Here is a 49,402-nt window from a genome sequence, read left to right on the forward strand (position 1 = left end):
GCGCGCCTGGCCGGCCGCGCCACCCGCGAGGCCGGCCGCCCGCGTGGGCTGGTGCTGGCTCCCACCCGCGAGCTGGCCACGCAGATCGCCGCGGTCGTCGAGCCCCTCGCGCGGGTCGCCGGGCTGCGGGTGACCACCATCTTCGGCGGAGTGTCGCAGAACCGGCAGGTCGACGCGCTGCGCCGCGGCGTGGACATCGTGATCGCCTGCCCGGGCCGCCTCGAGGACCTGATGCGGCAGAAGTTCGTCACGCTCGACGCGGTGGAGATCACCGTGCTCGACGAGGCGGACCACATGGCCGATCTCGGCTTCCTGCCCGGCGTGACGCGCATCATGAACGCGACCCCCAAGGACGGTCAGCGCCTGCTGTTCTCGGCCACGCTGGACAACGGCGTCGACAAGCTCGTCAAGCGGTTCCTGCGCAACGAGGTGCTGCACTCGGTCGACGAGGCGCACTCCCCGGTGGCGGCGATGACCCATCACGTGTTCGACGTCGACAACGCCGACACGAAGAAGGACCTCGTGCGGACCCTGGCGTCCGGTACGGGCCGGCGAATCCTGTTCATGCGCACCAAGCATCAGGCCCGCAAGCTCGCCCGTCAGCTCACCGAGTCCGGCATCCCGGCGGTCGATCTGCACGGCAACCTGTCGCAGAACGCGCGCGACCGCAACCTCGCGGCGTTCTCCTCCGGTGAGGCGCGTGTGCTCGTGGCCACCGACGTCGCGGCCCGCGGCGTCCACGTCGACGACGTGGAACTGGTGGTGCACGTCGACCCGCCGGCCGAGCACAAGGCGTACCTGCACCGTTCGGGCCGTACGGCCCGCGCCGGGAGCACCGGCGACGTCGTGACCGTGGTGCTGCCCGAGCAGCGCAAGGATCTGGCCGTCATCATGCGCAAGGCCGCGATCAAGGTCACTCCGGTGCGGGTGACGGCGAAGTCGGAGCACGTGCTGGACCTGGTCGGCGAGATCGCCCCGCACGTGAGCCCGTCGGTCAAGCAGGCCGCACCGGCCCCGTCCGGCGGTGGATCGCGACGGCCGGCCCGGCGCAGCGGCAGCGGGGCCGCTCAGCGCGGCGCCCGGCAGCACGGCGGCGGGGCCGCCCGGCAGCACGGCGGCGGGGCCGCCCGGCAGCAGGGCGCGTCGCGGCAGGAGCAGCCGGCGGCCCGGCAGGAACGCGCCGGCCAGGCCGGGGGGCGCCGGCGTCGCCCGAATCACACGTCGGCGACCGCCGCACGGTAGGTAGGTCCCCGCTTCCGGACCCGCTCAGCGCGGGGTGAACCGGTGCACGGCCAGCATCGCGTCTGCCGGCACCGGTTCGGTCGGGACACATTCGGCGAGCCGGGCGCGTACCGCCTCGGGGTCCAGATCGGCGCCGATCACGACGAGCCGGGTGGTGGCAGGGACGTCGCCCGTGCGCCGGACGGGGTCGAAGCGGATGTGGTCGCCGACGGTGTGCAGCAGGTAGGTGCGCGTGCGTCCCCCGGCGACGACGTGGACGTACCCCTTGATGCGGAACACCCCGGCCGGCTGGTCCTCGAGGAAGTCGACGAGGGCACGCGGGTGCAGCGGGACGGGGGACTCGAAGTCGACGGCTTCGTAGCCGTCGTGCAGGTGCGTGTGGTCGCCGTCCTCGTCGTGTTCCTCGTACAGCAACCGGTCGAGGCTGAGTTGTTCGCCGGGTTGCGGCTCGGGGCGTTCGGGGATGTCGAACAGCAACGCCGGGTCGATGCGCCCGTGCACGGTGGACACGATCGCGGCGCGGTCGTTGAGGCGGCACAGCAGTTCGAGCAACTCGTCGTGGGCGTCGCCGTCGATGCGGTCGGTCTTGTTGAGCAGCACGAGGTCCGCGAGCGCGACGTGCTGATCGAGTTCGGGATGCCGGTCCCGGACGGTGCCGAACTCGGCGGCATCGACGACGAGGACGAGACCGCCGTAACCCACGTATTCGTTGCCCGAGCCGACGACGAGCCGGATCATGTTGCGCGGCTCGGCGAGTCCGCTGGCTTCGACGACGATGACGTCGATGCCGGAGGTACGGTGCGCGAGCCGGTCGAGCATCGCGTCCATGTCGGCGACGTCGACGGCGCAGCACAGGCAGCCGTTGCTCAGCGAGACCATGGAGTCGACCTGCCCGGCGACCATCATCGAGTCGATGTTGACCGAGCCGAAGTCGTTGACGATCACGCCGATTCGCGCGCCGCGGTTGTTGCGCAGCAGGTGATTGAGCAGGGTGGTCTTCCCGGAGCCCAGGAATCCTGCGACGATCACCACGGGGATCCGCTTGTTCGCCATGAGGCGAGCCTAGCGGTGCGTCCCGCCGGCCGGTCCGGGACGGGACGCACCACGGGCCTCGTCAGTTGCCCCGGCGGATCCATTCCTCGAGATGCGGGGACTCGGTGCCGATCGTCGTGCCGTCGCCGTGACCGGTGTGCACCTTCGTCTCGGCGGGCAGGGCGAACAGCTTGTCGCGGATCGAGCCGATGATGGTCGGGAAGTCCGAGTACGAGCGTCCCGTCGCACCGGGACCGCCGGAGAACAGGGTGTCGCCGGTGAACAGCTCGCCCGCCTCCGGCAGGTACAGGCACGTCGAGCCGGGCGAGTGCCCGGGGGTGTGGATGACCTGGATGTCGGTGCCCGCCACCGTGATCCGATCCCCGTCCGCGAGCGGCCGGTGCGCGACACCGGGGTGGGTCATCTCCCACAGCACGTCGTCGGCGGGGTTGAGCAGGATCGGGGCGTCGAGCTTGTCGGCCAGCTCGGGGGCGACGGTGACGTGGTCGTTGTGCCCGTGCGTGCACACGATCGCCACCACCTTCCGGCCACCGACGGCGTCGATGATCGGCTGCGCGGTGTGCGCGGCATCGATCACGACCACCTCGTCGTCGTCGCCGACGAGCCAGATGTTGTTGTCGACCTCCCACTCGCCGCCGTCGAGGGCGAAGGTGCCGTGGGTGACGACCCGATCGATACGCAGAGTCACAGGACCACCACCGAGCGCAGCACCTCGCCGCGGTGCATGGTCTCGAACGCCTTCTCCACCTGGTCGAGGGCGATGCGCTCGGTGACGAACTTCTCGAGCGGCAGCCGGCCCTGCTGGTAGAGGTCGACGAGCATGGGGAAGTCCCGCTCGGGCAGGCAGTCGCCGTACCAGGACGACTTGAGGGACCCGCCGCGGGAGAAGAAGTCGATCAGCGGCATCTCGAGGGTCATCTCCGGGGTGGGCACCCCGACGAGGACGACGGTGCCGGCCAGGTCGCGGGCGTAGAACGCCTGCTTCCACGTCTCCGGGCGGCCGACCGCGTCGATGACCACGTCGGCGCCGAAGCCGCCGGTCAGCTCCTGGATCGCCTCGACCGCATCGACCTCGGCCCCGTTGATGGTGTGGGTAGCCCCGAGGTCGGTGGCCCACTCGAGCTTCCTCGGGTCCCGGTCGACCGCGATGATCTTGTTGGCGCCGGCGAGGCGGGCGCCCATGATCGCGGCGTCGCCCACGCCGCCGCAGCCGATCACCGCGACGGAGTCGCCGCGGGTCACCCCGCCGGTGTTCACCGCGGCACCGAGGCCGGCCATCACCCCGCAGCCGAGCAGGCCGACGACGGCCGGGTCGGCGCTGGGGTCGACCTTGGTGCACTGCCCTGCGTGCACGAGGGTCTTGTCGGCGAACGCGCCGATGCCCAGGGCCGGGGTCAGCTCGGTGCCGTCCTCGAGGGTCATCTTCTGCGTGGCGTTGTGGGTGTCGAAGCAGTACTGCGGGCGGCCGCGCTTGCAGGCGCGGCACTGCCCGCACACGGCCCGCCAGTTGAGGACGACGAAGTCCCCGACGGCGACCGAGTCGACGCCCGCACCGACGGACTCGACGACACCGGCGGCCTCGTGCCCGAGCAGGAACGGGAACTCGTCGTTGATGCCGCCCTCCCGGTAGTGCAGGTCGGTGTGGCACACGCCGCACGCGGCGATCGCAACGACGACCTCTCCCGGCCCCGGGTCGGGGATGACGATCGGCACGACCTCGACGGGAGCGCCCTTCGCGCGGGCGACGACGCCCCGGACCTGCTGTGGCATGACGGTGTCTCCTTCTTCTCGTGCGGTGCTCGCGCGACGTCGGCGACGTATCGCGGTATGCGCACACGCTATCGGCGGCGCGGCACCCCGGTACCTGATCGAAGGAGTGGATCGACCTGACCGAAAGACCAGTCCCCCACTTTCGACCCCGAAATGCCGAAGTTTCGTTGATCGAGTACGGAAGTCCGACTAAGCTTCGGTATGACCGCCCTCACAGGGCGCAGCGTCCAGGCGAGGCGACCCCTCGCAGGCCCGAGGAGTGCAATGTCGATCGCCAACACGGTGACCCTCCCCCACCCCCGCAGCGAAAGCTGGGACTGGCAGCTGCACGCGGCGTGCCGGGGCCACGAGTCGTCGGCCTTCTTCCATCCCGAGGGGGAACGTGGCCGCGCACGCGAACTGCGCGAGTACCGTGCCAAGCTCGTCTGCGCCCGGTGTCCGGTTCTCGAGCGCTGCCGCACCCACGCACTGGAAGTCGGTGAGCCGTACGGCATCTGGGGTGGCATGTCGGAGTCCGAGCGCCGCTCGCGCCGCGCCGCCGTGGATCGGTCGGCCCGGTGGGGCATGCTGGGGCGCTGACGCGACCCGCCTGCGCCGCGACGCGGCGCAGGCGCCGACCAGGGAGGCACGAATGGACTCACCCGGCCACCCCGGCCCGCCGATTCTCGTCGTCATGGGGGTGTCCGGCTCCGGCAAATCGACCGTCGCGGCACTCGTCGCCGAGGCCACCGGATGGGACCTGCTCGAGGGCGACGACCTGCATCCGCGTGCCAACGTGGAGAAGATGGCCGCCGGCCGGCCGCTCAGCGACGCGGACCGGGCGCCGTGGCTCGCGGCAGTCGGCGCGTGGATCCGGGACCACACCGGCCGGGGCAGGCCGGGGGTGGTGACGTGCTCGGCGCTGCGCCGCCGCTACCGGGACGACCTCGCCGGCGAGAACGTGGTCTTCGTGCACCTGGCGGGCACGCGCGAGCAGATCCGGGAACGGCTCCGCACGCGGCGCGGCCACTACATGCCGGCCGACCTGCTGGACTCGCAGTTCGACACGTTCGAGCCGCTCGAACCCGACGAGGCGGCGATCGTCGTCGGCATCGACGCCGAGCCCGCCGACGTCGCCGCCGAGATCGTGGCGCGGGCGGCCGAGTGGACGCGCGGGACGGACGTCAGCCCGCGGCCTTGATCCCCGCCTCGGCGCCGAGCGCGGCCGCCTCGCCGCGGGTGCTCACCCCGAGCTTGCGGAGCACCGAGGCCACGTGGAACTTGACCGTCGACTCGCTGACACCGAGCCGCTCGGCGATCACCCGGTTCCGCCGGCCCGCGACGAGGTGCTCGAGCACCTCCACCTCGCGTGGCGCGAGGGCCGCCAGCGCCTCGAGTGCGGGGCTGCCGGCCACGGGTGCGGGCATGTCGAGCGGTAGCCGGGCCGCGACCCGGCAGCCCCAGCCGGGCGTGGACTCGGCCTCCACGGTGCCGCCGAGGGTTTCGGCCCGGTCCCGTAGCTGCCGCGCGAGGTCGGCGGCGTCGGCCTCGCCGTCACCGTCGTCCCGGATGTCGATCAGCAGGTCGGTTCCGTCGCAGTTCCAGGCGACCCGGACGCGGCCGAGGTTCGCCTGCGCGGACATCGCGAGGACCGCGCCGCGGGCGAGGGCCCGGGCCGCATGCGCGACCTCGCCCGGCAGCGCCCGCCCGTCCACCGGCGGGGCGACCATCTCGAGGACCACCTCGCGGTGCCGGAGCAGACCGCGCAGTTCACCGTGCAGCCTAGCGAAGGCGGTGGTCACCGCCTCCTCGGCGAGTTCGCGGTGCCGGTCGACGGCCGAGCGCAGCCCGATGAGGGCATTGGTGGCGGTTTCGCGTGCGGTGATGCGGGCCCGGGTGTCGTCGAGGTCCCTCGACCGCAGCGTCGCGAGGATCGACTCGAGCGTCATCGCATGGGCCTCGGTGAGCTCGGCAACGGTCCGTGCGCGTTCGGAGGAGGCGGCGCGGGATTCGGCGAGGTACGCCGGGCTGGCGTTGCGGACCTGCAGCTGGATGCCGGTGGCCACCACGGCGAACAGGGCCCGGACCAGCTCGAGGGGAATCGAGCCGGTGCGGGCACCGCCCGGGACGAGCACGAGCAGCGTGTCGGTGGCGTCGAGGATCGCCCACACGTCGCGGTCCCGGCCCGCGATCCGGGCCGGGCCGCGACGGATCTGCCCGGTCGCGAGTTCGCTTCGGACGCGGTCGAGTTCGGCGATGGTCACGCGGTCGACGATCGCCGGGTCGCCGGCCACCTTGCGGGGCCGGCCGGTGCATTCCCGCGTGAAGATCACCAGGGCGGTGTGCGGGACCAGGTCGGTGAGCAGCGCCGAGAAGCGCTGGCCGATCTCGGTGAGCGGCCCGACCAGTACGTCCCGCAGATTCGTGATCAGCGTGTCGGGGGCCGGGATCGGGGTGTTCACTCCGGTCACGATAGCGCGCGCGGCCCGGCGACCGGCCCCGCCGATCAGTGTGTGGCCACCGAGGCGGGTGTGTCGGCGGACCGGGCGTCGGCGGTGTGCGCCTCGAACCGCAGCCGTCCCACGGCGACGGCGGCGAGCACGAGGGCGCCGGCGACGAGCAGGTAGAGCTGGGTGGGCGACCAGTGCAGGTCGAGCAGCGCACCGGCGACGATCGGCGAGGCGATGGCCCCGAGCCGGCCGACGCCGATGCCCCAGCCGACGCCGGTCGCCCGCACCGACGGCGCATACACCGAGGGCGTGATCGCGTACAGGCCCGCGATGCACCCGTTGACGAACACGCCGATGAGGGCGCCGAGGGCGAACGCGACGACCACCGCGACGGTGGCGGGGACGAAGACCACGAGCAGAGCGCCGGCGATCACCATGTACGACGCCAGGACCCGCTTCAGCGCGAATCGCGCGGACAGCGCGCCGAGCAGCGTTGCGCCGAAGATGCCGCCGAGGTTCAGCAGCACGCCCCCGGTGATGCCCTGGTCGGCCGACAGGCCCGCTTCGACGAGCAGCTTCGGCGTCCAGCTCGTCACGAAGTAGAAGGCGAACATGGTCAGGAAGAACGCGGCCCAGACGAGCAGCGTCGAGCGACGCTGCCGCGGTGCGAGGAGGCTGCCGACCCTGACGCCGGACCGCGGCCCGGAATCGTCGGCCTGTCGCGGCGCGGGCAGCGCGGCGAGCGGCTGGTGCCCGGCGCGGACCGCGAACGCGTTGATGCGGGCGAGGGCGTGGGCGGGCCGCCGGGCGAGCAGGAAGTCGAGGGATTCGGGCAGGCGGAGGTACACGACCGGGATGATCACCGCGGTGCAGACGCCGCCGAACAGGAAGACGGATCGCCATCCGTAGGAGTTCTGCAGCACGACGGCGATGATGCCGCCGACGGTGGCGCCGACGGCGTAGCCGGTGGAGTTCAGGCTCACCGCCAGCGCGCGCCACCGGTTGGAGGCGTACTCGCTGGCGATGACGTTGCTGCTGGCGAGGATTCCCCCGATGCCGACGCCGGTGAGGGCGCGCAGCAGCCCCAGCTGCAGGGCGCTCTGGCTGACCGCGGAGGCAAGCATGCCGATCGACGCGATCCCCAGGCAGAGCAGGATCATGCCGCGGCGGCCGATCGTGTCGGCCCACGGCGCGAGGAACAGCGAGCCCGCGGCCATGCCGAACAGGCCTGCGCTGAGCAGCAGGCCGAGCGCCGAACCGGACAGGCCCCACTCCTGGGACACCGACTGGGCGGTGAAGGCCATGACGAGCACGTCGAAGCCGTCGAGGACGTTGAGCAGCACGCAGATCGCCACCGCGCCCCATTGGAAGCGCGTCATCGGGCTGGTGTCGATGCGTTCACGTAGATCGATTGCCATGTATCGGGCCCCTGTTCGAAGGATGTGAGGCGAGTCACCTGCGAGGAGCGTGATGGATCGGATCACAACGAATCCACCCTCCTTCCGGATACCGGAAGGGCGCCGCCCGACTTTCCGCCATCCGGAAGTCGGGTGGCGCCCGTCACGTGCCGCCCGTCACGGTGGAGGCATCCGCCGGTCGCTCGGACCGGAACCATCCCCGTGGAGACGAGACAACCATGACGAAGATCGCCCGGAACCAGTGGTATGTGGCCGCCTACGGCCGCGAGATCGACCGGGAACTGTTCGCCCGGACCATCTGCGACGAGCCGATCCTGTTCTGGCGCACCGAATCCGGTGAGGTCACCGCAATGTCGGACCGGTGCGTGCACCGCCGCTTCCCGCTCTCGCAGGCGCCGAGCCGCCTCGCGGGCGACACGGTCGTATGCGGCTACCACGGCTTCACCTACGGGTCCGACGGCGGCTGCGTGGCCGTGCCGGGCCAGAAGCGGGTGCCCCGCACCGCGCGACTGAAGTCGTACCCGGTGGTCGAGCAGGACTCGTTCGTGTGGATCTGGATCGCCGACCCGGACCGTCCGGCCGGGCCCGATCCGACCCGCATCCCCCGGGCGCCGTGGCTCGACGCGCCCGGCTACGCCGTGGCCTCGGGCATGGAGCCGCTGCGGGCGCGCTACAGCCTGCTCGTCGACAACCTGATGGACCTCTCCCACGAGACGTACCTGCACGGCGGCTACATCGGCACCCCCGAGGTGGCCGAGACCCCCATCACCACCGAGGTCGACGACGAGGCCGGGATCGTCTACGTCTCCCGGCACATCGCCGACGCGGAATGCCCGCCCTTCTACGCCGAATCGACCGGCCTCGAGGGCCGCATCACCCGGTGGCAGGACATCGAGTACCACCCGCCGTGCCTGTACCTGCTGCACAGCCGGATCGCGCCCGTCGGCGTGCTGCCGCCCGAGACCGGACCCGACAGCGACGCGTTCCACGTCGAGGTGGTCTACGCGATCACCCCGGAGACCGAACACTCCACTCACGATTTCTGGTCGGTGGCAAGGGATTTTGCGCTCGAGGACGAGAAGGTCACCGAGTTCCTGCGCGAGAACAACCGCACCGTCGTGCTGCAGGACGTCGTCGCGCTCGACCGGCTCGAACAGGTGCTCGCCACCGAACCAGAGGGGTACCAGGAACTGAGCATCAACATCGACGCCGGCGCTCTGGCCGCGCGGCGGATCCTGCAGGCGATGACGGCGGGCGGCACCCTCGCCGAGACGAGGTAACCGATGTCCTCGCAACCGAACCGGATGCTGCGCGGGCCCAACGTGATGCGCGTCGTGTGGCTGCCCGGCTCCGACCGCCTCGAGGGAACGTGCCATTGCGGTGCCCGGCACGTCGCCGAGGATCCCGTCACGCTGTGGGACTGGCTGCTCGCTCATCCCGTCGGCCACGCCGACGCCCTCCCCCGGCCGCCCGAACCGACCCGCGAAGTCGCTCACGCGTAAGGACCCGACCATGACATTTCCGGAAAACAACTCCCCGGCAAACGAATTCGGCACCGACCTCGAAATCGTCGAGCGGACGGAACCCGCGGACGGCGTCGTCGCGTTGCGCCTGCGGCACCCGGACGGCGGGCCCCTGCCGCCGTGGAGTCCCGGCGCGCACATCGATCTCGTGCTCGACGAGGACCTCGTCCGTCAGTACTCGCTGTGCGGCGACCCGGCCGACACCGGGACGTGGCGCATCGCCGTCCTGCGCGAGGCCGACGGCCGCGGCGGCTCGCAGTACGTGCACGACAAACTCGCCGTCGGTGACCGCGTCCGCGTTCACGGACCCCGCAACAACTTCGACCTCGCCCCGGCGCCGCGCTACCTCTTCCTCGCCGGCGGGATCGGGATCACCCCGATAGTGCCGATGATCGCCGCGGCCGAGGCGGCCGGCGCCGACTGGTCCCTCGTCTACGGCGGCCGCCGCCGCGCCTCGATGGCGTTCGCCGACGACCTCGTCACCCGCTACCCGGGCCGGGTCACCCTCGTGCCGCAGGACGAACGGGGCCCGCTCGATCTGCCGTCGCTGCTCGGGGACCCGCGTCCCGGCACCCTCGTCTACTGCTGCGGCCCCGCCGGGCTGCTCGACGCCGTCACCACCGCCTGCGCCGACCGGCCCGCCGGGTCGCTGCGGATCGAACGGTTCGCCGCGAAGGAACAGTCCGCTCCGGTGCGCTCGGACGGCTTCGAGGTGGAGCTGGCCCTGAGCGGTACCACCGTCACCGTCGCGCCCGACGAGAGCGTCCTGGACGCCGTCGCCGCCGCGGGTGTGCAGGTGCTCTCGTCCTGCCGCGAAGGTACCTGCGGCACCTGCGAGACCACCGTGCTCGCCGGCACGGTGGACCACCGGGACTCCCTGCTGACCCCCGAAGAACAGGCCGCGCACGACACCATGCTGATCTGCGTGTCCCGCGCCGCCTGCCCCCGCCTGGTTCTCGAACTCTGACTGCCCGAATCCCGAGGTGACCGCCGTGACCGTCGCAATGCACCCGCCCACCCTCGACGACGACCCGTTCGACGACGCCGTCCTGGCCGACCCGTACGAGTTCCACGCCCGGCTGCGCGCCGCCGGACCGGTGGTGTACCTGCCCCGATACGACGTGTACGCGACGGGCAGGTTCGAGGAGGTCCACGCCTGCCTCACCGACTGGCGCACCTTCGTCTCCGGACGAGGGGTCGGCCTCGCCGACTTCGCCCACGAGACGCCGTGGCGTACCCCGAGCCTGCTGCTCGAGGCCGACCCGCCGGACCACACGGTGGTGCGGGCGGCCATGGGGGCCGTCGTCTCGCCGCGCACCGTGCGCGCGCTACGCGCCGGGTTCGAGGCCGAGGCCGACGCCCTGGCCGACGCGCTCGTGGCCCGCGGTGAGTTCGACGCCGTCACCGATCTCGCCGAGGTGTTCCCCCTGCGGGTGTTCCCGGACGCGGTGGGGATCCGGGAGGACGGCCGCGAGCATCTGTTGCCGTACGGCGCCATGGCGTTCAACGCCTTCGGGCCCCGCAACGACCGCGTGGAGAAGGCACTCGCCGCGTCCGGGCCGACGCAGGAGTGGGTCGCGGAGTCGTGCCGGCGGGAGAATCTCGCGCCGGGCGGGTTCGGCGCGCAGATCTGGGCGGCCGCCGACCGTGGTGACATCACCGCCGAACAGGCGCCTATGCTCGTTCGATCCCTGCTCACCGCCGGCGTGGACACCACCGTTCACGGCATCGCCAACACCGTCTACGCCATGACGCGGTTCCCCGGGCAGTGGCAGGCGCTGCACGCCCGGCCGGCGCTTTCGAAGTTCGCATTCGACGAGGCGCTGCGCTGGGAATCGCCCGTGCAGACCTTCTTCCGCACCACCTCCACCGACACCGAGGTGGCCGGCGTCCCCATCGGCGAGGGCCGCAAGGTCCTGCTGTTCCTCGGCGCCGCCAACCGCGACGAACGGCGATGGGGACCCGATGCGCACATCGTCGACATCCACCGCTCCGCCGGCGGACACGTCGCGTTCGGCATGGGCATCCACCAGTGCGTCGGTCAGCCGATCGCGCGGCTCGAGGCCGAGGTGCTGCTCACCGCGCTGGCACAGCGGATCCGGCGGATCGAACCGGCCGGGGATCCGGTGCCGCAACCGAACAACACGCTCAAGGGCTGGGCTAGCATTCCGCTCAGAGTCGAACCGGCCTGACCGGAGCAGTTCCCGAGGAAGGGGTGAGCACACCGTGACCCCCACCGGCGCCGCCCGCCCGGCCACCGGTTCCGTCACGGTACGCGCGCTCACCCTCCTGGAGGCGTTCACGCGCGAGCAACCCAACCTGACCCTGAGCGAGATTTCCCGGCGCACCGGCCTGCCGCTCACCACGGTGCACCGGCTCGCCGGGGATCTCACCGAGTGGGGCGCGCTGGAACGCGACTCGTCCGGCCGATTCAGCATCGGCCTCCGGCTGTGGCAGGTCGCGGCGCTCGCGCCGCGCGGCACGCTGCTGCGTGAGCTGGCGCTGCCCGTGATGGAGGACCTGTCGCAGATCACCCAGGAGAACGTGCAGCTCGGTGTGCGTGAGGGGACCGAAGTGGTGTTCGTCGAACGCCTGCGCGGTCAGCGGGCGGTGAAGACCCTCACCCGGGTCGGCAGCCCCTTTCCCATCCACGCGTCCGGCCTGGGACTCGTGCTGCTCGCGTTCGCACCGCGCTCCGTTCAGGAGGAGGTGCTGGCCCGGCCGCTGGAGCGGTTCACCGAACGCACCCTCACCTCCCCCGCCGAGCTGCGCCGGGTCCTGGCCGAGGTACGCCGCTCCGAGATCGCGGTGAGCGACCGGCAGGTGACGATGGAGGCGGTCTCCGTGGCCGCACCGATCTTCGAGCGGCCCGGCGTCGCGATCGCGGCGCTGTCGATCGTCGCCGCCGCGGACACCGCGCAGGTCACCGCACTGTCCCAACTGGTCCGCACCGCGGCCCGCGCGATCGGCCGCTCCCTGCGGCCCGGCGGATTGACGAGCAGCGATGGGTGAACCGGCCCGCACCGTGCCGCGGCTGCTGCTCGACAGGGTGGCCCGCACGCCCTACGCGGAGGCATTCCGGCACCCCAGCGGCGACGACTGGACGAGCGTGTCGTGGACCGAGGTGGCCGGCCGGGTCACCGCCCTCGCCGCCGGGTTGATCGGCCGTGGAATTCGCCCGGGCGCGCACGTCGCCGTCTGCGCCGCCACCAGCTACGAGTGGATCCTCGCCGACCTCGCGATCGTGTGCGCCGGGGCGGTCACCGTGCCGGTCTATCCCGCCACCCCGCCGACAGAGGTGGTGGCACTGCTCCGGCACTCGGGCAGCGTGCTGACCTTCACCGACCGGCCGCTGCCCACCGCGCCGGTGCTGCACCTGGACCGGCTCGGCGAACTCGAGGCCGAGGGCCGACGGCTCCTGGCCGCCGATCCCGGAGCGGTCGCGGCCCGCATCGCGGGCGTGACGCCCGACCACCTGGCCACCCTGATCTACACCTCCGCCTCCGACGGCACCGCCAAGGGCGCGTGCCTGCCGCACGCCGCCGTCACCTACGAGGCCCGGGCCATGGCCCGCCTGGGCATGCTCACGCCCTCGGACCTGCAACTGCTGTGGCTGCCGCTCTCCCACGTCTTCGGACGTGCGCTGCTGTTCGTGGGCGTGCACCTGGGCGTGCCGACGATCGTCGACGGCCGTGCCGATCGGGTCGTGCAGCGCCTCGGCGAGGTCCGGCCGACATTCCTCGGGTCCGTTCCCCACGTGCTGGGCAAGATCCGCGCCGGCGTGGAGTCCGGTGCCGCGGATCTGGGCCGGTTGCGGTTCGTGATCTCCGGCTCGGCGCGGCTCGACCGTCCGCTGGCCGAGTGGTTCGAAGGGGCCGGCGTGCCGGCACTCGAGGGATACGGCCTCACCGAGACCGCGGGTCCGTGCTGCGTCAACCGCCCGGACAGCCGGCGCCTCGGTTCCATGGGCCGGCCGCTGCCCGGCACGCAGGTGCGCATCGCCGCCGACGGGGAACTGCTCGTCCGCAGCCCCGCCGTCATGTCCGGATACCACGACGACGCCGAGCGCACCGCCGCGGTCCTCGACCGCGACGGGTGGTTCCACACCGGCGATCGCGCCGTCGTCGACGACGACGGTTTCGTCACCCTGCGCGCCCGCAAGAAGGAGGTGTTCAAGACCTCCACCGGCAAGTACGTCGCGCCGGTCGCCGTCGCACGCCGGTTCCGGGCACTGTTGCCCGGCGCGGACCTCGTCGTGGTGGGCGAGCACCGCCCCTACTGCGTAGGACTGGTGGTCCCCACCTCGGGCCGGGCGATCCCCCCGGCCGAGGCCGCGGCCGCCGTCGCCCGGCTCAATGCGGAGCTCGGCCGCTGGGAACGCATCCGCCGGTTCACCGTGCTGCCCGCACCGCTGCCGCCCACGGAGGTCGACGCGCACGGACGCCCGCTGCGGGAGCGGGTGCTCGCGCGCTGCGCCGAGGTGGTGCGCCGGCTGTACGAGGGTTGATCAGGGGCGGTAGCCCGGCTCGGTGCGACCGGCGTCCCAGGTGCGATCGGCGTCCCAGGTGGACACCGCCCAGATCACCACCACGTCGATCGCGATGATCGCGAGCGACCATCCCGGGTAGTAGGGCAACCACAGGAAGTTCGCGATGATCGACAGCGCCGCGATGACGATCGCGGCGACGCGCGCCCACGTGGCTCCCGTGACGAGAGCGAGACCGATCACGGCCACGAGGATGCCCAGGATCAGATGCACCCAGCCCCACGCCGAGACGCTCCAGGAGAAGGTGTACTCCTGGCCGACCACGATGATGTCGTCCTTGGCGATCGCGGCGATGCCCTGCAGAACCTGCAGGACGCCGACCGTCGCGAGCAGGATGCCGGCCGCGATCGACGTGCCCGCGGCGAAGCCCTGCTTCAGGCCGGACCCCGTTGCAGGTCCACTGTCGTGGCGGACCGCGGCGGGGCCGCCGGCCTCGTGGGCACCACCACCGTGGCGCGCGGACGCACCCGCCGCTGCCGTGGAACCGGCACCGGCCGTGGCACCTGCACCAGCCGTCGAACCTGTGCCGGCCGTCGAACCTGCACCGGCCGTGGCACCCGCACCGGTTGGAGAACCCGGGGTAACGCTCGAACCTTCGGACACGACAGCTCACCTCTCCCGTTTTCGAAGCGATCCTTCACAGTGTGCGCCGCCGGACGAGAGCGTGGAGCAGGTTCCGAGGGTGAAAAATGTCGGCATTGCCCGGACAAGGGGGCCGCCGCGGTGGGAGAAGGATCCGGAGAGTGCCGGAGGGAGTGGAGCTAAGGGGACTCGAACCCCTGACCCCCACACTGCCAGTGTGGTGCGCTACCAGCTGCGCCATAGCCCCGTGCAGAACAACCGTGCCACCCGCGGTGGCCTCTCACGACGAGAGGCGAGAGTATTCACTCTCGCCTCTCGCGGTGATGGTGGAGCTAAGGGGACTCGAACCCCTGACCCCCACACTGCCAGTGTGGTGCGCTACCAGCTGCGCCATAGCCCCGTACTCGGATCGTCACCCGGGATTCACTCCCCGGTGCGAGAAGAAAATTACACCATCGCCGTCGACGACAACAAATCGCCTGGTCAGTGGCGACGGTGCGGGCGACGGTGGTCGAACGGCCGACCACCGTCGCCGCCGCCTCAGCCGAGTTCGGCCACCCAGTTGTCGTTGCCGAGGGCGTCGATCACCGTGCCGTTGTGCACCACCGCGGGGGTGCCGGACGCGCCCGCCGCCGCGAGCGCCTGCCGTCCCGCCTCCGCGTCGACGGCGGCCTGCTCCACGCGCGCGCCGTCGGCGACGCACTGCGCCGCCTCGTCGGACGCCCCGGCGTCCCGCGCCATCTGTGCCAGCTCGGCGTTGGTGAGGTCGCTGTCGCTCCGCTCGGCGGGCTGGTTCTCCGGCGAGAGCAACGCGGCGTGGAACGCGGAGAACGCCGTCGCATCACCGGTCTGCGCGACGCACTGGCCGGCCGCGACCGCGCGGGTCGAGTAGTCGCCGCTCGCGGAGAGCTGATCGAGGAACGCGAGCATGTGGTACCGCACGGCGACGTCGCCGGCGTCGACCGCCTGCGCGAGTTCCTGGCCGTGCTTGTGCTCGAGCTCGGCGCAGTACGGACACAGCGGATCCTCGAACAGGTCGATCGTGGTCGCGGCGTCGGGAAGACCGAGCACGATGACACCGTCGTCCTGCAGCTCCACCTGCACCGCGGTGTTCTGCACCGTCCCGTAGCCCTCGTTGCGCGCCTTGCCCCGGTTCGACTGCCACAACACCCCCCCGATGACCAGCACCGCGATGACCAGGACCGCGATGCCGCCGAGGATGAAGGTGGACTTGCTCGACGTCGGCTCCGGCGTGTACTTGACCGGTTTGACCTTCTTCGCGCTCACGGAATCTGCCCTTCGCTGCTCGGGGATCGATGCGGGATCACTCTGCCATCGCGGGCTGAGTGCGTGCTGAGAGCCTCGCCCGTGAGCCGAGACCGAGCGCGAACGGACTGCGCGGGAACACCGTCAACCACCCGGCCAGGGCGAGGAAGCCGAGGTCTCGTGCGATCTCCCCGGCGTAGTCCCAGCCGTTCACGTCCGCCGCTCCACCGCCGCCGAAGCATCCGCAGTCGATGGACAGGCCACGGGCCCAGACCGAGGCGATCACCGCGATCAAGGTCAGCAGCGCAGCCGCGCCCACGACCGCTGCGGCGCGCACCGCGAGTCCGATCAGCAGCAGCAGGCCGAGCACGAGTTCGAGGATCGGCAGGCCGGCCGCAACGGGCCGTACGAGCGCCTCGGGCAACAACTGGTATGCGCGGACGGCCACGACGGTCTGTGACGGATCGGCGAACTTGATCCATCCGGAGATCAGCCACACGGCAGCGAGACCGAGCCGGGCGATCAGGCTGAACAGGGGAATCCACACCCCTTCGACAGTACCGACGACTGGGGTCAGATCTCCGTGGCTTCGGTCACTGTAGGTTTCCGGGCGGGCCGCGGCGCCAGCGCCCAGGGCACGGCGACGAGCAGCATGACGGCGCCGGTCACGGCGAAGGCGGCCCCGTACGACACCTGCTGAGCCAGGATTCCGGCGGCGACCGGTCCGATCACCGCCCCCACATCCGCGGTCATCTGGAACGTCGCCAGCACCGGGCCCCCGCGCGCCCTGCTGCCGACCACGTCGGCGACGGACGCCTGCTGGGCCGGGTTCATCAGGCCGGACCCGACGCCGGCCAGCAGCGACGTCGCGAAGAACAGCGCGAGGTTCGTGGTGAGGCCCATCGCGATCGTGCTGGTCCCGCACACCACCAGCCCCAGCAGGACGAACGGGCGGCGGCCGAACCGGTCGGACAACCGCCCGGAGACCATCAGGACCAGGGCATTGCCCACGGCGAACACCGTCAGTGCCACCCCGGCGAGGCCGGCATCGCGCCCGAGGACCTCCACGACGAACAGCGGCACCATCGCCACCCGCACGCCGAAGACGACCCAGCCGTTGGCGAAGTTCGACCCGAGCGCGGCCCGGTACACCGGCGACCGCAGAGCCTCCCGCAGCCGCATCACCGGCATGGCGCCGCCGGAGTCCGGCACGGCAAGCGCGGAGTGACGCAGGCTCACGAACACGACCGCCGCCGCGACGAGCAGCGCCACCGCATAGATGAGGAACGGTGCCCGCAGGCCCAGCCCGACCAGGGCGCCCCCGGCGAGGGGGCCACCGATGTTGCCGAGCAGGAAGCTCGTCGCGTAGAGCCCCGACACCCGGCCCCGCGCGTTCGGCGGCGAGATGCGAATCAGCAACCCGAGCGCCGAGACGGTGAACATGGTGGAGCCGATGCCGCCGAGCGCCCGGAACAGCAGCAGCTGCCAGTAGTCCGTCGCGAAGGCGCAGGCGCCGGTGGACAGCGCCACGATGAGCACACCGGCGGTGTACACCGGCCGCTCCCCCAGCCGCTGCACGAGGTTTCCGCTCGCGGGGGCGAACAGCAGGCGCATCGCCGCGAACGCCGAGATGACGACGGACGCCGCGGTGACCCCCACCCCGAAGCTGCGCGCGAACTGCGGCAGCGCGGGTGCGACGAGACCGAAACCGAGGGCGATGACGAAGGCCGCGCTGACCAGGACCCAGATCTCCCGCGGCAGGGCGGCGTCGCGTGTTCGCATGATGGCCTGATGTTAGCGACGCGCACGACCGGGAGGGCGGGCGCGTCCCGCCGGTGCGGGCTCAGCCGAGGACGTGGGACACCAGGTCCCGCGCCGCGTCCTGGACGCGGGCGAGATGCTCCGGGCCGAGGAACGATTCGGCGTAGATCTTGTACACGTCCTCGGTGCCGGAGGGCCGGGCCGCGAACCACGCGTTCTCCGTCGTGACCTTCAGGCCCCCGAGCGCGGCACCGTTGCCCGGCGCGGCGGTGAGGGTCGCGGTGATCGGCTCGCCGGCGAGTTCGGTGGCGTCGACCTGGTCGGGCGAGAGCTTCGCCAGGACGGCCTTCTGCTCGCGCGTCGCGGGCGCGTCGACCCGGGCGTACGACGGGTCGCCGTAGCGCTCGGCGAGCTCGGCGTAGCGCCGGGAGGGGGTCGTGCCGGTCACGGCGGTGATCTCGGACGCGAGCAGGGCCAGCAGGATGCCGTCCTTGTCGGTGGTCCACACCGAGCCGTCGCGCCGCAGGAAGGAGGCGCCGGCGCTCTCCTCTCCACCGAAGCCGAGGCTGCCGTCGAGCAGGCCGGGAACGAACCACTTGAAGCCCACCGGCACCTCGAGCAGACCCCGGCCCAGGCCCGCGGCCACGCGGTCGATCATCGACGAGCTCACGAGGGTCTTGCCGACCTTCGCCTCGGCCGACCATCCGGACCGGTGCCGGTACAGGTAGTCGATGGCGACCGCGAGGTAGTGGTTCGGGTTCATCAGCCCCCCGTCGGGGGTGACGATGCCGTGCCGGTCGGCGTCGGCGTCGTTGCCGGTCGCCAGGTCGTAGCGGTCGCGGGCGCCGATCAGCGACGCCATCGCGTTGGGCGACGAGCAGTCCATCCGGATCCTGCCGTCGGTGTCGAGGGTCATGAACCGCCAGGTGGCGTCGACGAGCGGGTTGACGACGGTCAGGTCCAGCCGGTGCCGCTCGGCGATCTCGCCCCAGTAGTCGACGCTGGCGCCGCCGAGCGGATCGGCGCCGACGCGCAACCCGGCGTCGCGGACGGCGTCGAGATCCACGACGTTCGGCAGGTCGTCGATGTAGGCGGCGAGGAAATCGTGCCGGCCGGCGTCGGCGAGCGCCCGGACGGCGGGCACCCGGCGCACCCCGTTCAGCCCCGCGGCGAGCAGTTCGTTGGCGCGCGCCGCGATCGCCGACGTCGCATCGGTGTCGGCGGGCCCGCCGTGCGGCGGGTTGTACTTGAAGCCGCCGTCGCGGGGTGGATTGTGCGACGGGGTGACGACGATGCCGTCGGCGCGGGCACCGGATCCAGCGCCGGCGTTGTGCCGCAGGATCGCGTGGCTCACGGCCGGGGTCGGCGTGTAGCGGTCGCGAGCGTCGATCACCACGTCGACGCCGTTGGCGGCGAGCACCTCGAGTGCGCTCGTCCACGCCGGCTCCGACAACGCGTGGGTGTCGCGGCCGAGGAACAGCGGACCGGTGATCTGCTGCGCCGCCCGGTACTCGACGATCGCCTGGGTGGTGGCGAGGATGTGCTGCTCGTTGAAGGCGCCGTCGAGGCTGGAACCGCGGTGACCGGAGGTGCCGAAGGCCACCTGCTGCATCGGATCCTGCGGGTCCGGCGTCACCGTGTAGTACGCGGTGACCAGGTGCGCGAGGTCCTCCAGATCCTCCGCCGCCGCCGGTTGTCCCGCTCGTTCGTGCGCCATGTGACCTCCTCGTCCACCCGACCTTGCCCTGCTCATCTTGCCCGCCCGGCGTGCCCGGCGCGCGCCGATCGCCGTCGTTCAGGACGTGAGGGCATACCCGGCCCAGGCCGCGGCCGTGCCGGCGAGCACGCTCACCGCCGCATACACCGTCGCGGTGACCGGGCGGCGCACCCGGACGAGACCGACCGTCTCGACGGCGAACGTCGAGTAGGTGGTCAGGCCCCCGCAGAACCCCGTGCCGAGCAGCGCGAACGTCGAGGGCGCGAGCGCAGCCCCGGACAGCACACCGAGCAGCAGGCAACCGAGGACGTTGACGGTCAGGGTCGCCACCGGGACGCTGCGGTAGGAGCGGACGTGCCGGCCGGCAAGATAGCGCAGGACCGCTCCGGCACCGCCGCCCAGGGCGACGAGCAGGACGGTCATCGGGCCGTCCGGTGCCGCCACGCCTCGCCGGCCGCCATGCCGGCGCGCGCCGCCGCGAGTGCCCCCACGAGCGTCACGGCCACATAGACGACGGCAGTCGCGGGGTGGCGGACCGCGTCGACGGCGAACGTGGAGAAGGTGGTGAACCCGCCGAGCACACCGACGCCGAGGAACAGGCGCCACAGCCGGTCGGGACCGAGCATTGCTGCGACGACGCCGAGCAGCAGCGAACCGGCGATGTTGATCGCCGCGATCGTCCAGATGCCGGGGAATTGCACGGACAGCGCGTATCGGGTGACGGCACCCACCGCGCCGCCCGCGGCGACGACGGCCGTCGGCTTGTACTCCATGCCGGTAACCGTAGAGGTCCGGCATATGCGAAGGACCCCGGCCGGGTGGCCGGGGTCCTTCGCGTTTCCGGTGGAGCTGCCGGGAATCGAACCCGGGTCCTCCGCCGCCTCGCCAGGGCTTCTCCGTGTGCAGTTCGCTATGTCTCTACTTGGATCTCCCGGTCCCGCGAACAAGCCGAGATGACGATCCCAGTCGCTGTTTGTTGTCCCGTCCGGCTCCGCGACCGAGCCGTACGGTGGAGCTCCCTAGTCGATGCCAGGATCCGGGGCGGGAGCACACCCGGTCTGACAGAGACGCACTCGCTTAGGCAGCGAGGGCGTACTCGCGCTGAGTAGACTCGGCGCTTATTGGTTTGCAGCGACGCTTACGGTGGTCTCTTGCCTGCACCGACACGCTTCCCCTAGCTCAACGTACGCAGTCGAAACCGTTCAGCCCCGTACGTACCTGCGGCCTTCGCAGGACTACCCACTCTAACGCGCGGACCCCCCTCCGTCATTCCCATTTCCACCGTGATGCGAATGACGTGGCTCACAGCCCTCAGGCGGCCGCGGTGATCATGCCGACGGCGGTGAGGGCGAGCACCATTCCGGTCATCTGGCCCCGCCCGATGCGCTCGCCCAGCACGACCATCGCCAGCAGCACGGTCGCCGCCGGGTACAGCGCGCCGATGACGCTCACCAGCGACAGCATGCCGCCCTGGAAGGCGAACATCAGCGCACCGTTGGCGATCACGTCCAGCACCGCGACCGCGATGATGTGCGGATAGACCCGGCTCGGCGGCCGGATCATCTGCCGCACGCCCAGGGCCACCGCCCACACGACGAGTGTCGCCGTGAGCCGGGACATGCCGAGGGGCCACAGGCCGGTGCCCTCGGGGACGCGGTGCAGCGCGACGAACATCAGCGCGAACGCGACTCCGGAGCCGACGGTCAGCCACGCCACGGTGGCGGTGAATCGGGGTTGCTCGTCCCCGGCGACGCCTTCCTTCGATTCGCGACTGACCAGCACGACGGCGACGAGGGCGATCGCGATGCCGGCGTAGGCGACCGGTCCGGGCCGCTCCCCCGTCGCGATCCCGACGAGCACCGGGATACCGGCCACGAGCACGGCGGTGAGCGGGGACACCACCGACATCGGGCCCGCGGCGAGCGCGAGATAGAACCACCAGATCGCGAGCCCGCCGGCGACACCGGCCGCCGCACCCCAGCCGAGGGACTCGGGGGTGAGGTCGCCGCCCACGAGCGGCGCGACGGCGAGCACCAGCAGCAGCGACAGCGGGTACGAGACGATCACGAACCGCAGCGCCGCCACCCGGCGGGACGCGACCCCGCCGAGGAAGTCGCTCACCCCGTAGCCGACCGCGGCCACCAGGGCGAGCACGATCGCCGTCAGCGCATGCCCTTCACCCGCCGGCCGAGCTCGCGGGTCACCTCGCGCTCGGCGGTGCGACGGGCCAGGTCCTGCCGCTTGTCGTAGTCCTGCTTGCCCTTGGCCAGCGCCAATTCGACCTTCACCTTGCCGTCGGAGAAATACATCGACAGCGGGACCAGGGTCTGGTTGCCCTCGCGGGTCTTGCCGACGAGGTTGTCGATCTCCCGGCGGTGCAGCAGCAGCTTGCGGGTGCGCCGGGGCGCGTGGTTGGTCCACGTGCCGTGCCCGTACTCGGGGATGTGCAGCCCGCGCAGCCACACCTCGCCGTCGTCGACGGTGGCGAACGCGTCGACGAGCGACGCCTTGCCCTCGCGCAGGCTCTTGACCTCGGTGCCCAGGAGCGCGACTCCGGCCTCGTACGTGTCGAGAATGGTGTAGTTGTGCCGTGCCTTGCGATTCGTGGCGATGACCTTGCGGCCCTTTTCCTTCACTTTCGGGCCCCTCCGGTCCTCGATGCGTCCGACAGATCTGTGTACAGCATAGGTAGCGGACGCAACGAGATATTCCCGCGCACCGACGCGCGGCTATTCACGCACGTACAGGCGCAGGGTGACGTAGGCGGTCAGGGCCGCCATGCCGACGCCCACCAGCACCAGGATCGGCGAGACCAGCAGCACGTCGCTGTTGGAGATGCGGGCGACGATGTTGGCCTCGTAGACCTCCGAGAGCACCTCGTCGACGAAGGCGCCCTTCGCGACGAACAACCCCGCGATCGCCAGCGCCGCGCCGATCACGGCCGCCACGACGGCCTCGAGCAGGAACGGCAGCTGGGTGTACCAGCGGGTGGCGCCGACCAGCCGCATGATGCCCACCTCGGTGCGGCGGGTGAACGCGGCGATCTGCACCATGTTCGCGATGAGCAGGATCGCAGCGACCGCCTGGACCGTGGCGATCGCGAATGCGGCGTTGCGGACGCCGCCCAGCACGCTGAACAGCCGCTCGACGAGGTCCTTCTGATTGAGCACGCTGTCGACGCCGGGACGGACGGCGAACTGGTCCTCGATCACCCCGAAGCGGTCGGGATCCGAGAGCTTGATCTTGAACGAGGCCGGGAAGCTCTCGGCGCTGACGAGCTCGGCGAGCTCCGGCTGGTCCTTGAAGACCCGCTCGGTCGCGTCGGCGACGGCGTCCTCGCGGTTGAGGTACTGCACCGACACCACCGCCGGGGTGTTCTCGAGGTCCGAGCGCAGGGTGCGGCAGATGTCCTGTTCGCAGTCGGGGTCGAGGGTCGAGATGTCGTCGGTGAGGAACACCTGCACCTCGACCCGGTCGAGGAAGATCTGCTGCGTCTTGTCGGCCATCTGCACGACGAGCAGACCCGCGCCGAACAGGCCGAGGGAGATCGCGGTGGTCAGGATCATCGCGACGGTCATGGTCAGGTTGCGGCGCAGGCCGGTGACGACCTCGCTCAGGATGAAGCTGGCACGCATGGAGTGTCGAAGTCCTTCGGTTGCCGGAGGGGCGAGAGCGATGGGAGCGGGAGAGCGCGGTCAGCGACCGACGCCGTAGACGCCGCGCGCCTCGTCGCGCACGACCCGACCGAGATCGAGCTCGACCACGCGGCGCCGCATGGAGTCGACGATGTGGTGGTCATGGGTGGCCATGAGCACGGTGGTGCCCGTGCGGTTGATGCGCTCGAGCAGCATCATGATGTCCTGGCTGGTGTCCGGGTCGAGATTGCCGGTCGGTTCGTCGGCCATGAGCACCAGGGGCCGGTTCACGAAGGCCCGGGCGATCGCGACGCGCTGCTGTTCGCCGCCGGACAGTTCGGTGGGCAGGCGGTCGGCCTTGCCGGACAGGCCGACGAGGTCGAGCACCTCGGGCACGGTGCGAGCGACGACCGAGCGGGGCTTGCCGATCACCTCGAGCGCGAACGCGACGTTCTCGGCCACCGTCTTGCGCTGCAGCAGCCGGAAGTCCTGGAATACGCAGCCGAGGTTCTGCCGCAACCTGGGCACCCGGCGCGCCGACAGGCGGTTGACGTGGAAGTCCGCCACGTGGATGTCACCGGAGGTGGGCGTGTCGTCACGCAGGAGCAGCCGCAGGAAGGTCGACTTCCCGGAACCGGACGGGCCGATGAGGAAGACGAACTCGCCCTTGTCGATCTCGACGCTCACCTTGTCGAGGGCGGGCCGGGTCGACGTCTTGTACGACTTGGACACATTCTCCAGGCGGATCACGCCGCCATGCTAGCCGTTATCGGACGGTGACCTAAGGAACCGACTCGCCGGTAGGTTCGGCGGGGGACGAATCGCCGAGGCCGGGAATCGGAATCTCGGGCAGCCGCAGGCCGGGCTGAGTCGTCGTGGTCGTCGGGGCCGGGGCCTCGGGAACGGTGCGCGAACCCGCTCCGCCGGGCGTGGATCCGGTCCCGGTCGGCGCCGGCGTGGTCGTCGTCGGGGTCGGCTCCGTACTGGTCGGCGTGGGGCTCGGTTCGGCGGTGGTGGGCTCGGGCACGTACGGCACGTACGGCGTCTCGCTGACGACCACCGCGCCCGGCGGCGCCGTCGCCGTGCCCTGTTCCTCCTCCGGGTTGAGGTACAGGTAGAGCACCCACAGCCCCAGCCACACGAGGCACAGGGCCAGGGTGGCGGTACGCAGCCGGCCGCCGAAGACGTGGTCCGGGATGTGGAACCTGCGAGGCTCGCTCACCGCACCGCCTCGATCCCGTGGATCGGGGTGGACGTGTCGAGCTGTGGATGGACGGTGAGGCCCTGCCGGCGCAACGCGAGCGCGACCCGCACGCGCAGTTCCCGTCCCACCTGGAACTGCTTCCCGGGCAGGGTGCGCGCGACCATGCGAACGCTGACCTGGTCGACCTCGAGGCTCTCGACGCCCATCACGGTGGGCTCGTCGAGCAGCAGTTCCTTCAGCTTCTCGTCCTCGAAGGCATTGACGCCGACCTCGTGCAGGATGTCGTTGACCTCCGCGATGTCGGCCGTGACCGGGATCGGCACGTCGACGACCGCACGGGCCCAGTCCTTGGAGAGGTTGACGGCCTTGTTGATCTGCCCGTTGGGCACGGTGATGACCTCGCCGGCGGCGTTGCGCAGCTTGGTGACGCGCAGGGTGACGTCCTCGACCGTGCCGACGGCGTCGGCGGAGGCCCCGGTGACCGAGATCTGGACCGTGTCACCGAACCCGTACTGCCGTTCGGTGATGATGAAGAATCCCGCGAGAATGTCCTGGACGATGCGCTGGGCGCCGAAGCCGAGCGCCGCGCCGAGGACGGTCGCGGGGGCCACCAGGCTGCCGATGGGCAGCGCGAGGTAGTCGAACACCTTCAGGGTGGCGACGATGTAGACGAACGTGATGACCACCCAGGTGATCACCTGCGCCACCGAGTGCCGGTGTTTCGTCACCTCCGAGCGCACCAGCGCGTCGGACTGCTGATACGTCTCGTCGATGCGGCGGGTGATGCGGCCGCCGGTCCAGCTGACGAACCGCGCGACGAGCACAGCGCCGAGCACGGTCAGGGCGATCTGCAGACCGCTGGTCGACAGCCAGTCGAGGAGCCTGGTACCGGGAAACAGGGTGGATCCTCCGTAGCCGTGTTATTGATTCTGCTTCTGGTTCTCGCGCATGCGCCACCGGATGCCCTCTTCGAGGAACCCGTCGATGTCGCCGTCGAGGACGGCGGCCGGGTTGTTCACCTCGTACTCGGTGCGCAGGTCCTTGACCATCTGGTACGGGTGCAGGACGTAGGAGCGCATCTGGTTGCCCCACGAGCTGCCGCCGTCGCCCTTGAGCGCGTCCATCTCCGCGCGCTCCTCCTGCCGCTTGCGTTCGAGCAGCTTGGCCTGCAGCACGCGCATGGCCGAAACCTTGTTCTGCAACTGCGACTTCTCGTTCTGGCAGGTGACGACGATACCCGTGGGGATGTGGGTCAGGCGCACCGCGGAGTCGGTGGTGTTGACGGACTGCCCGCCCGGGCCGGACGAGCGGTACACGTCGACGCGGATGTCGTTCTCGTCGACGTCGATGTGGTCGGTGGTCTCGACGACCGGCAGCACCTCGACCTCGGCGAACGACGTCTGGCGGCGGCCCTGGTTGTCGAAGGGGCTGATCCGCACGAGCCGGTGGGTGCCCATCTCGACCGACAGGGTGCCGTACGTGTAGGGCGCCTTGATCGCGAAGGTCGCGGACTTGATGCCGGCCTCCTCCGCGTACGAGGTGTCGTACACCTCGACCGGGTAGCCGTGCTTGTCGGCCCACCGGATGTACATGCGCATGAGCATCTCGGCCCAGTCCGCGGCGTCGACGCCGCCGGCGCCGGCGCGGATGTTGACCAGCGCGTCGCGCTGGTCGTACTCGCCGGACAGGAGCGTGCGCACCTCCATCGCCTCGATGTCGGTGCGCAGGCCGGCCCGCTCGGCGTCGGCGTCGGCCATGGCGGCGGCGCGGTCCTCACCCTCCTCGCCCTCGGCGAGTTCGTAGAGCACCGGTAGGTCGTCGAGCCGGGAGCGCAGCTCCTCGACGCGGCGCAGTTCGCCCTGGGCGTGCGAGAGCTGGCTGGTGACCTGCTGCGCGTGCTCCTGGTCGTTCCACAGCTCCGGGTCGGCGGCCTGGTGCTCGAGTTCGTCGATACGCCGACGCAGCTCGTCCACGTCGAGAACCGCCTCGACGGTCTCGAGGGTGGTCGCCAGTTCGGCCAGGTCTGCGGAAACATCGGGATGCACGATTCCCAAGGTTACCGGGTGTGCGGCGGTACCTCGCCACCGCTCGGGGCCCGGTGGGCTCTCGGCTAGCGTCTGAGGCATGAGCACCGACCTCTCGGCCGATCTGGACCTCGCCCTGCGCCTCGCCGACGAGGCGGACGCCATCACGCGCACCCGGTTCGGCGCCCTCGACCTGACCGTCACCGACAAGCCGGACCTGACACCGGTGTCGGATGCCGATCTCGGCGTCGAACGCGCCGTGCGCGGCACCCTCGGCGCCGAGCGCCCGGGCGACGCGATCCTCGGCGAGGAGTTCGGCGGCGACGCGGTGTTCACCGGCCGGCAGTGGGTGGTCGATCCGATCGACGGGACGAAGAACTTCGTGCGCGGCGTGCCGGTGTGGGCCAGCCTCATCGCCCTGCTCGACGACGGCGTGCCCGTGGTGGGGGTGGTGAGCGCCCCGGCGCTGAACCGTCGCTGGTGGGCCGCGGCGGGCGCGGGCGCGTGGGTGGCGCACGACGGCGCAGAGCCGCGCCGCATCGCCGTCTCGCAGGTCACCGACCTGTCCGCGGCGTCGCTGAGCTTCTCGAGCCTGTCCGGCTGGCGCGATCGCGGTCGGCGCGACGAGTTCGTCGCGCTCACCGACGAGGTGTGGCGGGTGCGGGCCTACGGCGACTTCTATTCGTACTGCCTGCTCGCGGAGGGTGCGGTCGACATCGCCCTCGAGCCCGAGGTGTCCCTGTGGGACCTGGCCGCGCTCGACGTGCTGGTCCGGGAGGCGGGAGGCCGGTTCACGAATCTGGACGGTGCGGCCGGCCCGCACGGCGGCAGCGCGGTAGCCACCAACGGGGCGCTGCACGAGGGCGTGCTCACGCGCCTGCGGTGATCCGCGCGGCTCCCGCCCACCCCGAACTTACTCGATAGTAGACACCTACCTTACTCCGGAGTAAGGTAGTGGTGTCCGTCCCCACATCGAGAAACTTCTGGTGATCATGAGCAAGCAAGAGAGTGTGGCCCGGAACACCCCTCGCGACACGTCCGCGGTGGGCCTGAATCCCCTCCGACGGGACGCCATGGGCGCCGCGATGCGGGTGCTCACGCGGATCACCGGTTCGGAACTCGCGGACCGGTACAACCTCCGGCAGGCCATCGACCGGGTGACCTACCAGTCCACCAAGACCGGCTTCAAGACGCTCGGCGCCGCCACCCGCACCTTCAAGAAGGTCACCGGCGGCAACGCACCTCAGCGCCTCGACCCCGCCGTCCGCACCGACCTGTTCGACCTGACCCCCACCGACGATCAGCAGATGATCGCCGAGACCGTCCGCGAGTTCGCCGCCGAGATCCTGCGGCCCGCCGCGCACGACGCCGACGAGGCGGCCGCCGCCCCCACCGACCTCCTCGCCCGGGCCGCCGAACTCGGCATCACCCTCGTCAATGTGCCCGAGGCGTTCGAAGGAGCCGCCACCGAGCGGGGCGCGGTCACCAACGCGCTCGTCGCCGAGGCGCTCGCCCACGGCGACATGGGGCTGGCCCTGCCGATCCTCGCGCCGAGCGGCGTCGCGGTCGCCCTCACCCAGTGGGGCACCGAGGAGCAGCAGCGGACCTACCTGCCGGCGTTCGCCGGGGACGACGTCCCGCAGGCCTGCGTCGTGATCACCGAGCCGCGCGCCCTGTTCGACCCGTTCGCGCTGCAGACCAAGGCGGTGCGCTCCCCCAGCGGTTACCGGCTCAACGGCGTCAAGTCCCTCGTGCCGGCCGCCGGCAGCGCCGAACTGTTCGTCGTCGCCGCCGAGCTCGACGGCAAGCCGTCGCTGTTCCTGGTCGAGTCCGACAGCAAGGGCGTCGCGATCGAGGCCGACCCGTCGATGGGCCTGCGTGCCGCCGGGCTCGGCCGGCTGCATCTGACCGACGTCGCCGTCCCGCAGGCCGCCCTGCTCGGCGACGCGGACGCCGACGCACGCGCCGAGCAGTACGCGGACGCGGTCCGCCTCGCCCGCCTGGGCTGGGCCTCCCTCGCCATGGGTACCGGGCAGGCCGTGCTCGACTACGTCGTCCCCTACGTCAACGAACGGGAGGCGTTCGGCGAACCGATCAGCCACCGGCAGGCCGTCGCCTTCATGGTCGCCGACATGAAGATCGAGCTCGACGGCATCCGGCTGGTCACGCTGCGCGGCGCGGCCCGCGCCGAGCAGGGCCTGTCCTTCGCCCGGGAGGCGGCGCTGGCCCGCAAGCTCGCCACCGACAAGGGCATGCGGATCGGCCTCGACGGCGTCCAACTGCTCGGTGGCCACGGCTTCACCAAGGAACACCCCGTCGAACGCTGGTACCGCGACCTGCGCGCCGTGGGCGTCGCCGAGGGCGTCGTCCTCGTCTGAGCCGCCCGATCCGGCAGCGTCACCTCACACCTAGGAATCTGTGATGATCAATCTCGAACTTCCCAAGAGGCTCAAGGCGTCGGCGAACCAGGCGCACCAGGTCGCCGCGCAGATCTTCCGTCCCGTCTCGCGCAAGTACGACCTCGCCGAGCACGTGTACCCGGTCGAGCTCGACACGATGGCCGCGATGGTCGAGGGGTTGAACGACTCCGGCCAGGGCGCCTCGGGCGCGGCGCTCGGCCGCGGCGACGAGCCGAAGAAGCAGGCCGGCAACGTCAACGGCGGCAACATGGCGTCGCTGCTCAATGTGATCGAAACCTGCTGGGGCGACGTGGGGCTCACCCTGTCGATCCCCTACCAGGGGCTCGGCAACTCGGCGATCGCCGCCGTCGCCACCGACGAGCAGCTCGAACGCTTCGGCAAGGTGTGGGCGTCGATGGCGATCACCGAGCCGAGCTTCGGCTCCGATTCCGCCGCCGTGACCACCACCGCCGTCCTCGACGGCGACGAGTGGGTCCTCAACGGCGAGAAGATCTTCGTCACCGCCGGCGAGCGCTCGACCCACGTGGTGGTGTGGGCGAGCGTCGACAGGTCGAAGGGGCGCGCGGCGATCAAGTCGTTCGTCGTCCCGCGGGACGCCCCCGGCCTGAGCGTGGCGCGCCTCGAGCACAAGCTCGGCATCAAGGCCTCCGACACCGCCGTCCTGGTGCTCGACAACTGCCGGATCCCGAAGGACAACCTGCTCGGCAGCCCCGAGGTGAACGTCGAGAAGGGGTTCGCGGGGGTCATGCAGACCTTCGACAACACCCGCCCGATCGTCGCCGGCATGGCCGTCGGCGTCGCCCGAGCGGCGCTCGAGGAACTGCGCGGCATCCTCGCCGAGGCCGGCGTCGAGGTGTCCTACGACATCCCGGCCTGCAACCAGCACGCCGCGGCCGCCGAGTTCCTCGCGCTCGAGGCCGACTGGGAGGCGGCCTACCTGCAGGCGCTGCGGGCCGCGTGGATGGCCGACAACAAGCATCCCAACTCGCTCGAGGCCTCGATCTCCAAGGCCAAGGCCGGCCGCACCGGCACCGCGGTCACCCTCAAGGCCGTCGAACTGGCCGGCACCTACGGCTACTCCGAGCGTCCGCTGCTCGAGAAGTGGGCGCGCGACTCGAAGATCCTCGACATCTTCGAGGGCACCCAGCAGATCCAGCAGCTCATCATCGCGCGGCGGCTGCTGGGCCTGTCGAGCACCGAGCTGAAGTAGCAGGTCACAGACCACTTCTCCGAGGGGTCGGGCCCCCGCCGTAGGCACCGACGGTGGGGGCCCTCTCGCGCTCCAGGGGCGGTCCGCTACACGCGAGAGCCGGCGGAATCGTCCTCACGTGCGCGGCGGAGATCTTCGCGGAGGGCGACCACCTCGGCCGTCAGCGCGGCCACCTGCGCCCGTGTCACCGCCTGGCTCGCCTCGTCCTGCTCGCCCACACGCTCGACCGGCCAGGACGCCAACGTGACCGTCACGACACCGAGCAGGGCGATGCCCGCGATCATCAGGGCGGCCGCGATCAGCCGGCCGGTGGCCGTGACGGGGGCGAAATCGCCGTAGCCGACCGTGGTGACACCCAGGTGAGCACCATCACCGCCTCGCCCACCCACGCCGTGCCGTCCGCCGGCTGGGCGAGCACCAGCCATGCGTACGCGGCCAGGAACATCCCCGCCGCGGTGGCCATCGGCCATTCGGACAGGCGGCGCCACCGTTCCTCGGTCACTCGAACGCCCCGGAGGCGAGGGATCGGATCACGAACGGATCCTGCCGTCACCGCCGCGCGGGCCGGAATCGCCTCCCGTCCGGGTGCCCGCCGGCAATTCGGACGAATGTCCATGACTGTGAGGCGCGTCACCACTAGTGTTGCGGTGACGCGAATCCGGCACGAGCTCGAAGGGGACAGCATGCCCGGGCAGGACATCATCGACAGGATCACCGGTGCCGCCGGGGGGGTGACCGACACGCTCGGCGCCGTACGGGTGCTCGCCCGCTCCGGGCTGCTGCACTTCCCCCGGGTGGACCACGGGATCGGCACCCTCGTCGCGGTGAGCCGCTACGGTCCGTTCGCCGGACCGGTGCACGCCCACGCCGCGCGTGGCTTCGACGCCGTCGCCCTCGTCGACGAGCGCGGACGGCTGAGCTACCAGGAACTCGAGGCGCAGTCGAACGCGCTCGTGCGGGCGCTGCAGGCCGACGGCGTCGCGGCGGGGGACGTGATGGGCCTGATGGCCCGCAACCATCGCGGACTCGTTCTCACCATGCTCGCCGCCGCCAAGCTCGGCGCGAAGCTGGTCATGATGAACACCGGGTTCGCTCCGCGGCAGCTCGCGGACGTCGCCGCGCGCGAAGGTGTGGGCACCTTCGTCTACGACGCCGAGTTCGCGGCGGTGGCGGCCGCCCTGCCGCCGGAGGTACGGACCTACAGCTCGTGGCCCGAGGGCGACGAGCCGGGCCCACCGGGCATCGAGTCCGTGCTCGCGCAGTTCGATGGGTCCGCCGTTCCGCCGCCGAGCACGCTGGGCGGTTTCGTTCTGCTCACCAGCGGCACCACCGGCACACCCAAGGGCGCCCCGCGCGAGCGCACGTCGCCGCTCGCCTCGGCGCAGTTCCTGGACCGGGTACCGCTGCGGCCGGGACAGACGATGCTGATGGCGGCGCCGGCGTTCCACGGGACCGGAATCTCGCAGTTCGGGCTCGCCCTGGCGTTGGGGCAGACGGTGGTGATGGAGCGACGGTTCGACCCGCTCGAGACGGTTCGCCTGATCGAGCGGCACCGGGCCAACGTGCTGGTCGTCGTGCCGACCATGCTGCAGCGGATCCTGGACCTCGGCGGCGAGACGATCGGGCGGTACGACACGTCGAGCCTGCAGATCATCTTCTCCGCCGGGTCCGCGCTGTCGCCGGACGTGTGCCGGCGTACCCGTGAATACTTCGGCGACGTGCTGCACAACCTGTACGGCTCCACCGAATGCGCGGTGGCCACGGTCGCCACTCCCGAGGACATCCGCCGGGCGCCGGGCACGGCCGGACGGCCGCCGGTGACGTGCCGGGTCGAACTGTACGACGAGGCCGGCAACCGGATCACGACGCCCGGCGAGGTGGGCCGGATCTTCGTCGCGAGCGGTCTGAGCTTCGACGGCTACACCGACGGCCGGGACAAGGAGCGCATCAACGGTCTGCTCTCGACCGGCGACGTGGGGCACTTCGACGAGGACGGGCTGCTGTTCGTCGACGGCCGAGACGACGACATGATCGTCTCCGGCGGCGAGAACGTGTACCCGCTCGAGGTGGAGAACCTCCTCGTCGAGCGGGACGACGTGTTCGACGCCGCGGTGGTCGGCGTGGAGGATCCGGACTTCGGTCACCGGTTGCGCGCCTTCGTGGTGCCGGCGGAGGGCTCCGAGCGCGACGCCGAGGAGATCAAGGAGTATGTCAAGGCGAACCTGGCCCGCTACAAGGTCCCGCGCGACGTCGTCTTCCTCGACGAGCTGCCGCGCAATGCGACGGGAAAGCTGCTGCGACGCGTGCTCGTCGACATGAAGCCCTGAGCACATGGGAAGGGCCCGGCACCGGATGATCCGGTGCCGGGCCCTTCCACTTGGTAGCGGGGACAGGATTTGAACCTGCGACCTCTGGGTTATGAGCCCAGCGAGCTACCGAGCTGCTCCACCCCGCGTTGCAAGAACGAAGTTACACGGCCCGATGAATGGAATGCAAATCGCCTGGGCGAAGGCCGTTTTCGCCCCTCATCCTGTGTCCTGGGACACACTCGCGCGACGACCCCGCTCACATAACGGTGGAATAACAATCGCGTGGCGAGGCGGCCGACCTGCAGTGCGAGAGCGGCTGCCCCGGCCGGACGCCGAGTCGTCCTCGAACCGACGGGGCCCCGCGCACCTCGTGCGCGGGGCCCCGTTCGTCGCGGAAGGGATCAGCCGCCGGTGGACTGGTACGCGTCCACGGCCGCCTGCACCCGTTGCAGCGCACGGCCGTAGGCGGCGAAGTCGCCCGTGCTCTGGGCCGCACTGAGCTCGGCCAGCGCCGCGTCGAGTTCGGCGACCGCGGCCGCCCGGTCCGCGGGAGCCGGGGCGGGAGCGGGGTTCGGCGCCGGAGCGGGCGCCGGAGCCGCTGCCTGACCGTCCTGCTCCGTCCCCTCGACCGGCGCGGTGGGCGCCGACTCGCCACCCGGCGCGGTGGCCGCACTGCCGACACCGGCCCCGAAGACCTGGTCCAGCGCCGCGGCGAGGGTGGGGGCGTAGCCGATGCGCACGCCGCCGGCAGGGCCGGGCTCGCGATAGCTGACGATCACCCGGGACAGCTGCGGGAACGTCGACGTGCTCCCCGTCGCCGAACTGCGTTCCGTGTACATCGGCTGGACGTAGAGGATCCCGCCCTGGGCGATGGGCAACGTCAGCAGGTTGCCGTACTGGATCCGGTTGGATCTCTCGAGCAGGGTCCGCTCCGACGCGACGCGCGTGTCGGAGATCATCGCGTTCTGCGTCTGTTCGGGACCGAACGTCTGGGTGTCGGTCGGCAGCCGCAGGATCGTGAACCTGCCGTAGTTGTCCGGGTCCGAGTCCACCGAGATGTACGCGGACAGGAACTGCCGGTTGAAGCCCACCATCGCCGAGGTGAGCCGGAACGACGGGCGGGCCGTCTCCTCGTCACCGATCAGCACGTAGTACGGCGGCTGGTTCGCGGTCGTGTCCACCGTCGGATCGCTCGGCACCGACCAGAACGCGTTGTTGGTGAAGAACTCGCGCGGGTCGTCCACGTGATACTTCGCGAGCATCTCGCGCTGCACCTTGAACAGGTCCTCCGGGTACCGGAAGTGCGAGCGGAGCTCGTCGGAGATCTGATCCTGCGGGGTCACCGCATCGGGGAAGACACCCATCCACGCCTTCAGGACCGGGTCCTGATCGTCGACCTGGTAGAGGGTCACGGTGCCGTCGTACGCGTCGACCGTCGCCTTCACCGAGTTCCGGATGTAGGAGACTTCCTTGCGGGGCAGCAGCCGGCCGGTGTTCTGGTCGACGCTGTCCTCGACGAGCCCTTCGAGGGAACTGCGCTGCGCGTACGGGTAGTTGTCGAGCGTGGTGTAGGCGTCGACGATCCACACGATGCGCCCGTCGACCGCGGCGGGATAGGCGTCGCCGTCGGCGGTGAGCCACGGCGCGACCTTCGTCACCCGGTCCCGCGGGTCGCGGTTGAACAGCAGCTTCGACTCGCTGCCGATGGCGCTCGAGAACAGGATGTTGCGTTCGGCGTACTTGGACGCGAACGCGAGCCGGTTGAACCAGTTGCCGATCGAGACGCCACCCGAGCCGGTGTAGGTGTACTGCGCGGTGTCGGTGTCGTACTCCCGCGGGGCCTCCCCCTCGGCGGCACCGACGATCGCGTAGTCGGGCTCCTCCTGCGCGATGACCTCACCGAAGTAGATCCGCGGCTGCTCGACCGGAATCACCTGGTTGCCCGACTCGAGCGATGCGATGTCGCTGACCATGTACACCGGGTAGCCACTGTTGCTGTTCGCGGCCTCTTCCGCGGACTCGCTGGCGGCCGCGTTCACTCGGTTGGCGGGAGCCGCGACCAGGCCGTTGCCGTGGGTGTACACCGTGTGCTTGTTGATCCAGTCGGTCTGGTTGCCCGTCAGGCTCGACGGCGACAGCTCGCGGGCGGCGACGATGTAGTCCTCGCGCTCCCCGTCGATCTCGTACCGGTCGATGTCCAGCGACGGCGGGAACCCGTAGAAGTTCTTCAGCTGCTGCTGCTGGGTGAAGGTGCGCGGCAGCACGTTGGGATCGAGCAGGCGGGTGTTGGCGATGGTGGTCACGTCCGCCGGCACGTTGCGCGGTGACGTAGTGCCCACGCCGGGGTAATCCCGGTACTCCACGATCTCGTCCGTGATGCCGTAGGCCTCACGCGTCGCCGCGATGTTGCGCTCGATGTACTCGGACTCCTTGACGGCGGCGTTCGGCCGGACGGAGAACTGCTCGACCACCAGCGGCCACACGGCCCCGACGAGGATCGACGAGAGCACGAGCAGGGCCGTCGCCATCGCCGGGATGCGCAGGTCGCGCAGCACGATGGCCGCGAAGAACGCCACCGCGCAGATGACCGCGATCGCCATCAGGATCAGTTTCGCGGGCAGCACGGCATTGATGTCGGTGAAGCCCGCGCCCGTGAAGGTGGGCTCCTTGCGCCCGCTCCACAGCAGTGCGTACCGGTCGAGCCAGTACGCGATCGCCTTGAGCGCAACGAAGATCCCGGCCAGCACGGCCAGCTGGATGCGGGCGGCGCGGGTGAGGCTGCCGCCGCGGCCGGCGAGCCGGATGCCGCCGAAGATGTAGTGGGTGACCAGGCTGGCGAAGAGCGCCAGGATGACCGCCACGAACATCCAGTTCAGCAGGAAGCGGTAGAACGGCAGGTCGAAGGCGTAGAACCCGACGTCCAGCCCGAACTGGGGGTCCGTGGTGCCGAACGAGCCGCCGTTGAAGAACATCTGCACGGTCACCCAGCTCGCCTGCGCGATCAGGCCCGACAGCAGGCCGAGCACGATCGGAATGCCGAGGCCGAACGTGCGCAGCCGGGTCATCACCGTGGTGCGATACCGCGAGATGGGGTCGTTGGGCCCGGATGCGGGCACGAACACCGGCCGCGATCGGTACGCCAGCAGCAGCGCCAGCCACACCACACCGCCCACGAACAGGCTCACGAGGAGGAACAGGACGATCCGGGTCAACAGCACCTTCAGGTACACGTCACGGAAGTCGACCTCGCCGAACCACAGCCAGTTGGTGTAGGCGTCCACCAGTCGGGGACCGACCAGCAGCAGCACCGCGGCCACCACGGCCAGGCTCAGCAGGATCTTGCTGCGTTTCGACAGCGAAGGTACTCCGGTGGGGGGCCTCATGCCCACGTGCCACACTCCCAATTCTCCGGCGACGCGAACGCGCCGCAGCTGTTCACCCCGACTGTCACCCACGGCACTCGCGGTGACCGTTTCGCCCCACTCTACGGAATGAGGCGACCACCACGCCGCGCGGCGACGAGACCCGGCGACGATGCAAGGATATGTCCGTGAGCGACAGTCATCCCGTCCCGTCCGAAGACGCCCTGCGCCGGTGCGTCGGTGAGATCGTCGACTTCGTCGACGCCGGTGGCTGGGGACAGCCGCCGACGATGTTCGCGCTGGTGCCCACGGCCCTGCTGGCGGCGTCGGAACCCACCCTGCTCGACCAGCTCGACGAGGGCCACGAGTACACCCCGGTGGAGCAGGAGGCCTTCCCCGACGACGTCGAAGGCGGCAGCCCCGCCCTCGACGAGTTCCTCGCCACCACCAGCTGGCCCGATTCCGTCGCCGGCTGCGCCCTGGTGCAGGAGATCGTGGTGCTGCCCCCGAGCGCGGAGTCGGATCTCGACGACGCGCTGGTGCCGCTGCTCGCCGATCCGCACGCTGCCGACGAGGCCGCCCGGGCCGCGGCGCACGGGCACCCGGAGCGGCGCGATGCCCGCCTGATCGCGGCGGTCCTGCGCGACGGGCCGTCGCTGTCGCTGCTGCAGCTGAGGCCCACCGACGAGGACGACCCGTTCGCCGGGATCGAGCTGCGCACCTACGACAACCTCGCGCCGAACGTGGTGTCCGCCCTGTACGCGACCCTCGAACCGGGCGACGACTAGGACCGGTCCCGCACGACGGCCTAGCCGCAGGTGGGCGCGTCGCCGCCGGCGGCGAGGGAGCCGAGCGCGTCGATCGCGCCCTCGAGGGTCTCGACCTTGACCAGCCGCATCCCGTCGGGGGCGTCGCTCTGTGCCTCGGCGCAGTTGTCGGCGGGCACGAGGAACACCGTGGCGCCGTCCTCCGCGGCCCCGACGAGCTTGTGGGTGATGCCGCCGATCGGGCCGACGACCCCGTCGGAATCGATGGTGCCGGTGCCTGCGACGACCTCGCCGCCGCTGAGCTCGCCGGGGCTGAGCTTGTCGACCACGGCGAGGCTGAAGATCAGCCCCGCCGACGGGCCACCGACGTCGGCGAGGTTGAACGTCACGTCGAACGGCACGTCCGGGACCTCCTCGGGGCTGATGCCGAGGAAGCCCTTGTCCGGATCGTCGGGGCGGGCTCCCACGGTCACCGAGGCGGTCTGCTCGACCCCGTCGCGCACGAGCACGACGTCGACCGGGGTGCCGGGCGCGACCGCGGCGACGGCCCGCTGCACGCTGCCGGCGGTGGTCACCGGCTCCCCGGCGACGGTGACGAGCCGGTCGCCCTCGCGCAGCACGCCGGCGGAGGGCCCGGACTCGCCGACCCTGGCGACGCGCAGGACAACGGGCAGGTCGAGGTGGTGCAGGGCGGCGAGTTCCGCGCTGCGTTCGGACTGCTCGAACTGGGCGGCGTCCGCCTCCTTGACCTGCTCCCTGGTCGCGGTGGGCGGGTAGATCTGCTCGCGGGGGGCGATCCCGTACCGGCTGCCCAGCCACGCCGAGAGCGCCTGCGCCACGGTCAGGCGGTCGCTGACCCCGACCGTGGTCATCACGAGCTCGCCACTGGTGGGGTCGGTGTCGGCGCCCTCGATGGCGACGACAGCCTTGCCGTCGATCTCGCCGAGGGTGTCGAACGTCGGGCCCGGCCCGAGCGCCACGTACGGCACCTTCACGTTCAGCGCCACCGTCACCAGCAGCAGCGCGGGGAACAGCGCCGCCAGGATCGTCACGAGCCGTCGATTCACCCGGCCAGGGTATCCGGAGCGGCGATGTTCGCGATCAGCGTGATCGCGGGGGCCGCCACCCCGCGGTGCGCCTTGTACCGTTGACGACATGAGCGACACGCCTTTCGGATTCTCGAATCCCGACGACGACCCGGACCGCAGGAAGGACTCCGGTTCCGGCGCCGAGGGATCCGGCGCCGAGGGTGCCGGCCCGGAAGGCGCCGGGTCCCAGGGCGGCGCCACCGGCGGGTTCCCCTTCGGTTTCGGGGCCCCCGGCGCAGGCGGTGCCCCGTTCGGCGCGGGCGGCGACAACCCGTTCGGCGCGCAGGGCTTCGACCCGGCGGCGCTCGGGCAGATGCTGACACAGTTCGGTCAGATGCTCAGCGGCATGGGCAGCGCGGTGGGGTCCGGCGGTTCCGGGCCGGTCAACTACGAGGTGGCCGGCAAGCTCGCCCGCCAGCAGATCGGCTCCGTCACCCCGGTGTCGTCCGGGTCGGCGGATGCCGTCCGGGACGCCGCACATCTGGCGGAACTGTGGCTCGACGGGGCGACGACCCTGCCCGCGGGCGCGACCCGCACCGTCGCGTGGACGCCCGTCGACTGGCTCGACAACACGCTCGAGACGTGGAAACGCCTGTGCGATCCGGTGGCCGAGCAGGTCAACGGCATGTGGATGCAGGGCCTGCCGGAAGAGGCCCGGGCGATGGCCGGGCCGATGCTCGGCATGTTCTCCCAGATGGGCGGGCTGGCGTTCGGTTCCCAGCTCGGCCAGGCCCTCGGGCAGCTCGCCAAGGAGGTCCTGACCTCGACCGACATCGGCCTGCCGCTCGGGCCCGCGGGCACCGCGGCGCTGATGCCCGCCGCGATCGAGGCGTTCGGTGACGGACTCGAGCAGCCGGCCCAGGAAGTCCTGGTCTTCCTCGCCGCCCGGGAGGCGGCACACCAACGGCTCTACAGCCACGTGCCGTGGCTGCGCTCGCGCCTGCTGTCCACTGTGGAGGACTACGCGCGCGGCATCCGGATGGACTTCTCCGCGATCGAGGACCTCGCCCAGGGTATCGATCCCATGGCGCTGACGGATCCGTCGAAGATCGAGGAACTGCTCAAGGGCGCGGCGTTCGAGCCGCAGACCACCCCCGAGCAGAAGCAGGCCCTCGAACGCCTCGAAACGCTGCTCGCCCTGGTCGAGGGCTGGGTGGAGACCGTGGTCGCCGACGCGCTCGGCGACCGGCTGCCCGGGGTGGCCGCGCTGAGCGAGACGCTGCGCCGCCGCCGCGCGAGCGGCGGGCCCGCCGAGCAGACCTTCGCGACTCTCGTCGGTCTCGAGTTGCGGCCGCGGAAGCTGCGCGAGGCCGCGGCCCTGTGGCGCCGGCTCACCACCGATGCCGGGCCGGACGCGCGGGACAAGGTATGGGCGCACCCGGATCTGCTGCCGGACTCGTCGGACCTCGACAACCCGGCCGCGTTCCTCGACCGCGTCATCGGCGGAGAAGCGGCGGCGTTCGACGATCCGATCGCCCAGTTGCGCGAGACCGAGGCGCGCGAACGCGCCGAGCGGGAGAAGGGCGAGCCGGGCTCCGGCGAGTCCACCGATCCCGACGAATCCGCCTGAACGCACATCGGGCCAGGTAGGCGCCGGTTTTACCCTGTGGACAACCCGCCTCGGGCACAGGTGGTGCGGCGGGTTTGCTGTCAGGCTGACGGCATGACCACGGCAACGCATCCACAGTCCGGACCGGCGCTCGACCCTGCCCTCGAGGTGCTCCACCGACCGGACGGGACGGTACAACTCGGGTGGGGTCCGGACACGGCGGCCGTCCTGTCCCCCGACGCGGGGCTCGACGCGTTCGGACTCTCGACGGTGCTGCGCCTGCTCGACGGGCGCTCGTCGCGCGAGGAGATCCTCGCCCGCACCGCGCGGGCGGGGCTGCCGGGCGCCGCCGTCACCGCCCTGCTCGACGAGCTGACCGCCCTCGGTGCGGTCCGTGATCCCGGCGTAGCCGCGCTGCAGGTCCCCCGGGTGCGGGTGCACGGACGCGGGCCACTGGCAGACGCGCTGGTCGCCCAACTGACGGTGTCGGGCACGCGGCTGCGCCGGTCCGCCGTCTACACCGGCGACAGCGACGTCGCCCGCTGGGACGCGCAGTGCGTGCTGCTCACCGACGCGCTGGTGCCCGACCCCGGTCTCGTCCGCGAGCTGATGCGGCACCGTGTGCCGCATCTGCCCGTACTGCTGCGCGACGGCCGCGGCATCGTCGGCCCCTTCGTCGTCCCGGGCCGCACGAGCTGCCTGCGCTGCGCCGATCTGACCCGCACGGATCTCGATCCGCACTGGCCGCAGCTGGCCGCCCAGCTGTGCGACCGCGTCGGGTGTGCGGAGCCCGCAGCGGTGCTGGCGACCGCGGCCCTCGCCCTCGGACAGCTCGACGCGATTCTCACCGCCTCGCCGTCCACGCCGCCCGCGACGTTGGACCGGACCCTCGAGGTGGATCTGCGCAGCCATCGACTCACGTCGCGGCGCTGGTTCCGGCACCCGGACTGCGGGTGCGGAGGCACACCCGCGTGAAGCGGCGCACCGCGCCGGTCACGCAGCGGCGCACCGCGCCGGTCTGACGCCGTCAGGCATGATGGTGGGCGTGGCCGAAATCCCCCGCAGAAGCAGTTCCCGCACCGCCAAGCTCGCCAGCATCCCCCTCGGGATCGCCGGTCGCGCCGCGGTGGGATTCGGCCGGCGTCTGGCCGGAGGGGACCGCGAGGAGATCGATGCCGAGCTCGCGGCGAAGGCGGCCGAGCAGCTGTTCACGGTGCTCGGCGAGCTCAAGGGCGGAGCCATGAAGGTGGGCCAGGCGCTGAGCGTGATGGAAGCCGCGGTGCCGGAGGAGTTCGCCGAGCCGTACCGGGAGGCGCTGACGAAGCTGCAGTCGGCGGCGCCGCCGCTACCGGCCAAGGCGGTCCATCGCGTCCTCGATCAGCAGCTCGGCGCCCGCTGGCGGGAGCGCTTCGCCTCGTTCGACGACATTCCCACCGCCTCGGCGAGCATCGGCCAGGTCCACCGGGCGGTGTGGGCGGACGGCCGCGAGGTCGCGGTGAAGGTTCAGTACCCGGGCGCCGACGAGGCGCTGCGCGCCGATCTGCGCACCCTGTCGCGGTTCGCGGGACTGTTCGCGACGGTGATGCCGGGCACCGACGTGCGGGCCGTGCTCGACGAGCTGACCGCGCGCACCGAGGAGGAGCTCGACTACCGGATCGAGGCCGACAACCAGCGGACGTTCGCCAGGGTGTTCGCCGACGATCCCCGGTTCGTCGTGCCGCGGGTCGTCGCCAGCTCCCCGAAGGTCTTCGTCACCGAATGGCTCACGGCGACACCGCTTTCCATGATCATCGCCGAGGGAACCCGCGAGCAGCGCAACCGGGCCGGGGCGCTGCTGGCCGAGTTCCACTTCGCGTCCCCGGCACAGGTGGGGCTGCTGCACTGCGATCCGCACCCGGGCAACTTCATGCTGCTCGACGACGGCCGGCTCGGCGTCATCGACTTCGGTGCCACGGCCGCGATGCCGAACGGGTTGCCGCCGGTGCTGGGCCGGATGGTGCGGCTGGCCCTCGAGGAGCGCTTCGACGAGCTGACCACGCTGCTCTACGAGAACCGGTTCGTCCTGCCGGGCCGGGAGGTCACCGAACAGGAGATCGCGGACTACCTGCGCCCGTTCACGGATCCGATCCACACGGAGTCGTTCCACTTCACCCGGGCCTGGCTGCAGAAGGCGGCGGGCACCGCCACCGACTTCTCCGGATCCAACTTCCGCACTGCGCGGGCACTGAACCTGCCGCCGGAGTACGCGAACATCGTCCGCGTACTCCTCGGCTCCGTCGGTATCTGCGCGCAACTGGACGCGCACGCGCCGTACATGCGGATCCTGTCGGCGTGGCTGCCGGGATTCACCGATCCGGTGGACTGACCTCCCGGCAGCCGGTCCGGCCTAGGCGCACACCAGTTCCTTGCGGGGGCGTCCCCGCGGACGCTTGCGGGCGACGACGACACCCCGTTCGAAGATCTCGCCGCCCCACACGCCCCACGGCTCGGCACGGTCGAGTGCCGCGGCGAGGCAGTGAGCGCGGATCGGGCACCGGCCGCACAGCGCCTTGGCTCGCTCCAGTTCGGTCGGTGATTCGGCGAACCACAGGTCCGGATCGCCGTCGCGGCAAGGCAACTCGCGCACGCGCGTCGTATGGTCGACGTCGAGCGTTGCGGTCTGCACGATGGATGTCTCCTCTGTCTGGTTCGGATGCGATGCGCGAACCGGGCAGAAGACGAAGAAGGCCACGGTCCGCTGGGCGGTGTCCGTGGCCGGAAGGCGAATGAAGATTACCGGGGTGAACCTCGGTGGCTTCGGGGCACGGACGAAGGGGCGGCTGCTCGCACGCGGGCGACGCGCGGAGTGCACGCGCCGGCGGCGACGGGGGCGCCGGCGACGGGGGCGGCGACCACCACTGCAGCTGCATCGAAGCCGAGCATCGGGGCCACCTCCTTCGTCGTCCGCGCACGGGCCTTTCCCGTGACATCGACCTCCAGCCTAGGAACTCGGCCGTCGATCGCACAACCCATTTTCTACCTGCGGTTTTACCGCATCTTTGCGAACCGCTACAGATCGAGGGTATCGGGCGCGCGTTCACCGCGCACGACGGCGAGCACGTCCGCGCCGAACTGCTCGAGTTTCTTCGCCCCGATGCCGGGGATGGCGACGAGGGCACGGTCGTCGCCCGGCCGCTGCTCAGCGATCGCGATGAGCGTGTTGTCGCTGAACACCACGTAGGCGGGGACCTTCATCTCCTTGGAACGTTCCCGGCGCCAGTCCTTCAGCGCCATCAGCAGCGATTCGTCCAGGTCCGACGGGCAGCCCTCGCAGCGCCCGAGCATGGTCGCGGACGACCCCATCAGAGGCTTTCCGCACACGCGGCACTGCGGCCGCTTACGTTTCGGCGACGCGGGGGCCGCGATCCGGGAGGCCGGCGAGTCGTCGGGGATCAGACCGTGCAGGAACCGGGACCGCCGCCGCGACCGGCGGCCGCCCTCGGTGCGCGAGAGCGCCCAGGACAGTTGCAGGTGCACGCGGGCGCGGGTGACCCCGACGTACAGCAGGCGGCGCTCCTCCTCGATGCCGGCCTCGTCGGGCGGCGTGGAGCTGTCGCCGACGACGTGCACGATGGGCAGGGTCCCGTCGGTGAGGCCGACGAGGAAGACCGCGTCCCATTCCAGGCCCTTGGCCGCGTGCAGCGACGCGAGCGTCACGCCCTGCACCGTCGGCGGGTGCCGCGCCTCGGCCCGCGCCGCCAGGTCACGCAGCAGACCGTCGAGATCCAGGTCGGGCTCGTGCCCGAGGAGCTCCTCGGTCAGCTGCACGAGCGCCCGCAGAGATTCCCACCGTTCACGGGCCTGCGCACCGGCAGGCTCGGCCTCGGTCAGGCCGAGCGGGGCGAGCACCGCCCGCACCAGCGTGACGAGGGCGGCGCCGCGATCGGCGCCCGCGGGCAGGTCGTCGCGGCCGTGGGCCTGCCGCAGCGCGCCGACCGCCTGGCGCACCTCGGCGCGGGTGAAGAAGCCCTCGCCGCCGCGGACCTGATACGGGATACCGGCCTCGGTGAACGCCTGCTCGTAGGCCTCCGACTGGGCATTGATGCGGTAGAGCACCGCGATCTCGGCGGCGGGCACCCCCGATCCCAGCAGCTTCGCGATCGACTTGGCCACGGCCTGCGCCTCGGCGGGCTCGTCGTCGTACTCGGCGAACGCCGGCTCGGGTCCGGGCGGGCGCTGGCCGACGAGCTGGAGGCGGGTCCCGGCGATGCGGCCGCGTGCCGCACCGATGACCCGGTTGGCGAGGGACACCACCTGCGGCGTGGAACGGTAGTCGCGTTCGAGCCGGACCACGGTGGCGTCCGGGAATCGGCGGGAGAAGTCGAGCAGATACTGCGGGGTGGCACCGGTGAACGAGTAGATCGTCTGATTCGCGTCGCCGACGACGGTGAGGTCGTCGCGGTCGCCGAGCCACGCGTCGAGCACGCGCTGCTGCAGGGGCGTGACGTCCTGGTACTCGTCGACGACGAAGCAGCGGTAGCGGTCGCGGAACTCCTCGGCGACGGCGGTGTGCTCCTCGAGCGCGGCGGCCGTGTGCAGCAGCAGGTCGTCGAAGTCGAGGAAGATACCGTCGTCGCGCACCTTGAGGGACTCGTAGCCGGCGTAGACGGCAGCCACCCGTCCGGCGTCGGCGGGGGGCTCACGCCGGGCCCGGGCCACCGCGGCCGGGTAGTCCTCCGGCGCGACGAGCGAACCCTTGGCCCACTCGATCTCCGAGAGCAGGTCGCGCACGGTGTCGGTGTCGGTGGCGAACCCGGCACGGTGCGCGGCCTGGGAGACGACGGCGAACTTGCGGTCGAGCAGCTGCCACGGCGTGTCGCCGACCACTCGCGGCCAGAAGTAGCGCAGCTGCCGCAGCGCGGCGGCGTGGAAGGTACGCGCCTGCACCTGCGGCCCCGAGCCGCCCACCCCGAGTTCGCGCAGCCGGCCGCGCATCTCCCCGGCGGCGCGGGCGGTGAACGTGACGGCGAGGACCTGGCCGGCCGCGACGTGTCCGTGGGACACCAGGTGCGCGATGCGGCGGGTGATGGTCCGGGTCTTTCCCGTCCCGGCACCGGCGAGCACACACACCGGGCCCCGCGGCGCGAGGACCGCCGCCGCCTGCTGAGGATCCAGGCCCTCCACCGATGCATCTGCTCGCATGGGCTCCATCATGGCAGGACGCGGTGACAGGCCTCCGGCCCACACCGACTGTGGTGGAGAACACATTTCACCGTCGCGCGGAACAGCGGGTGCCCCGGAGTTGTTGTGCGCACCGTGACTACGACCGATGCTCCCGCCCTGACGCTCTACACCACCGACTGGTGCGGCTACTGCCGCCGCCTCAAGAGCCAGCTCGACGAGCACGGCATCGGCTACGCCGAGATCGACATCGAGGCCGACCCGTCCGCCGCCGAGTTCGTCGGCAGCGTCAACGACGGAAACCACGTCGTTCCCACCGTGCAGTACGCCGACGGCAGCACCGCGACCAATCCCCCGCTGTCCGCGGTCAAGCAGGCGCTCGGTCTCTAGCCGACGGCACCGCATCCGCCGGGAGCACCGAGGAGCTCAGGTGGTGTATCCCGGCGGGGCCGGCACGGCGTGTTCGGCTGCCCGGCTGGCCTGCTCCCATGCCGCCCAGTCCCGGATGCGCTCCTGCGCGAGTCCGACCGCGGCGTCGTAGACGACGCTGCCGAGGATCAACCGTCTCGGCGGGGCGTCGCTGTCCACGGCTGCCCGGACCGCGGCCGCGGCGAGCGCCGGCTCGCTGTCGACGCCGCCGGCGGCCGACGTCGCTGCCATCTCGGCGCGCAGCGCCGCATAGTCGTCGAGCGGCGCGGTGGCGGGCATGTCCTTGTACAGGTCCGTCCAGTATCCGCCGGGTTCGACGATCGTCACGGCGACCCCGAAGTGTGCAGCCTCGGCAGCGACCGCCTCGCTCAGTCCTTCCAGTGCGAACTTGCTGGCGCTGTACAACCCGGTGGTGGGAAATGCCGCGATCCCCGCAACACTGGAGATCTGCAGCAGGCGGCCCGGGCGCCGACGCAGCGCCGGCAACACCGCCTGCGTGACCCACAGCGCTCCGAAGAAGTTGGTCTCCATCTGAGCGCGTGCCTGCTCCTCGGTGAACTCCTCGACGAAGCCCGTCCACATCGTCCCGGCGTTGTTGACGACGACATCGAGGCGCCCGAAGTGGTCGACAACCCGATCGACCGCCGCGAACACCGCCGACCGGTCGGTCACGTCGACGTCGACGGTGAGCACCCGCTCGTCGTCCCGGAACTCGGGCACGGCGGTTGCGGTGCAGGCAAGAGCGGCGACCCGGTCTCCTGCGGTGAGCGCCTCCCGGGTGAACGCTCGGCCTAGCCCTCGGCTTGCCCCCGTGACCAGCCATATCCGCTGCTCGACCATACCGGCGCCTCCTCGAATCTAGACGAGACGGATCGTCTCGCCATGTGAGTATGCGATCCTCGTTCCCTCTTGTCAAGACGGTCCGTCTCGTCTCGATTTGGCTATGCTGGGTTCCATGCCGCCGAGAACCACCCGCCGCAGCGACGCCGCCCGGACAGCGATCCTGACCGCCGCGGTGGAGTTGGTCGGTGAAGTGGGCTACAGCAAGTCGAGCATCGAGGCGATCGCTGCCCGAGCCGGCGTCGGGAAACAGACCATCTACCGGTGGTGGTCGTCGAAGGGATCGGTGCTGCTCGACGCCTACCTCAACGCAAACGTGGGCGGCGAACCGGAGGACCCGCAGGGCCTACCGAACACGGGCGATCTCGTCGCCGACATGAGGGCGGTGCTGCGCGCCACCGTCGACGAACTGAACGATCCCCGGTTCGAACGGCCGTTGCGCGCGCTGACCGTCGCCGTACTCGAGGACGAGTCCCTGGCCGCCGAATACTCCCGTCGTCTCGACGAGCCGACGCGGCAGATGAAGAAGGAGCGGCTGCGCGCGGCGCAGCGACAGGGTCAGCTGTCCCCCGATGTGGATCTCGACGCCGTCGTCGACACCCTCTTCGCCCCCGTCGCCCAGCGCTGGCTGCTGCGCTCCGGTCCGCTGACCTACGAATACACCGATCACCTCGTCGAGACCGTGCTCACCGGTCTGCCGAGGCCGGGGTCCTGACCGGTTCAGTTCCCCCGGACCCAGCCCTCCAGCATGCCCCGGGCGATCGAGATCGATCCCGGCAGCAACAACGGGGCGTCGGCCGGGGAGGCCCAGTCGCCGAGCGCCAGCGCGGCCCGCACCTCGTCGCGGGTGAACCAACGGGCCTCGGCGATCTCCCCGTCGAGGAAGGCCAGCGGATGCTCCGGATCGGCGACGGCGGAGAACCCGATCATCACCGACCGCGGGAACGGCCACGGCTGGCTGCCGAGGTACCGCACGTCTCGCACGTCGACGCCGACCTCCTCGCGGATCTCCCGCACGACGCAGGACTCGAGCGACTCCCCCGCCTCGACGAACCCGGCGAGCACGGAGAACCGTCGCTCCGGCCACACCGGCTGTCGCGCCAGCAGGACCCGGTCCGCGCCGTCGTGCACGAGACAGATGATCGCCGGGTCGGTACGCGGGAACTCCTCGTGACCGGTGCTGGTGCTGATCCTCGACCAGCCGGACAGGGTCGGCTCGGTCGGCGCTCCGTCCAGTGAACTGAAGCCCGCGTTGTCGTGCCAGTTGAGCAGGGCCACCGCGGTCACCATCAGACCCGCGTCGGCGTCGTCGAGCCGGTCGCCGATGCGGCGCAGGTCGGCGACCGTTCCGGTCTGGGCGAGCACCCGGATCGCCCACACGTGCCGGTCGCCGCGCACACCGAGGAACACCGCGCCGGGCACCGGCTCGGGTCCCAGCTCCACCGCCGCGGCGAACACCAGGGCGTCGCCGTCCACCGGCACCTGCCCGCGACGATCGACCCGCAGCAGATGGGCCCGGGACCAACCGTCGTGCAGGGCCGCGGCGTCGCCCCGCAACTCCTCGGCGCGGTCGACGACCGCACGGGAGAGCAGGGGGGTGTCGGACAGCTGGAAACGGCTCACGACTGCACCCTAGCGGCGGCGCGGGCTCAGCCCGACACCCGCCGGATGTAGAGCAGCTTGTCGTCCGCCTCCACGGCGTCGACCTCGGGGGACCCCACGCGCAGCAGGCGGCCGTCGCGCACGACTCCGAGCACGATGTCGGACAGGTGCCGGGGCGATCCACCCACTTCGTTCGGTTCGACGTCGCGTTCGGCGATCGCGAATCCCGCCTCCGGGGTGAGCAGATCCTCGATCATCTCCACGACGCTCGGCGTCGTGGTGGCGATGCCGAGCAACCGGCCCGCCGTCTCGGACGAGATGACCACCGAGTCCGCGCCCGATTGACGCAGCAGATGCGTGTTCTCCGATTCGCGGATGGCCGCGACGATCTTCGCCCTCGGGGCGATCTCGCGGGCGCTGAGCGTGACGAGCACCGCGGTGTCGTCGCGGTTGGCGGCGACGATGATCGCGGCGGCGTGCTGAACGCCCGCCAGGCGCAGCACATCCGACTTCGTCGCCGAGCCCTGTACCGTCACCAGCCCCTGCCCGGCGGCGGTCTCGAGTACCACCGGATCGGTGTCGACGACGACGATGTCCGACGGCGGAACCCCGTCGCCCAGCATCGCATCCACCGCGGTACGGCCCTTGGTGCCGTATCCGACGACGACGGTGTGATTACGCACGCGGCGCCTCCAACGCTGAATCTTGAACGCCTGGCGCGAACTCTCGGTCAGTGCCGAGAGCGTGGTACCGACCAGGACGATGAGGAAGAAAATCCGCAACGGCGTGACGACCAGGACGTTGATCAGTCTCGCCTCGGGTGTGAACGGGGTGATGTCGCCGTAGCCGGTGGTCGACAGCGAGACGGTCGCGTAGTAGATGCAGTCCAGCAGCGACAGTGCGTCGCCCTGGGCGTCGCGGTAGCCGTCCCGGTCGAGGTAGACCACCAGCACGGCGAATGTCAACGCCACCACCGCATATCCGACGCGGCGAGTGATGGCCCGGCTCGGGCTCGTCTGCAGCTGCGGCACCCGCAGGATGCCCACCAGCGCGAAGTCCGGGCGCTCGGTGAGCACGTCGGAACGGCTGAAGCGGGCACGCAACCTACCCGGCATGGCGGCGCTCCCGCGGTGTTCTCGGCTCCGGTGACGCGGTCACCGACGTTCTCGTTGCTGACATCGGCTCGCAGCCTACGCGTCGGCCGCTAGTGTGGCGCGCATGTCCACACTCCCGTCCCAGCGCGCGGCGCTGCGGCTGTCCGCGCTCCTCCTCGGAGCGGGCGCGGCGCACTTCGCCTCCCCCCGGCCGTTCGACCGGATCGTGCCGACGGCGCTGCCGGGCTCGCCACGCACCTATACCTACGTCTCCGGGGTGGCCGAGCTGACCGCCGGGACGGCGCTTGCGATTCCGCGGACCCGGCGGCTCGGCGGGACGCTGGCCGCGGCCCTGCTGATCGCGGTGTTCCCCGCCAACGTGCAGATGGCCGTGACATGGCTGCGCAGCGAGCGGCTCTCCCCGGCCGCGAAGGCGGTCGCGGTGGCCCGGCTGCCGCTGCAGGTGCCCCTGATCGCCCAGGCTCTCACGGCGCGGCGCAACGCCCCGCGCCGCTGACCGCCGCTACCGCTCGCCGGCCGACGGGCGGTCCGCGCCGGCGCTGCGCACCAACCGGTCCAGCCGCTCGGCGCCGGGCAGGTCCTCCGGCGCGATGGTCCGCCCGGTGCGCACGTAGTGGAATGCGGCCCGCACCTTGTCGAGAGGCGGCACGGCCGGTCGGCCCGTCGCGCGGAACGTGCGGGCGGCCATCAGCTGCGCCCAGGCCAGTCGGTACGCGGCCAGCTGCATCGCCACCGCCTCGAGCCGGTCCTCGTCGGGCTCGGCGCCGGTCTTCCAGTCGATGACCGTCCAGCCGCCGTCCGAGTCCTCGAACACCGCGTCGATCCGGCCACGGATCACCACCCCGGCCAGCGACGTCTCGAACGGAACCTCCACCTCCACCGGGCTGCGCTGCGCCCACCGCGAGCGCAGGAACGCCTCCTGGAGCCGGTCGAGTTCGGTCTCGTCGCCGCCGGCGTCGTCCGCGCCGGGCAGTTCGTCGAGGTCGAGCAGCCGCGTGGCGCCGTATCGCCGTTCGAGCCACGCGTGGAAGGCGGTGCCGCGGCGCGCCAGCGGATTCGGCCGGAACGGCAACGGACGGCGCAGCCGCGCCGCCAGCGCGGCCGGGTCCGCGGCCAGATCCACCAGCTGGCTGACCGACATCTGGGCGGGCAGCATCACCTCGGCACGCTGCTCGGCGCGCCGGGCCCGCTCGGCGAGCAGCGCGTCGACGTCCGCGGCCCAGTCGTCGGGGTCGTCGTCCGGGGTCGCCGGGGGCTCGGGTTCGGGCTCCTCGAGCATCGCGAGGACCAGGGCCGCGCCCTGCTCGACGAAGGGACGCCGCACCCCGAGGGGATCGCGCGGCCACACGGCGGTGTGCGGATCCGCGGTCATCGGGTTCTC

47 protein-coding genes, 3 tRNA genes, 1 other RNA gene and 1 pseudogene are annotated in these 49,402 nt (G+C 71.2%); 20 read left to right on the top strand and 32 right to left on the bottom strand.

Annotated elements, in window-relative coordinates; translation table 11 throughout:
- The coding region (locus tag AIIKEEIJ_RS17850; protein WP_161996275.1) for a DEAD/DEAH box helicase at nucleotides 1-1,242 on the top strand (1,242 nt) is incomplete at its 5' end.
- Between the two features lie 24 nt (nucleotides 1,243-1,266).
- Here AIIKEEIJ_RS17850 and AIIKEEIJ_RS17855 read toward each other — a convergent pair.
- From AIIKEEIJ_RS17855 to AIIKEEIJ_RS17865, 3 genes are all read right to left on the bottom strand, one after another.
- A complete protein-coding gene (locus AIIKEEIJ_RS17855; RefSeq protein ID WP_044476173.1) occupies nucleotides 1,267-2,295 on the bottom strand; it encodes a CobW family GTP-binding protein in 1,029 nt (342 codons plus the stop codon).
- A gap of 61 nt (nucleotides 2,296-2,356) precedes the next feature.
- Nucleotides 2,357-2,983 carry an MBL fold metallo-hydrolase gene (locus AIIKEEIJ_RS17860; protein WP_029544506.1) on the bottom strand — a complete coding sequence of 209 codons (627 nt, stop codon included), beginning with the start codon at nucleotides 2,981-2,983 and terminating at the stop codon, nucleotides 2,357-2,359.
- Entirely contained in the window at nucleotides 2,980-4,065 is a 1,086-nt protein-coding gene (locus AIIKEEIJ_RS17865) for an S-(hydroxymethyl)mycothiol dehydrogenase (protein WP_006940578.1), read from the bottom strand. Before AIIKEEIJ_RS17865 ends, AIIKEEIJ_RS17860 begins: the two co-directional genes overlap by 4 nt.
- A 264-nt stretch (nucleotides 4,066-4,329) precedes the next feature.
- On the opposite strand from AIIKEEIJ_RS17865, the gene AIIKEEIJ_RS17870 reads away from it, so the two are divergent.
- On the top strand, nucleotides 4,330-4,644 hold the full coding sequence (locus AIIKEEIJ_RS17870; RefSeq protein ID WP_065922424.1) for a WhiB family transcriptional regulator: 315 nt from the start codon (nucleotides 4,330-4,332) through the stop codon (nucleotides 4,642-4,644).
- Between the two features lie 52 nt (nucleotides 4,645-4,696).
- On the top strand, nucleotides 4,697-5,245 hold the full coding sequence (locus tag AIIKEEIJ_RS17875; protein WP_006940581.1) for a gluconokinase: 549 nt from the start codon (nucleotides 4,697-4,699) through the stop codon (nucleotides 5,243-5,245).
- Here the strand turns inward: AIIKEEIJ_RS17875 and AIIKEEIJ_RS17880 are convergent.
- On the bottom strand, nucleotides 5,229-6,506 hold the full coding sequence (locus tag AIIKEEIJ_RS17880; RefSeq protein ID WP_161996276.1) for a LuxR C-terminal-related transcriptional regulator: 1,278 nt from the start codon (nucleotides 6,504-6,506) through the stop codon (nucleotides 5,229-5,231). The genes AIIKEEIJ_RS17875 and AIIKEEIJ_RS17880 overlap by 17 nt on opposite strands.
- Before the next feature lie 44 nt (nucleotides 6,507-6,550).
- Nucleotides 6,551-7,912 carry an MFS transporter gene (locus AIIKEEIJ_RS17885; RefSeq protein WP_065922423.1) on the bottom strand — a complete coding sequence of 454 codons (1,362 nt, stop codon included), beginning with the start codon at nucleotides 7,910-7,912 and terminating at the stop codon, nucleotides 6,551-6,553.
- A gap of 218 nt (nucleotides 7,913-8,130) precedes the next feature.
- Here AIIKEEIJ_RS17885 and AIIKEEIJ_RS17890 point away from each other — a divergent pair, with 218 nt between their 5' ends.
- Genes AIIKEEIJ_RS17890 through AIIKEEIJ_RS17915 form a run of 6 tightly spaced genes read left to right on the top strand, consistent with a single transcriptional unit; the run spans nucleotide 8,131 to nucleotide 13,942 of the window.
- Complete coding sequence (locus AIIKEEIJ_RS17890) at nucleotides 8,131-9,192, top strand: Rieske 2Fe-2S domain-containing protein (RefSeq protein WP_161996277.1); 1,062 nt, start codon at nucleotides 8,131-8,133, stop codon at nucleotides 9,190-9,192.
- A 3-nt stretch (nucleotides 9,193-9,195) separates the two neighbouring features.
- Nucleotides 9,196-9,414 carry a hypothetical protein gene (locus AIIKEEIJ_RS17895; protein WP_006940590.1) on the top strand — a complete coding sequence of 73 codons (219 nt, stop codon included), beginning with the start codon at nucleotides 9,196-9,198 and terminating at the stop codon, nucleotides 9,412-9,414.
- 10 nt (nucleotides 9,415-9,424) lie between these two features.
- A complete protein-coding gene (locus AIIKEEIJ_RS17900; protein ID WP_102799085.1) occupies nucleotides 9,425-10,402 on the top strand; it encodes a PDR/VanB family oxidoreductase in 978 nt (325 codons plus the stop codon).
- A 25-nt stretch (nucleotides 10,403-10,427) separates the two neighbouring features.
- Nucleotides 10,428-11,627 (top strand): cytochrome P450, encoded by a 1,200-nt coding sequence (locus AIIKEEIJ_RS17905; RefSeq protein ID WP_239010457.1) that lies wholly within the window; start codon nucleotides 10,428-10,430, stop codon nucleotides 11,625-11,627.
- Nucleotides 11,628-11,661: 34 nt separating this feature from the next.
- On the top strand, nucleotides 11,662-12,447 hold the full coding sequence (locus AIIKEEIJ_RS34065) for an IclR family transcriptional regulator (RefSeq protein WP_050035440.1): 786 nt from the start codon (nucleotides 11,662-11,664) through the stop codon (nucleotides 12,445-12,447).
- On the top strand, nucleotides 12,440-13,942 hold the full coding sequence (locus AIIKEEIJ_RS17915) for an AMP-dependent synthetase/ligase (protein WP_065922421.1): 1,503 nt from the start codon (nucleotides 12,440-12,442) through the stop codon (nucleotides 13,940-13,942). The genes AIIKEEIJ_RS34065 and AIIKEEIJ_RS17915 overlap by 8 nt, the downstream gene beginning before the upstream one ends.
- Here AIIKEEIJ_RS17915 and AIIKEEIJ_RS17920 read toward each other — a convergent pair whose 3' ends face one another.
- The 17 genes from AIIKEEIJ_RS17920 to prfB all read right to left on the bottom strand — a co-directional run bounded on the left by AIIKEEIJ_RS17920 (nucleotide 13,943) and on the right by prfB (nucleotide 26,191).
- Complete coding sequence (locus tag AIIKEEIJ_RS17920) at nucleotides 13,943-14,359, bottom strand: DUF7144 family membrane protein (RefSeq protein WP_029544516.1); 417 nt, start codon at nucleotides 14,357-14,359, stop codon at nucleotides 13,943-13,945.
- 378 nt (nucleotides 14,360-14,737) lie between these two features.
- A tRNA-Ala gene (locus tag AIIKEEIJ_RS17925) sits at nucleotides 14,738-14,810 on the bottom strand.
- A gap of 77 nt (nucleotides 14,811-14,887) precedes the next feature.
- Nucleotides 14,888-14,963 (bottom strand) — tRNA-Ala (locus AIIKEEIJ_RS17930).
- Between the two features lie 140 nt (nucleotides 14,964-15,103).
- Nucleotides 15,104-15,850, bottom strand: a complete 747-nt coding sequence (locus AIIKEEIJ_RS17935; RefSeq protein WP_006940599.1) for a DsbA family protein — start codon at nucleotides 15,848-15,850, stop codon at nucleotides 15,104-15,106.
- A gap of 37 nt (nucleotides 15,851-15,887) precedes the next feature.
- Nucleotides 15,888-16,376 (bottom strand): MauE/DoxX family redox-associated membrane protein, encoded by a 489-nt coding sequence (locus AIIKEEIJ_RS17940; RefSeq protein WP_006940600.1) that lies wholly within the window; start codon nucleotides 16,374-16,376, stop codon nucleotides 15,888-15,890.
- Nucleotides 16,377-16,402: 26 nt separating this feature from the next.
- Nucleotides 16,403-17,611, bottom strand: a complete 1,209-nt coding sequence (locus tag AIIKEEIJ_RS17945) for an MFS transporter (RefSeq protein ID WP_006940603.1) — start codon at nucleotides 17,609-17,611, stop codon at nucleotides 16,403-16,405.
- 61 nt (nucleotides 17,612-17,672) lie between these two features.
- Complete coding sequence (gene pgm, locus AIIKEEIJ_RS17950) at nucleotides 17,673-19,307, bottom strand: phosphoglucomutase (alpha-D-glucose-1,6-bisphosphate-dependent) (RefSeq protein ID WP_029544519.1); 1,635 nt, start codon at nucleotides 19,305-19,307, stop codon at nucleotides 17,673-17,675.
- Between the two features lie 78 nt (nucleotides 19,308-19,385).
- Complete coding sequence (gene crcB / locus AIIKEEIJ_RS17955; RefSeq protein WP_006940607.1) at nucleotides 19,386-19,730, bottom strand: fluoride efflux transporter CrcB; 345 nt, start codon at nucleotides 19,728-19,730, stop codon at nucleotides 19,386-19,388.
- On the bottom strand, nucleotides 19,727-20,080 hold the full coding sequence (locus AIIKEEIJ_RS17960; protein ID WP_006940609.1) for a fluoride efflux transporter FluC: 354 nt from the start codon (nucleotides 20,078-20,080) through the stop codon (nucleotides 19,727-19,729). Before AIIKEEIJ_RS17960 ends, crcB begins: the two co-directional genes overlap by 4 nt.
- A gap of 68 nt (nucleotides 20,081-20,148) precedes the next feature.
- Nucleotides 20,149-20,517: a transfer-messenger RNA gene (ssrA, locus tag AIIKEEIJ_RS17965) on the bottom strand.
- A gap of 101 nt (nucleotides 20,518-20,618) precedes the next feature.
- Nucleotides 20,619-21,461, bottom strand: a complete 843-nt coding sequence (locus AIIKEEIJ_RS17970; protein WP_161996278.1) for a DMT family transporter — start codon at nucleotides 21,459-21,461, stop codon at nucleotides 20,619-20,621.
- Nucleotides 21,462-21,469: 8 nt separating this feature from the next.
- Nucleotides 21,470-21,943: an SsrA-binding protein SmpB gene (gene smpB, locus AIIKEEIJ_RS17975; protein ID WP_006940611.1), complete on the bottom strand. Its 474-nt coding sequence runs from the start codon at nucleotides 21,941-21,943 to the stop codon at nucleotides 21,470-21,472.
- A 93-nt stretch (nucleotides 21,944-22,036) separates the two neighbouring features.
- Entirely contained in the window at nucleotides 22,037-22,942 is a 906-nt protein-coding gene (ftsX, locus tag AIIKEEIJ_RS17980; RefSeq protein ID WP_006940612.1) for a permease-like cell division protein FtsX, read from the bottom strand.
- 60 nt (nucleotides 22,943-23,002) lie between these two features.
- Complete coding sequence (ftsE, locus tag AIIKEEIJ_RS17985; RefSeq protein ID WP_029544525.1) at nucleotides 23,003-23,692, bottom strand: cell division ATP-binding protein FtsE; 690 nt, start codon at nucleotides 23,690-23,692, stop codon at nucleotides 23,003-23,005.
- Between the two features lie 31 nt (nucleotides 23,693-23,723).
- Nucleotides 23,724-24,164: a hypothetical protein gene (locus AIIKEEIJ_RS17990; protein ID WP_050035443.1), complete on the bottom strand. Its 441-nt coding sequence runs from the start codon at nucleotides 24,162-24,164 to the stop codon at nucleotides 23,724-23,726.
- Nucleotides 24,161-24,988 carry a mechanosensitive ion channel family protein gene (locus AIIKEEIJ_RS17995; protein ID WP_373566485.1) on the bottom strand — a complete coding sequence of 276 codons (828 nt, stop codon included), beginning with the start codon at nucleotides 24,986-24,988 and terminating at the stop codon, nucleotides 24,161-24,163. Before AIIKEEIJ_RS17995 ends, AIIKEEIJ_RS17990 begins: the two co-directional genes overlap by 4 nt.
- A gap of 78 nt (nucleotides 24,989-25,066) precedes the next feature.
- The gene (gene prfB / locus AIIKEEIJ_RS18000; protein WP_029544529.1) at nucleotides 25,067-26,191 is read right to left on the bottom strand and encodes a peptide chain release factor 2; all 1,125 of its coding nucleotides are present in this window, start codon (nucleotides 26,189-26,191) and stop codon (nucleotides 25,067-25,069) included.
- Nucleotides 26,192-26,270: 79 nt separating this feature from the next.
- Here prfB and hisN point away from each other — a divergent pair, with 79 nt between their 5' ends.
- The 3 genes from hisN (at nucleotide 26,271) to AIIKEEIJ_RS18015 (ending at nucleotide 29,800) form a co-directional block, all read left to right on the top strand.
- Nucleotides 26,271-27,056 (top strand): histidinol-phosphatase, encoded by a 786-nt coding sequence (gene hisN, locus AIIKEEIJ_RS18005; protein ID WP_161996279.1) that lies wholly within the window; start codon nucleotides 26,271-26,273, stop codon nucleotides 27,054-27,056.
- Between the two features lie 100 nt (nucleotides 27,057-27,156).
- Nucleotides 27,157-28,548, top strand: coding sequence for an acyl-CoA dehydrogenase family protein (locus AIIKEEIJ_RS18010; protein ID WP_065922418.1), 1,392 nt, complete (start codon nucleotides 27,157-27,159; stop codon nucleotides 28,546-28,548).
- Nucleotides 28,549-28,591: 43 nt separating this feature from the next.
- Nucleotides 28,592-29,800: an acyl-CoA dehydrogenase family protein gene (locus AIIKEEIJ_RS18015; RefSeq protein ID WP_029544531.1), complete on the top strand. Its 1,209-nt coding sequence runs from the start codon at nucleotides 28,592-28,594 to the stop codon at nucleotides 29,798-29,800.
- Between the two features lie 86 nt (nucleotides 29,801-29,886).
- On the opposite strand, the pseudogene AIIKEEIJ_RS33135 reads toward AIIKEEIJ_RS18015, so the two are convergent.
- Nucleotides 29,887-30,153: pseudogene (locus AIIKEEIJ_RS33135) on the bottom strand (potassium channel family protein); the annotation flags it as partial.
- 330 nt (nucleotides 30,154-30,483) lie between these two features.
- Here AIIKEEIJ_RS33135 and AIIKEEIJ_RS18025 point away from each other — a divergent pair.
- The gene (locus AIIKEEIJ_RS18025; protein ID WP_029544536.1) at nucleotides 30,484-32,127 is read left to right on the top strand and encodes an acyl-CoA synthetase; all 1,644 of its coding nucleotides are present in this window, start codon (nucleotides 30,484-30,486) and stop codon (nucleotides 32,125-32,127) included.
- Between the two features lie 51 nt (nucleotides 32,128-32,178).
- Here the strand turns inward: AIIKEEIJ_RS18025 and AIIKEEIJ_RS18030 are convergent.
- Both AIIKEEIJ_RS18030 and AIIKEEIJ_RS18035 read right to left on the bottom strand, forming a co-directional pair.
- Nucleotides 32,179-32,255, bottom strand: a tRNA-Met gene (locus AIIKEEIJ_RS18030).
- A gap of 255 nt (nucleotides 32,256-32,510) precedes the next feature.
- Nucleotides 32,511-35,498, bottom strand: coding sequence for a UPF0182 family protein (locus AIIKEEIJ_RS18035; protein ID WP_185712829.1), 2,988 nt, complete (start codon nucleotides 35,496-35,498; stop codon nucleotides 32,511-32,513).
- Nucleotides 35,499-35,653: 155 nt separating this feature from the next.
- On the opposite strand from AIIKEEIJ_RS18035, the gene AIIKEEIJ_RS18040 reads away from it, so the two are divergent.
- On the top strand, nucleotides 35,654-36,259 hold the full coding sequence (locus AIIKEEIJ_RS18040; RefSeq protein ID WP_037200991.1) for a PPA1309 family protein: 606 nt from the start codon (nucleotides 35,654-35,656) through the stop codon (nucleotides 36,257-36,259).
- Between the two features lie 20 nt (nucleotides 36,260-36,279).
- Here AIIKEEIJ_RS18040 and AIIKEEIJ_RS18045 read toward each other — a convergent pair whose 3' ends face one another.
- Nucleotides 36,280-37,305, bottom strand: a complete 1,026-nt coding sequence (locus tag AIIKEEIJ_RS18045) for a YlbL family protein (RefSeq protein ID WP_029544543.1) — start codon at nucleotides 37,303-37,305, stop codon at nucleotides 36,280-36,282.
- Nucleotides 37,306-37,393: 88 nt separating this feature from the next.
- Here AIIKEEIJ_RS18045 and AIIKEEIJ_RS18050 point away from each other — a divergent pair, with 88 nt between their 5' ends.
- The 3 genes from AIIKEEIJ_RS18050 (at nucleotide 37,394) to AIIKEEIJ_RS18060 (ending at nucleotide 41,240) form a co-directional block, all read left to right on the top strand.
- Nucleotides 37,394-38,896 (top strand): zinc-dependent metalloprotease, encoded by a 1,503-nt coding sequence (locus AIIKEEIJ_RS18050; protein WP_006942790.1) that lies wholly within the window; start codon nucleotides 37,394-37,396, stop codon nucleotides 38,894-38,896.
- Nucleotides 38,897-38,989: 93 nt separating this feature from the next.
- Nucleotides 38,990-39,850: a hypothetical protein gene (locus AIIKEEIJ_RS18055; RefSeq protein WP_161996280.1), complete on the top strand. Its 861-nt coding sequence runs from the start codon at nucleotides 38,990-38,992 to the stop codon at nucleotides 39,848-39,850.
- Between the two features lie 58 nt (nucleotides 39,851-39,908).
- Nucleotides 39,909-41,240, top strand: a complete 1,332-nt coding sequence (locus AIIKEEIJ_RS18060; RefSeq protein WP_029544549.1) for an ABC1 kinase family protein — start codon at nucleotides 39,909-39,911, stop codon at nucleotides 41,238-41,240.
- 21 nt (nucleotides 41,241-41,261) lie between these two features.
- On the opposite strand, the gene AIIKEEIJ_RS18065 is transcribed toward AIIKEEIJ_RS18060, so the two are convergent.
- On the bottom strand, nucleotides 41,262-41,540 hold the full coding sequence (locus tag AIIKEEIJ_RS18065; protein WP_043797088.1) for a WhiB family transcriptional regulator: 279 nt from the start codon (nucleotides 41,538-41,540) through the stop codon (nucleotides 41,262-41,264).
- A gap of 383 nt (nucleotides 41,541-41,923) precedes the next feature.
- Complete coding sequence (locus tag AIIKEEIJ_RS18070; protein ID WP_238406460.1) at nucleotides 41,924-44,056, bottom strand: ATP-dependent DNA helicase UvrD2; 2,133 nt, start codon at nucleotides 44,054-44,056, stop codon at nucleotides 41,924-41,926.
- Nucleotides 44,057-44,170: 114 nt separating this feature from the next.
- On the opposite strand from AIIKEEIJ_RS18070, the gene AIIKEEIJ_RS18075 reads away from it, so the two are divergent.
- Complete coding sequence (locus AIIKEEIJ_RS18075) at nucleotides 44,171-44,425, top strand: mycoredoxin (protein WP_043797086.1); 255 nt, start codon at nucleotides 44,171-44,173, stop codon at nucleotides 44,423-44,425.
- A 36-nt stretch (nucleotides 44,426-44,461) separates the two neighbouring features.
- Here AIIKEEIJ_RS18075 and AIIKEEIJ_RS18080 read toward each other — a convergent pair whose 3' ends face one another.
- Nucleotides 44,462-45,304: an SDR family NAD(P)-dependent oxidoreductase gene (locus AIIKEEIJ_RS18080; RefSeq protein WP_161996282.1), complete on the bottom strand. Its 843-nt coding sequence runs from the start codon at nucleotides 45,302-45,304 to the stop codon at nucleotides 44,462-44,464.
- Between the two features lie 103 nt (nucleotides 45,305-45,407).
- Here AIIKEEIJ_RS18080 and AIIKEEIJ_RS18085 point away from each other — a divergent pair, with 103 nt between their 5' ends.
- On the top strand, nucleotides 45,408-46,019 hold the full coding sequence (locus AIIKEEIJ_RS18085; RefSeq protein ID WP_081705051.1) for a TetR/AcrR family transcriptional regulator: 612 nt from the start codon (nucleotides 45,408-45,410) through the stop codon (nucleotides 46,017-46,019).
- Between the two features lie 5 nt (nucleotides 46,020-46,024).
- Here AIIKEEIJ_RS18085 and nudC read toward each other — a convergent pair whose 3' ends face one another.
- Together nudC and AIIKEEIJ_RS18095 are read right to left on the bottom strand one after the other, a co-directional pair.
- Complete coding sequence (gene nudC / locus AIIKEEIJ_RS18090; protein WP_050035451.1) at nucleotides 46,025-46,927, bottom strand: NAD(+) diphosphatase; 903 nt, start codon at nucleotides 46,925-46,927, stop codon at nucleotides 46,025-46,027.
- Nucleotides 46,928-46,953: 26 nt separating this feature from the next.
- On the bottom strand, nucleotides 46,954-48,021 hold the full coding sequence (locus AIIKEEIJ_RS18095) for a potassium channel family protein (protein ID WP_006942770.1): 1,068 nt from the start codon (nucleotides 48,019-48,021) through the stop codon (nucleotides 46,954-46,956).
- Between the two features lie 103 nt (nucleotides 48,022-48,124).
- On the opposite strand from AIIKEEIJ_RS18095, the gene AIIKEEIJ_RS18100 reads away from it, so the two are divergent.
- Entirely contained in the window at nucleotides 48,125-48,517 is a 393-nt protein-coding gene (locus tag AIIKEEIJ_RS18100) for a DoxX family protein (RefSeq protein WP_029544562.1), read from the top strand.
- A 6-nt stretch (nucleotides 48,518-48,523) separates the two neighbouring features.
- On the opposite strand, the gene AIIKEEIJ_RS18105 is transcribed toward AIIKEEIJ_RS18100, so the two are convergent.
- A partial coding sequence (locus AIIKEEIJ_RS18105; RefSeq protein ID WP_161996283.1) for a PD-(D/E)XK nuclease family protein occupies nucleotides 48,524-49,402 on the bottom strand: 879 nt, incomplete at its 5' end.

Origin of the sequence: Rhodococcus sp. YH1 (assembly GCF_009939605.1) — a bacterium.
Lineage (GTDB): Bacteria > Actinomycetota > Actinomycetes > Mycobacteriales > Mycobacteriaceae > Rhodococcus > Rhodococcus aetherivorans.

Excerpts from the sequence above, each read along its gene's own strand:
- AIIKEEIJ_RS17855 (WP_044476173.1), bottom strand. The coding sequence starts at position 2,295 with ATGGCGAACAAGCGGATCCCCGTGGTGATCGTCGCAGGATTCCTGGGC.
- AIIKEEIJ_RS17865 (WP_006940578.1), bottom strand. The coding sequence starts at position 4,065 with ATGCCACAGCAGGTCCGGGGCGTCGTCGCCCGCGCGAAGGGCGCTCCC.
- AIIKEEIJ_RS17870 (WP_065922424.1), top strand. The coding sequence starts at position 4,330 with ATGTCGATCGCCAACACGGTGACCCTCCCCCACCCCCGCAGCGAAAGC.
- AIIKEEIJ_RS17875 (WP_006940581.1), top strand. The coding sequence starts at position 4,697 with ATGGACTCACCCGGCCACCCCGGCCCGCCGATTCTCGTCGTCATGGGG.
- AIIKEEIJ_RS17885 (WP_065922423.1), bottom strand. The coding sequence starts at position 7,912 with ATGGCAATCGATCTACGTGAACGCATCGACACCAGCCCGATGACGCGC.
- AIIKEEIJ_RS17890 (WP_161996277.1), top strand. The coding sequence starts at position 8,131 with ATGACGAAGATCGCCCGGAACCAGTGGTATGTGGCCGCCTACGGCCGC.
- AIIKEEIJ_RS17895 (WP_006940590.1), top strand. The coding sequence starts at position 9,196 with ATGTCCTCGCAACCGAACCGGATGCTGCGCGGGCCCAACGTGATGCGC.
- AIIKEEIJ_RS17900 (WP_102799085.1), top strand. The coding sequence starts at position 9,425 with ATGACATTTCCGGAAAACAACTCCCCGGCAAACGAATTCGGCACCGAC.
- AIIKEEIJ_RS17915 (WP_065922421.1), top strand. The coding sequence starts at position 12,440 with ATGGGTGAACCGGCCCGCACCGTGCCGCGGCTGCTGCTCGACAGGGTG.
- AIIKEEIJ_RS17945 (WP_006940603.1), bottom strand. The coding sequence starts at position 17,611 with ATGCGAACACGCGACGCCGCCCTGCCGCGGGAGATCTGGGTCCTGGTC.
- pgm (WP_029544519.1), bottom strand. The coding sequence starts at position 19,307 with ATGGCGCACGAACGAGCGGGACAACCGGCGGCGGCGGAGGATCTGGAG.
- crcB (WP_006940607.1), bottom strand. The coding sequence starts at position 19,730 with ATGACCGTCCTGCTCGTCGCCCTGGGCGGCGGTGCCGGAGCGGTCCTG.
- AIIKEEIJ_RS17960 (WP_006940609.1), bottom strand. The coding sequence starts at position 20,080 with ATGGAGTACAAGCCGACGGCCGTCGTCGCCGCGGGCGGCGCGGTGGGT.
- ftsX (WP_006940612.1), bottom strand. The coding sequence starts at position 22,942 with ATGCGTGCCAGCTTCATCCTGAGCGAGGTCGTCACCGGCCTGCGCCGC.
- hisN (WP_161996279.1), top strand. The coding sequence starts at position 26,271 with ATGAGCACCGACCTCTCGGCCGATCTGGACCTCGCCCTGCGCCTCGCC.
- AIIKEEIJ_RS18015 (WP_029544531.1), top strand. The coding sequence starts at position 28,592 with ATGATCAATCTCGAACTTCCCAAGAGGCTCAAGGCGTCGGCGAACCAG.
- AIIKEEIJ_RS18025 (WP_029544536.1), top strand. The coding sequence starts at position 30,484 with ATGCCCGGGCAGGACATCATCGACAGGATCACCGGTGCCGCCGGGGGG.
- AIIKEEIJ_RS18040 (WP_037200991.1), top strand. The coding sequence starts at position 35,654 with ATGTCCGTGAGCGACAGTCATCCCGTCCCGTCCGAAGACGCCCTGCGC.
- AIIKEEIJ_RS18050 (WP_006942790.1), top strand. The coding sequence starts at position 37,394 with ATGAGCGACACGCCTTTCGGATTCTCGAATCCCGACGACGACCCGGAC.
- AIIKEEIJ_RS18055 (WP_161996280.1), top strand. The coding sequence starts at position 38,990 with ATGACCACGGCAACGCATCCACAGTCCGGACCGGCGCTCGACCCTGCC.
- AIIKEEIJ_RS18060 (WP_029544549.1), top strand. The coding sequence starts at position 39,909 with ATGATGGTGGGCGTGGCCGAAATCCCCCGCAGAAGCAGTTCCCGCACC.
- AIIKEEIJ_RS18070 (WP_238406460.1), bottom strand. The coding sequence starts at position 44,056 with ATGCGAGCAGATGCATCGGTGGAGGGCCTGGATCCTCAGCAGGCGGCG.
- AIIKEEIJ_RS18080 (WP_161996282.1), bottom strand. The coding sequence starts at position 45,304 with ATGGTCGAGCAGCGGATATGGCTGGTCACGGGGGCAAGCCGAGGGCTA.
- AIIKEEIJ_RS18085 (WP_081705051.1), top strand. The coding sequence starts at position 45,408 with ATGCTGGGTTCCATGCCGCCGAGAACCACCCGCCGCAGCGACGCCGCC.
- AIIKEEIJ_RS18095 (WP_006942770.1), bottom strand. The coding sequence starts at position 48,021 with ATGCCGGGTAGGTTGCGTGCCCGCTTCAGCCGTTCCGACGTGCTCACC.
- AIIKEEIJ_RS18100 (WP_029544562.1), top strand. The coding sequence starts at position 48,125 with ATGTCCACACTCCCGTCCCAGCGCGCGGCGCTGCGGCTGTCCGCGCTC.